The sequence below is a fragment of the Variovorax sp. GW821-FHT09B05 genome (assembly GCF_059418265.1).
In genome coordinates this window covers 1-54,679 of the sequence record NZ_JBWKPN010000028.1, presented here as the reverse complement: position 1 = coordinate 54,679, position 54,679 = coordinate 1, and the positions used below count along the sequence as shown (strand labels likewise).

Here is a 54,679-nt window from a genome sequence, read left to right as displayed (position 1 = left end):
CGCCGCCCTGGATCAGCGCCTGCTGCGCGGGCTCGCTGCCTTCGATCGCGATCATGAAGCGGCATTCGCCGCGCGGCGAACCCGCCGGCGGCTCGATCTGGAAGCGGTAGGCCCGGCTGCCGCGCGCGGGCAGCTGCACGCTGCGCCGCTCGAGCGCCACCCAGGGCCGACAGCTGCCGGGCTGCAGGTCGTCGTGGTAGCTGATCTGGCCCTCGGCCGAGTAGTGCCAGTCGATGGTGCGCACCGTCACCTCGGTCGCGACCGGCGCGAGGTTGTGGATCTCCAGCGACTGGCCCAGGCGCGTGCCGCCGCGGCCCGACAGCTCGAAGCGCGAGGGCGAGACCGCGATCTCGAACGGCGCGGCCACCGCGCCGCCGGCGCCGGCCAGCAGCAGGACGAAGGTGGCGGCGCCTCGCCGCAGCGCGTGGGTGGGACAAGGCGGGGTCATGGCAGGGTCTCGATCTCGAAGATCGATTCGAAGCGCAGCGCAGCCCCCGGCGGCAGCCGCAGTTCGCGCGGATCGAGGCGCAGCGTGAGTTCGAAGCTCTCGGTCATCCAGGCGGTGGCGACGGTGCCGATCCAGACCGGCACGCGGTCGCCCGGCCGGCCGCTGGCGCTCGCGAAGGCGCCGTGGCTGCGCCATTGCAGCTGCATTCCCGCGGGGGAGCGCAGGCCGGGGATGGCGGCCGGGATCACGTAGAAGATGCGCGCGCGCCGGCCGATGTAGGGCGCGGTCGCGAGCCGGTAGTCGATGCGTCCGAACGGCAGGTCGAAGCGGATGCCGTCGACCGGTTGCGCGCGGCGGAAGTCGGTGCCGACCTGGGCGCGCGGCGAGCTCGAGTCGTCCAGCCGCGCAACGCCCGCGCCGGCCGGCAGCGCCAGCGACAGCAGCAGCGCGGCGAACGGGACGATCGCTGCCCGCATGCGCTTCACTCCATCGACGCCGTGAAGCGCACGGTGCCCCGGTAGTTGCCGGCCGGATAGACGACGTCGTTGTCGTAGCTGAACTGCATCCGCGTCGCGCCGATCGCGTTCGACCGGTAGGCGTAGCCCAGGCACAGCAGCAGCACCGGGGCCGAGCAGAAGGTCGCGTTGGCATTGAAGCTCGCGATCTGCTGGTTGGCGCTGCCGTCGAAGCGGCCGCTCTGGATGTCGCCCGTGGTGGCGGCGCCGTTGTTGCTGGCGGTCCAGCCGATCTGGCTGAACGGGATGAGGGTGGCGCCGCAGCCGCCCGACTGGCAGGCCAGGCCGGGCGTCGAGTCGACCCGCAGCGTCACCGGCCGCGCCGTGGACGACGAATTCGCGGGCCGGAACGGCGTGACCCACACCTCGATGACCGGCGAGCCCGCCACCGGCGCCGGCGCCAGGCCGACGTTGTCGCCGGCGACGCTGAAGGCCACCGTGTCGACGCCGCTGACCGCGCCCACGCGCACCGAGATGGCATAGACCAGGCCGACGTCCGTCACCGTCATGACGACGGCCTCCGCGGGCAGGGCGAGGCCCGCGGCCAGCAGCGCGGCGGCGAGCGGAGCCGGGGCCGGGCGGGGCCGCATCAGATGCCTTGCGCGGTGTAGGTGATGGTGTTGGTGTACGTGTTGGCGCGCCAGCCGGCCGGCGTGCCGCCGAGCGCATAGGTCCAGGTGCCCGTGGCCACCGTGTTGGACGGGAACGCGGTCGAGGCGCAGGCGCCCAGGTTCGCGCCCGGGTGCGGCAGCGTGCCCTCGGCGGTCACGGTGAAGTCGGCGTCGGCCGGGCCGCCCGTGGCGTTCCAGGTGCCGAGCGCGCAGTGGATGGTGCCGGTGCCGGCATTGGTCCAGGCGTAGACCGTGAGCGTGTCGGCGCCGGCCGCGGCGGCAACGGTCGCGGCCGGTGCCGCGCCGTTCCAGTCCACGCCGGTGTTGGCGGCGGCGGCCAGGGCCGGCGTGGGAACGGCGGGGATCTCCAGCGCCGAGCTCCATCGCAGCGTGTCGACGGCGGCGTTGGCCGCGCCCACGCGCAGCAGGATGAGCTTGGGCACCGTCACGCTGAGGTTGACCTTGGCCTGGGCCGTGATGGTGCCGGTGCCCGCGCCGTACTGGCTCTCGGCAATGGCCTCGCCACCGGCGGCGAGGCAGAGGGCCGCCACGGAAAGGGCGAGCATGCGGTGGGGGAGGGCGCTGGGGTTCATGAGAGGGCCTCGATGGATGAAGAAAGAAGAGCAGCAGCGGGCAGGAGAAGACCGCAGGGGCGCGCTGCTCATTCGCCCACCTTGGTCAGGGGAATCTCGGCAACGGCCCGGCCGCGCAGCGGAACGCCGAGCGCCACGCCGCCGTCGCCGGCCGCGCCCCAGGGCAGCGGCACGCTGTCGAGCGTCAGGCTCAGCCGGTGGCGGCCGGTCGTCACGAGCGGAAATTCGAAGCGGCCGTCGCGGTCGGTGGTGGTGCGGTAGCGGCCGTCGAGCTGGACCTCCACGTGGGCGGCCCCGTCTTCGTCGGGCTGCCGCGCGCCGTCGCGGTTGGCGTCGAAGAACACCTGCCCGGCCACGCTGCCTGCACCGGCGCCCGCATCGCCGTCGCGCACGCCGGCGGTCTGGAAGGCCGTGCCCGCGCTGCCCTCCCAGCGCAGGTAGACGTAGGCGCTGCGGTCGTTGCTGCGGTAGAGCTGCGGGCCCAGGCTCGTGGTGGGCGCCACGGCGGCGCGCGCCTGGTTGAAGTAAGCCGCGAAGCCGATGCGCCAGCCCCGGGCGAGCGCCTTCTCGGCCGTGAGCGAGCCCGACAGCCCGCGGCTGGTGTGCAGGCCGCCGCTTTGCGAGGTGTAGCGCAGGTTGCCGCCGAGATGGAAGCCGCTGTCGAGCCAGCACAGGAACTGCACGCCGGCCGTGGGGTAGTTGCGTGGCACGCCGCCGCTGCGGTCGCGCGCATAGCCGAGCGTGGTGGTGAGTTCGGGGCGCAGCGTCTCGCGGCCCGCGCCGATCCAGTCCTGCTCCCACTGCCATTCGTGGCCGGTGGCGGCCTGGTCGCCGAGCACGATCAGCTCGTTGCGCCGCACGGTCAGGCTGAAGCGGCTGCGCAGGCCGCCGAAGAAGCGTGCCTGGTGGAAGACGCTGGCGTAGAGGCTGCGCGAGTCGCTGCCGGCGGCGGTGTCCGCGCTGCTGTCGTAGCGCGTGCGCTGCAGGCTCAGGCTGCCGCCGACCGAGGCATGGCGGTCGAACTGGTACAGGACGCTGCCGTTCGCGCTGCTGCGGCGGGAACCCGCGAACCCGAAGGCGGCGTCGCCCTGCGTGCGTTCGTGCTCGAGTCCGCCGCCCCAGTGCAGGCGGCTGCCGCCGCGGTCTACGCGCCAGTAGGCGCCGCGCGTGCCGTCGGCCACGAGATGGTCGCCGAAGAAGAGATTCGGCCGGGCCGTGTAGGCGCCGAACTCGTGGCGGTAGGGCCCCAGGCGCGCGCTCGCCTCGACGAACAGCCCGCGCGAATCGCCGACGGCGACGCCCGGCGTCGGCGAGCGCGTGCGGCTGCCGATCAGCGTGGCGCGGACCTTGAAGTCGCCGTCGCGCTCCACCTCGCGGCCCCAGCCCAGCGCGCCGGCCCAGCTCTCGACATGGCGCGATCCGACGCCCTGGCCCGTGAACGGGTCGAGGGTCCAGGCCGGAAGGTCGCGCGCCCGGTTCAGCTGCGCGGCGACGAAGCCGTTCCCACCCAGGCGCTGCGTCAGGCCGAGCCAGCCGAGCGTGCCCTGGCTCTGCTCGAATCCCGGATACGGACCGCCCCGCAGGCTGCCGCGCATGCCGAAGCCCGCGCGCCAGTCGCTGCCGGCGCCGAACACGCGCAACGAGGCGCCGCGCACCGTGGTGCTGCCGAGCGAGAGCCGGTAATTGCGCGCCAGGCCCTCGGTGAGTTCGCTGTGGATGTCGCCCAGCGCGCTGTCGGCGAAGGTCCGGGGCGTCAGCGGAAAGGCGAGGTTGCGCAGCGTGAGGCGGCCGCTGCCCGCGTCCTCGGCGTAGCCCAGCACGCCGATGCCGCCCCGGGCCTGGCGGTCGCCGTTCCAGCGGCGGCCGTCGGCCTGCAGCAGGAACTCGCCGTGGTTGAGCGTCTCGCGGCGGTACTCGATGCGCTGGCCGAACTCCATCGCGCGCCGCCGCCCGGCGCCGGAACTCGTCGCAGCGCCGAAGCCGATGCGGCTCTCGGTCATCCAGGCGCGAAAGCCTTCGGCTTGCGCGGACGGCGTGGCGCTGTCGTCGGCGGGCGCGGCGCCGGCCTCGTCGGCGCTCATGAACCGGTCCTGGTAGGGCACCGGCGCGGCGTCGACGAGGGCCTTCAGCCGCGCCTGCTGCGCCTGGGCCCGGTCCATCGGCTGGATGCGGGCCTCGGCGGCCGCGACGGGTGGCGCGGTCTGCGCCTCCGCGGCGAGGCAGGCCAGCGCCGCCAGGCAGCCGACGCCCGGGCGGCCCCGCGGCGCCACGGCATTCCGGCCGAGCCAGCGGCAGGCCACGGCAACTCCCTCGTCATCCAACAACATCGCCGTCCCTTTGGGCCCCGAGGGCCCCGGTTGAGTTGAATCACTGCGTGCGCAGCGGAGGCGATGATTGTGGTTTTTGGTAACTTTTGCTGACCAAAAACGAGGGCTTCAGGGGCGTTGCCGAATTTTTCGTAGTAAACCGTGATGGAGTGCTTGAAATCTCGGCTGCGAGCGTTGATTTTTAAAACCGTTTGCCCCAGGTAGAAAAGCTGCGTCCGGGCCAAGCCCGGACCGCCGCGCCGCCTTAGAATTTTTTCGATCCGACCTTTCCTTTTCCAATGGCTGATTCCTCCAACACCAAACTCCCGTTCCAGGCCGAAGTCGCGCAACTGCTGCACCTCGTCACGCATGCGCTGTACTCGAACAAGGAAATCTTCCTGCGCGAGCTGATCTCGAATGCATCGGACGCCTGCGACAAGCTGCGCTTCGAGGCCATCGACCGTCCCGAGCTCTACGAAGGCCAGTCCGAACTCGACGTGCGCATCAGCTTCGACAAGGCCGCGCGCACGATCACCATCACCGACAAGGGCATCGGCCTGTCGCGCCAGGAGGCGATCGACAACCTCGGCACCATCGCCAAGAGCGGCACCAAGGACTTCGTGAGCAAGCTCAGCGGCGACCAGAAGGCCGACGCGCAGCTCATCGGCCAGTTCGGCGTGGGCTTCTACTCGGGCTTCATCGTGGCCGACCGCATCACCGTCGAATCGCGCCGCGCGGGCCTGCCCGCCGAGCAGGGCGTGCGCTGGGCCAGCGGCGGCGCCGGCGACTTCGAGGTGGCCGACATCACGCGTGCCGAGCGCGGCACCAGCATCACGCTGCACCTGCGCGAGGATGCCGACGAATACCTCAACGCCTGGAAGATCAAGCAGATCGTCGGCAAGTACTCCGACCACATCTCGCTGCCGATCCTCATGGAGAAGGAGGAGTGGAAGGAAGGCGAGAACGACCAGCCCGGCGACATGGTGAAGACCGGCGAATGGGAAACGGTCAACAAGGCCAACGCGCTGTGGAGCCGTCCCAAGAAGGACATCAGCGCCGAGCAGTACGAGGAGTTCTACAAGAGCATCAGCCATGACTTCGAGGCGCCGCTGGCCTGGAGCCACAACCGCGTCGAAGGCAGCACCGAGTACACGCAGCTGCTCTACATCCCCGCCAAGGCGCCGTTCGACCTCTGGAACCGCGAGAAGAGCGCGGGCGTCAAGCTCTACGTGAAGCGCGTCTTCATCATGGACGACGCCGAGGCGCTGATGCCCAGCTACCTGCGCTTCGTCAAGGGCGTGATCGACTCGGCCGACCTGCCGCTCAACGTGAGCCGCGAGCTGCTGCAGGAAAGCCGCGACGTGAAGGCGATCCGCGAAGGCAGCACCAAGCGCGTGCTCGGCATGCTCGAGGACCTGGCCAGGAAGCAGAAGACCGGCCCCGAGAGCGGCGAAGGCCGCATCGACGTGGGCTCGGGCGAATCGGTGCCCACGCCCGAGCCGACCGAGGCCGTGACGGACGTGGTCGACAAGAACGCCCCCACCGCGGCCGAGACCGCCGCCGCCGCGGCCGACGACGCGGGCAAGTACGCCAAGTTCTACGCCGAGTTCGGCGCCGTGCTCAAGGAAGGCCTGGGCGAGGACTTCGGCAACCGCGACCGCATCGCCAAGCTGCTGCGCTACGCCTCGACCACCACCGATGCCGTGAGCGTGAGCTTCGCCGACTACAAGGCGCGCATGAAGGACGGCCAGGACGCGATCTACTACATCACGGCCGACACGCTGGCCGCCGCCAAGAACAGCCCGCAGCTCGAGGTCTTCAAGAAGAAGGGCATCGAGGTGCTGCTGATGACCGACCGCGTCGACGAGTGGGCGCTCAACTACCTCAACGAGTTCGACGGCACGCCGCTGCAGAGCGTGGCCAAGGGCGCGGTCGACCTCGGCAAGCTGCAGGACGAGGACGAGAAGAAGGCCGCCGAGGAGGCCGCCGAATCGTTCAAGCCGCTGCTCGAGAAGCTCAAGGAAGCGCTCAAGGACAAGGCCGAGGACGTGCGCGTCACCACGCGCCTGGTCGACTCGCCGGCCTGCCTCGTGGTGCAGGACGGCGGCATGAGCACGCAGCTCGCACGCATGCTCAAGCAGGCCGGCCAGCCCGCGCCCGAACTCAAGCCGGTGCTCGAGGTCAATGCCGAGCACGCGCTGGTCAAGAAGCTCGAGGGCTCGGCCCACTTCGACGACCTCGCGAACATCCTGTTCGACCAGGCGCTGCTCGCCGAGGGCGGCCTGCCGGCCGATCCCGCGGCCTACGTGCGGCGCGTGAACGCGCTCCTGGTGTGAACACGCGGCCGCGCACCCGCATCGCGGCCGCCGGCCTTCCGGCCGGCGTGCTGCTCGCGCTGCTGGTGAGCGGCTGCTCCCACTACCAGATCGGCATCCCGATCGTGCCGGGCCTTTCGCTGGGGCTCGGCGCCACCAAGGACGGCAACTTCTCGGTCGGCCTCAACACCGGCTTCGGCCCGCTCGGCGCGGGCGTCGCGGTCAGCAACAGCGGCGCGGTCGCGGGCTCGGTCGGCATGGGCCTGGGCGTCGGCCCGGTCGGTGCCGGCGTGGGCCAGAGCGTGGTGCTGCACGACCCCAACGCGGGCAAGCCCAATGCGATGCAGCCGGGTCCGGTGACCAGCGTCGGCGCCGGTGTCGGCGGCAGCGCGGGGGGCTTCGGCGTTGCGGCCGATTTACCGCCCACGGGCGGCGCGCCACCCGCGCCGGCACCTGCCGCATTGCCCGTCGCGGCGCCCGCCGCCACGCCGGTGTCGGCCGCGCCGCGCGTCAACAAGGCCCGCGCGCCGGGCGTGCTGGTGCGCAGGCGCGATTCCGCGCGCGAGGCCGTGCCGGTCGCCGCCCCGACGCCCGTGCAGGTCACCTACCGCGCTCCCGAGGCCGCGGCGCCCGCGCGCGTCGGCACCAACGCGCTCGGCTCGCCGGGCAATCCGATCGCGCCCTGAAACGATGGCGACGGCACGCGTGGCAACGGTGGCATCGGCGCAGGCGGATCCATCGGCCGCGCCGGCCACCGCATCGCCCGATCGCCGCGCCTGGCTCGCGAGTGCCGCCGGCCTGGCCGGCGCGCTGCTGCTCGGCGCGCCGCCCGCGCGGGCCCAGCGCGAATTTCCCAACCGGCCGATCCGCTGGATCGTTCCCTACCCCGCGGGCGGCGGCTCCGACTTCCTCACGCGCATCGTCGGCAACCAGCTCGCGATCGACACCGGCCAGCCGGTGGTGGTCGAGAACCGCACCGGCGGCAACACCTCGCTCGGCGCCGCCGAGGTGCTGCGCGCGCCGGCCGACGGCTACAGCGTGCTGTCGGCCGACAACGGCACGCTGGTGTTCAACCCCGTGCTCTACCGCAACCTCGGCTACAACCCGCAGCGCGACTTCGCGCCGGTCACGCTGATGGGCCGCTTCCCGCTGGTGCTGCTGGTCGGCCCGGCCAGCGGCGTGCGCGACGCGCGCGCCTTCCTCGAGGACGCGCGCGCCTATCCCGGCAAGATCAGCTACGCCTCGGCCGGCACCGGCAGCCCGCACCACCTCGCGATGGAGCTGCTGCAGCGCCAGGCCCGGCTGCGCATGCTGCACGTGCCCTACCGCGGCGCCGCCAACGCGGTGGCCGACGTGGCCGGCGGCCAGCTGCAGGCCATGATGTGCGACCTCGCCGCGTGCCTGGGCTTCATCCGCAGCGGCCGCGTGCGCGCACTCGCGATCGCCGACCGCGTGCGGCTGCCGCAATTGCCCGAGGTGCCGACCTTCGCCGAGCTCGGCATCGACGGCGTCGAGGCGGCCGCGCTGGTGGGCGTGGTGGCGCCGGCACGCACGCCGCCCGAGATCGTGGCGCGGCTGCAGCAGGCGATCGCGAGCGCCATCCACAACCCCGCGGTGCACCGCAAGCTCGCGGCCTATGGCGTCGAACCGGTGGGTGGCACGCCCGCGCAGTTCGCCACGCTGTTGCATCAGGAGTCCGAGCGCTGGGACGGCCTGATCCGCGGGCTCAACCTGACGCTGGACTGAGCGCCGCCTTGCGGCGCCGCAACTTTGCCTGCCGTTCACACGCGGCACGCGCTTCACGTTTGCTTTGCATGAACTTTGCGCGCGCTTGGCGCGGGGCTCACCGAACGCTAAGAGTGCACTTCTAGATTGGCGGCTCCCCCTCAGCCACCGGCCGGCGAGGCGGCCCGCAGGGCCTCCGGCACCGACCGCCCATCGCCATGCCAGCACGCCGGTTCCACCAGGTCCTCTTCGTCGACGACTTCTTCCGTTCGCCCGACAACGGGCTGCACTACTTCCCCGCCAACCGGCGCTTCCTGCAGGGCTTCTTCGGCTCGGCGCTGGGCCGGCTCGGCCTGCCGATGCGCGAGATCGCGCCGCGCTCGCATGGCGGCACGATCGACGTGGCGCGCGCGATGGCGCTGCTGGGCCTGCCGGCCACGCCGGCCGGCTGGGCCCGCGCCTGCGTCGCCGACCTCGCGCCGCTGCGCGGGCTCGAGGGCCTGCCGGCCTTCGGCCCCGGCTGCCTGGTGATCGGCTGGGGCCTGACGCCGGCGCTGCAGCACTGCATCGACCGCAGCGGAGCGAGCTACCTCGACATCGAGATCGACCCGCGCCGCTTCACCGAGCACCTGCACTTCTGCGCGCGCACCAACGACGCGCGCATCCGCGCCGCGCTCGAGGCGCGCGCCATCGACGAGGAGCTGTTCTGGAACCACGCGGCCGCGATCCGCGGCTGCTTCGCGCGCCGTGGCGCGGGCGCGCTGTTCGATCCGCGGCTGCGCGTGGGCCTGTTCTTCGGCCAGAGCCTGGTCGACCTCTCGCTGGTGAGCGGCGGGCGCAGCCAGCATCCGTCCGCCGTGATCGGCGCGCTGCGCACGCTGGCGCAGGAGGTCGACCTGCTGGTCGTGAAGCCGCATCCCTACGAACCCGCGCTGCACGACCTCGCGCCGATCGCGCGCGCCATTCCCAACGTCGCCTGGACGCGCGAGAACACCTATGCGCTGCTGTCGGCCGAGAACCTGCGCTTCGTCGCGGGGCTGTCGTCGAGCGTGCTGACCGAGGCGCGCTACTTCCTGCAGCCCGTGCGCGCGCTGATCCGCGCCGACCGCAATGCGCCCGAGTGCCTGCCCGCGGCCTGCTCGCCCTGGCTGCCGGTGGGGCCCGAGCTCGGCGCGCTGGACTTCATGCTCGACGCCTGCCGCGCGCCCGGCGAGGCGGCCGCGGCCCCGCCGGCCGGTGCCGGCGCATGGCCCGCGGATGCGATCGAGCGTGCCTTCTCCACGCGCTGGGGCTTCGACGACCGCGACCCGGGCCTGCAGGCGCTGCCCGAGCTCGTGCTCGGCCGCGACTACGCCTTTCGCACCGGCAATCCGGCCACGGCCTGGCTGGCCCATGGCTGGTCGGCGCCCGACGACGTCGACACCTGGAGCGAGGGCTCGCTGGCCTGCCTGGTGATCCCGCTGCCGCCCGCGGCCGTGTTCGCGCATCCGCTGCAGGCCCCGGGCCAGGCGCCGGCGCAGCGGCTGCGCGTGCGCATCGACTACCGCTGCGAGGCCCAGAGCACGCGCGTGGTCGCGCTGCTCGACGGCGCCATGCTGCCGGGCCAGCGCACCTCGGGCGCGTGGCGGCGCAGCCTGGTGTTCGAGCTCGTGCCCTCGCCGCAGCGCAAGTGCCTCGTGCTGCAGTTCTTCGTGGGCGAGGCGGCCGATGCGGAAATGGCCGAGGGCGTGGACGAGCCGGTCGTGCGCTCGGGCTTCACCCTGCGCAAGCTGCGCGTGTCGATGAGCCCGGCGGGCATGGGCGATGTCGCGGCGCTGCCGCAGCCCGACACCACGACGGCAGCGCCCGAGCGCGCGCTCGACCGGATGCTGCGCGTGGTGCTTCAGTCCAGGCGCGCGGCCGGATAGGCCGCGTCGGCACCGGCCGCGGCCGGTTGCGCCGCGAGGCGCAGCAGCAACTGGCTCCAGGGCTGCAGCCGTTCGAGCGCCGCCTCGCGGCCCTGCGCGGCCGTGGCCTCGGTGCTCGCGCCCAGCGCGCGCGCCGCGGCCGCCACGTCGCGCGCGAACGCGGCCGCGTCGCCGCGCCACACCACCACGCGATGGTGCAGCCCGAGCTGCGCGGCGCGCTCGGCATTGCTTGCCTGCTCGGGCTGGTCGGTCTGCAGCAGCAGGATCGGCTTGCGGTAGACCTGCGCCACCGACAGCGCCGCCATGCCCGGGGCCGAGACGATGAAGGCGCTGCGCGCGGCCGTGTCGATCCAGTGCGCGTCCTGTGGCTGCCAGCCGGCGCGCCCGGCATAGCCTTCGCCCACGCAATGCGCGCCCAGGCCCGCGGCGGCCAGGCCGTGCTCGAGGCCGTCGGCCAGCGCCGTGTCCTTGAAGTGGGGGTTGAGGTAGACCGCGGCCCGTGGGGCAACGGATGCAACGTCGTCGCTCGAGGCCACGGCCACCGGCGTCGCGAGCCGGTGCGTGCCGCGGCCGTCGTGCGCCGGTGCCTGCTGCGCGAAATCGTGCGCGATGCGCGCGCGGCTGCGCCCGATCTGCCAGGCCACGATGCGGCCGAAGGCGCGTGCCGTCCAGCCCGGCAGCCGGCCGCTGAAATTGCCTTCGAGCGCGCGCCGCAGGCTCGCGCCGTACACGTGCACCACCTTGTGCCGCCACGGCGGCAGCGCGCCCATGAACAGCAGCGCGGGATGGAAGGAGTCGTTGACCACCAGGTCGGCCTCGCGCAGCCGGCCGTGCAGCCGCACGATGTCGCGCAGCATGCGGCCGGGCCGGAACACGTAGTGCGCCACGTTGCGGTCGGTCTCGCGCCGCAGCATGTTCTGCCGCGCGTCGAACTGCACCGCGTAGTGGCGCGAGAGCACGGGCGCGTCGATGCCGAAGCCGGCGAGGAAGAGCGCGCCCTCGTCGGAGGTGGTCAGCACCTGCACCTGCGCGCCGGCCGCGCGCAGCGCGTGCGTGAGCAGCTGCGAGCGCATCAGGTGGCCGCGCGCGTCGGCGGTCGCGAGGTAGAGGATGCGCGGCATGCTCAGCCCGCCCGCGGCACCAGCCGCAGTGCCGCGCCCGCGCACCACATGCCGAGCGCGCCCGTGATGCCGAAGCCGCGCTCGATGGCGCGCACCTCGTCCATCAACCGCGCGAGCCGCGCGCGCTCGTGCGGCGCCACGCAGCGCTGCAGCGTGTGGCTGCACAGCCGCACATGGCGCTGCTCGTCGGCCCACACGCGCGCGAGCAGCGGATGCAGCGCATGCGCGGGCCCGATCAGCGCGCAGTGGCGCTCGAGGATGCGCGAGGCCATCTGCTCGGCCGCGAGGCCGATCGCATAGGCCGGCACCAGGCCGCCGTGCGCGAAGTGCGGCGCATGGCGGCGGATCAGCGCCTGCCAGCGCGCGAGCTTGCGCCGGCTGAACCAGTCGGGCCGCGGCTGCTCGCCATCGATGGCGCCGGCCCGTGCGTGCCCGCCGCGTTCGGCGATGGCCTCGGCGAACAGCCGCGCATGCAATTGCTCGTCGGCCAGGTGCTGGTCGAGCTGGCGCTCGAGCCAGTCGGGCGCGGCGGCGCGCAGTTCGCGCTGCAGCGCCTGTTCCGACGATTCCTCGCCCACGAGGTAGAGGCGCAGCAGCAATGCCTCGCCCGCGCGGCTGGCATGCAGCTGGCGCAGCGCGGCGCGCTTCACGCGGTGCACCAGCGCGGCCTGCAGCGCGGGCCAGCCCTGCAGCAACGGCGGCGCCAGGCTCTCGAAGCCCGGGGCTTCGGCGTCGGCCTCGGCCCGCGCGTACAGCTCAGCGGCCATTCGGCCCGGCCTTCGCATCGAGCGCCACGGGCTGCAACTGCTGTTGCTGCCAGCCGAGCACCAGCCCCAGGAAGCTGCCCTGCAGGAAGCCGCGCGCCGTGGCGTCTGCGCCCGCGAACTCGCGCTGCTGCCCGTCGTAGCGCACGAAGCCCTTGCCGCCGGTGGCACCGATGGTCAGCTTCTCGTTCTTGCGGAAGCCGCGCTGCAGCAGCGGTTGCAGCAGGGCCTGCGATTCGAGCCCGTAGAGGAACAGGTCGCGCTGCACCACCTGGCGCGGGATCCGGCCGCTCAGGGCCTGCAGCTCGAGCGACCAGTTGCCCTCGCGCATCGCCTCGGCCAGCGGCCGGTTGCGCGTCGTGACGAAGCGCGTGCGCGCCACCCACTTGACGGCCTTCGACACGCCGAGCCCGACCGTGATGTCGGCGTCGCGCGCGGCGCTCTCGCGGTTGTCGCGCACCTGCACCAGCTCGTCGGCCAGGCGCGCCGTCAGCGACGGCTTGGCGAGCGCCTCCACGACCTGCGCGCTGCTGAACAGCACGCGCTCGCCGCCGGCCTCGCCGACCACGAGCTGCCAGGGATCGATGCGGATCTCGGAGAACTCGCCGCGCACCGGCGCATGCGCATGGCTGCTGAAAGACCAGTCGTTGCCCGAGCGGCTCAGCAGCGCATGGAAGCTCAGCGGCACGCGCTGGCCGTCGGCCGTGCGGCCCGAGCCCTGCAGCACCACGTCGCCCACGATGCGCTTGCCGTCGTAGCTGCGGCCATTGGCGAAGCGCAGCGTGTGCGTGGCCTCGTCGAGCGTGGCGCGGGTGTCTTCGTCGTCGAGCGCGAGCCGGTTGCAGTTCTCGCCGGTGCCGGCGGCGATGGGGCAGCCGCTGCCCGAGGCGAAGGCAAACACGCCGCGGCCCGAGAACTCGGCCGAGGCCGCGAGTCCGGGGGCGAGCAGCGCGAGGGCGGCGAGAACGAGCAGGCGTGCCATGGTCGCGGGCCTCAGGGACGGTGGTAGGAGAGCGCCTGCGCATCGGCATGCGCGCGGCCGGTGGTGTGCAGGCCGATGCCGCGCGCGAAGGCGCCGAGCATGTCGACGGCCGAGAAGCCCAGGATCAGCAGCACGCCGAGCACCCAGCGCGCGCCGCGCAGCGGCGGCAGGTCCTGCCGGTTGAGCGCGCGCAGGCTGAAGCCCAGCCGCGTGACGAGCACGCACAGCGGGCCGATCGGACCGCTCTTCGCGAGCCAGTGCCAGCGCGGCGACACGTAGCTGCGCAGCAGGTGCGGCGTGAGCGAATACGTGTCCTGCCCGCGCATCCAGCGCAGCTTGAGCGCCTCGCGCCGCGTGTCGGGCAGGCGGTGCTCGGTGTGGGCGCGCGCCGCGTAGTGCAGCGGGATGCCGGCCGCGCGCAGCCGCATGCCGAGCACCTGGCAGTGGGCGCGGTACACGCCGTCGAGCGCCTGGTAGCCGTGGGTGTCGAAGACCTCGCGCCGGAACGCCACGTTGTTCGCGTAGAAGTTGCTCGTCGCGCCCGCGTGCTCGTTCGGGAAGTACATGAAGTCGATGGTGGTGAGCGCTGTGCCCACCACGTTGGCCGCGTAGCTGGTGCGGCCCGCCACCACGGCCGGCGCGTCGGCGCGCGCGAAGGGCGCGAGCAGCTCGCGCAGCCAGTCCTCGTCGGGCAGGCAGTCGGCATCGGCGAACACCACCCAGTCGCAGCGCGCGGCATCGGTGGCCGCGAAGCCGGTGTTCTTGGCGTCGTAGTAGCCGGTGCTGGCGTCGATGCGCACGAAGTCGACGGGCCGCCCGGCCAGGCGTTGCACTTCCTCGCAGGTGGCGGCATCGAGGCCGTCGTGCGTGATGACCACCTGGGCCAGCGTGGACAGCGGCTGCTTCTGGCGTGCCAGCAGCGCGATGAGCCGCCGCAGGCTGGCGGCGGTCCTGGCCTGCGCATCGGCACCGCCGCGCAGGTTGTTGGTCTCGAGGACCAGCGCGGTGCGCGCCGCCACTTGATCGGGCATCATCGATTTTTCCTGTCCGGACGTCGTTGGGAAGGCATGCATGCCGCTTTTATCGCACAACCCTCGCGGTTGCCAGTGCCATCGCTCATGGGCGCGGCCCGCCGCGGGGCCGCTGTCTTGAAGCTCGCGGTCTTCGGCGCGGGCTACGTGGGCCTGAGCTTCGCGGCTTGCATGGCCGAGGCCGGGCACGCGGTGCTGTGCGCCGACACCGACGCGCCGCGCATCGCGGGCCTGCGCGCGGGCCGCATGCCGCTGCACGAACCGGGGCTCGGCGCGCTGGTGGCGCGGGAGACGGCGGCCGGCCGGCTGCGCTTCACGGACGATGCCGGCGAGGCCACGCGGCATGGCGACATCCTCTTCATCGTGGTCAATGCGCCGGCCGATGCCGAGGGCGCGGTCGACCTCGAGGCGGTGTTCGAGGTGGCGCGCGCCGTGGGGCACCACCGCGACCGCGACGGCCTGCTGGTCTGCAAGTCGACCTTGCCGGCGGGCACGGCCGACCGGGTCGAGGCGGTGGTGCGGGACGCGCTGGCGCGGCGCGGTGCCACGCACCGGATCGCGGTGGCGGTGAACCCCGAGTTCCTGCGCGAAGGCTCGGCGGTGCGCGACAGCCGCGCGCCCGACCGCATCGTGGTCGGGGCTACAGATGCCGACGCGATCGCGCTGCTGGCCGAGCTCTATCGGCCTTTCGTGCGCGACCCCGCGCGCCAGTGGCTGGTGATGGACCGCCGCTCGGCCGAGCTCGCGAAGTACGCCGCCAACGCGATGCTCGCCACCCGCATCAGCTTCATGAACGAGATGGCGCGCGTGGCCGAGCAGGCGGGCGCCGACATCGAGAGCGTGCGCCGCGCGATCGGCGCCGATGCGCGCATCGGTCCGGCCTTCCTGCAGGCCGGCGCGGGCTACGGCGGCTCCTGCCTCGCGAAGGACCTGCGCGCGCTGCAGCATGGGGGCGAGGGCGCCGCGCTGCGGCTGCTGCCCGCGGTGGCGGCGGTGAACGAGGCGCAGAAGTCGCGGATCTTCGAGCTCGTGGCCGGCCATTTCGGCGCCACGCTCGCGGAGCGCACACTGGCCGTGTGGGGCCTGGCCTTCAAGCCCGACACCGACGACATGCGCGATGCGCCGAGCCTGGTGCTGATCGAGCGGCTGCTGGCCGCCGGCGCGCGCCTGCGGCTGCACGATCCGGCAGCGATGCCGAATGCGCGTGCGCTGCTCGGCGAGCGCGAAGGCATCGCCTGGTGCGATGCGCCCGAGGCCGCGCTCGAAGGCGCCGATGCGCTCGTGCTCGTCACCGAATGGGCGGCCTACCGCCGGCCCGACTTCGAGCGCATGGCCGCGCTGCTGTCGGCGCGTGCCGTGTTCGATGGCCGCAATCTCTACGACCCGGCCGAGGTCGAGGCGGCCGGCATCGCCTGCTATGGCATCGGCCGCGGGCGTTCAGTGCGCCGCGCTTGAGGCCGCCTCGTCGTCCGCGCGCGGCAGGAAGGCATCGCCCGGCGTCAGCGGCGCATGCCGGTAGCTCGCGGGCGTGCGGCCCAGCTTCACGGGCGCGCCGATGCCGCGATAGCCACCCTCCAGTTCGACCACCATGCCGCGATGCGCGGTGTGCGGATGCTCGAGCGCGGCGGCCACGGGCAGCACCGGCGCGGCCGGCACGCCCGCGGCCATGAGCTGCTCGACCAGCACGCGGCCGTCGAAGGCGGCCATGGCGGTCTCGAGCCGCTGCTTGAGCGCGTCGCGGTTCACCGAGCGCGCACCCGCGGTGGCGAAGCGCGGATCGGTGGCCAGCGCGGGCAGGCCGATGCAGCCGCACAGGCTTGCGAACTGGCGGTCGTTGCCGACGGCGACGAACACGGGGTCGGTGCCGGTGGCGAGGGCGTCGTAGGGATAGATGTTGGGATGGGCGTTGCCGGTGCGGCGCGGCGCGCTGCCGTCCATGAACCAGTTGGCGGCGTGCGGATGCAGCAGCGAGATGCCGCTGTCGTAGAGCGCGGCCTCGACGAACTGGCCGCGTCCGCTGCGCTGGCGTTCCTGCAGCGCGAGCAGCACGCCGATGACGGCATTGAGGCCGGTCACCATGTCGACCACGGGCAGGCCCACGCGCAGCGGCCCGCCCTCGGCCTCGCCGTTGACGCTCATGATGCCGGTCATGGCCTGCACGGCGGCGTCGTAGCCGGGCAGCGCACCGAGCGGACCGTCGGCGCCGAAGCCCGAGACGCGGCACCAGACCAGGCGCGGAAAGCGCTGCGACAGGGTCTCGTAGCCGATGCCCCAGCGTTCCATGGTGCCGGTCTTGAAGTTCTCGATCAGCACGTCGGCCTCGGCCACCAGCGCGAGCAGGGCGGCGCGGCCTTCCTCGGTCGAGAAGTCGAGGTGCTGCACGCGCTTGTTGCGGTTGAGGCCGTGGTAGTAGGAAGCCACGCCATCCTTGAACGGCGGGCCCCAGGTGCGCGTGTCGTCGCCCTGCGGCGGCTCGATCTTGAGCACGTCGGCGCCATGGTCGCCGAGGATCTGACCGCAGTAGGGGCCGCCGAGGATGCGGGAGATGTCGAGCACGCGGATGCCCGCGAGTGCGCCTTGAGAGGATGTCATTGCAGTGCTGTTCCGATGCTTGTGTTCTGTTCGTTCGGGGCGCGTGCGAAGGACATCGGGTACTCCCCTCCGCGAATGTCCCCCGGCCTTCGGCCTCCTCCTTGATTTCGCTGCGGGGAGCACCCGATGCCCTCCGCACGAGAGGCGCTCTGGTCGTGCCGGCGGTTCAGGCGCGGCGCAAGGTACCCCGTCGGCGTGATCGCGCCCCGGATGCCTCAATCGAGCTGCGCCCCCGACTTCTTGACCACGTCCTTCCACTTTGCCGACTCGCTCGCGATGAACTGGCCGAGCTTCGGCGGCGAGGTGTCGGCGCTGGCCTCGAGGCCCTGGGCCGCGAACATCTGCTTGACCTTGGGCGAGTTCAACACCTCGGCGAAGGCATGGTTGAGCTTCGCCACGCGCTCGGCCGGCGTGCCCGCGGGTGCGACGATGCCGAAGAACACGCTCACGTCGTAGCCCTTGTAGCCCTGCTCCGAGATCGTGGGCACCTCGGGCAGCGCCTGCGAGCGCGCGAGGGTGGCCACGCCCAGCGCGCGCAGCTTGCCGGCCTTGACGTAGGGCAGCGCGGTGAGGATGTCGGTGAAGGTCATGCTGACCTGGCCGCCCAGCAGGTCGTTGAGCGCGGGGCCGGTGCCCTTGTAGGGGATGTGCTGGAAGTCGGTGCCGGCGATCGAGTTGAACAGCACGCCCGCGAGGTGCGAGGAGGCGCCGTTGCCCGAGGAGGCATAGCTGAGCTTGCCGGGGTTGGCCTTGGCATAGGCGACGAGCTCGGGCACGGTCTTCACCGGCAGCGCGGGATTCACCACCAGGATGTTCGGCAGGTAGCCGACCTGGATCACGGGCGCGAAGCTCTTCACCGGGTCGTAGTTGATCTTGCGGTAGAGGCTGGCGTTGATCGCGAGCGGGCCCGAGGTGCCGAACAGCAGCACATGGCCGTCGGCCTCGGCGCGCGCCACGTACTCGGCGCCGATGTTGCCGCCCGCGCCGGCACGGTTCTCCACGATCATCGGCTGGCCCATGCGGTCCTTCATCTCGGCCGCGAGCGTGCGCGCCATCGCGTCGGTGGGGCCGCCGGGCGGGAAGGGCACGACCAGCGTCATCGGCTTGGAGGGAAATGCGGTGTCGGCCTGCGCGGCGGGGGCCGCGGCCAGCAGGCCGGCGCAGGCGGTGGCCAGCGCGAGGAGGGAAGCGAGGTGTTTCAAGAGGAGGTCTCCGTTCTTTTGTTCGGGTGTTCGGGGGAAGGGCTCAGGCCGTGGTCCAGCCGGCGGGCAGCGCATCGGGCGCGAGCGGATCGCGCGGCAGCACGCGATGCAGCAGCGCGAGCTGCGACCAGCGCAGCCGCGCGGCCGAGCCGGTGCGCGCGGCCTCCCAGGCCATCGCGCTCGCGCTGGTGCAGTGGTAGAGCGCCGAGGCGGCCTGGCGCGCGAGCACGTCGCCGCCTTCGCGCGCGGCCGTCTCGGCCAGCGCGGCGGCACGCGCCAGTGCATCGCGCAGCGCCTGGGCGAAGGCCGGGGCCGGTTCGGCTTCGGCGATCAGCCGTTCGCAATGGGCGCGCAGCACCGGCAGCGAGCCCTCGCGCTTGACGGCGCGGATCACGTCGAGCGCGACGATGTTGCTGGTGCCCTCCCAGATCGAGCCCAGGTGGGCATCGCGCACCAGCCGCGGATCGCTCCATTCCTCGATGTAGCCGCAGCCGCCGCGCACCTCCATCGCATCGCCCGTGACCTTGCGCGCATCGCGGCAGGCGCGGAACTTGATGAGCGGCGTGAGGATGCGCAGCAGCGCGTAGGCATCGGCTTCGCCGGCGTCGGAGCGCGCCAGCGCCAGCGCGGTCTGGCAGACCATGGTGCGCGCCTGCTCGGCGGGCACGCGCAGCTTGTCGAGCTGGCGCTGCATCAGCGGCATCCGGTCGAGCGTGCGGCCGAAGGCCTGGCGCTCGGCGGCGATGTACTCGGCCTCGGCCACCGCGCGGCGCATCAGGCCGGCGGCGCGCACGCCGTTCGACAGCCGCGAGTTGTTGACCATGTCGGCCATCTGCACGAAGCCGCGGCCTTCCTCGCCGACCAGGTAGGCCAGCGCGCCCTCGAGCCGGATCTCGCCGCTGGCCATCGAGCGCGTGCCGAGCTTGTCCTTGAGCCGGATGATCCGGTAGCGGTTGAGACTGCCGTCGTCGAGCCGGCGCGGCAGCAGGAACAGCGACACGCCCTTCATGCCGGCCACGCCGTCCTCGGCGCGTGCGAGCACCATCGCGAAATCGGCGTCGGGGTTCGAGCAGAACCACTTGTCGCCCGTGAGGCGCCAGCTGCCGTCGGCCTCGCGCCGCGCCAGCGTGGCGGTGGCGGCGATGTCGGAGCCCGCGGCCTGCTCGGTCATGAACATCGCGCCCTGCGCGAGTTCGTCGAAGTCGAGCGAGGTCAGGCGCGGCAGGTACTTCTGCACCAGCGCGGGCGCGCCGAACTTCTTGAGCGTGCGCGTGAGCGAATCGGTCATCGAGACCGGGCAGCACAGGCCGAACTCGGCCTGCACGAACAGGTAGGTCAGCGCGTATTTCACGAGCGGCGGCATGCGGCCCTTCCAGCCCAGCGTCTCGTCGCGGTGCGAGATCGCGGCCAGCCCGAATTCGCTGAGCGCGAGGCGCTCCATCTCGACGTAGGCCGGATGCTTGATCACCTGCTGCTCGTCGAGCCCGGTGCGCGTGCGCTGCTTCAAGGTGGGCGGGTTGCGGTCTGCGGTGCCGGCCAGCTCATCGAGCCTGCCGCCCGCGAGGCCGCCGAGGCGCTCGAGCTGTGGCTGCAGGTGGCGCAGCAGGTCCTCGGGCAGGTAGAGCGCGAGCAGCGACTGCAGCTCGGTGTCGACGCTGTAGAGGTTCTGGCCGTGGCGGTCGGGAATGGGGTGAACGGCGGGCGCGGCAGGCGCGGCGGGCGCGGCGGGCGTCTCGGGCATGGCTTGTCTCCTGGATTCGCGCCATTGTTCAAGCCGTGACGATCCGTGTCTAATATCGTTTGGGTCTTGCTCGATTCGATTTGCCTATTCATGGAACTGCGTCACCTGCGCTATTTCTCCGTGCTCGCCGAAGAACTGCACTTCGGGCGCGCGGCACGCCGGCTCTCGATCTCGCAGCCGCCGCTGTCGGTGGCGATCCGCCAGCTCGAGGACACGGTGGGCGCGCGCCTGTTCGAGCGCAACAGCAAGGAGGTGCGGCTCACGCCCGCGGGCGATGCGCTGCGCGTGTCGGCGCGCCGGCTGCTGCAGCAGGCCGAGGAGGCCGCGCTCGAGGCGCGCGACATCGCGCAGGGCTCGGCCGGGCGGCTGCGCATCGGTTTCGTCGGCGCGATGCTCTACCGCGGCCTGCCGCAGGCGCTGCGCGCGTTCCAGGCCAAGCATCCGGCGGTGCGCATCACGCTGGCCGAACTCAACTCGGGGGTGCAGATCACCGAGCTGATGCACGACCGGCTCGACCTCGGCTTCGTCCACACCGCGCGCATGCCGCCCGAGCTGCAGCACCGGCTGCTGCTGACCGAGCCCTTCGTCTGCTGCCTGCCTGCGGGCCATGCGCTGGCGCGGCGGCGCGCGCTCGCGCCGGCCGAGCTGCGCGGCGAGCCCTTCGTGCTGTTCTCGCGCGAGGCCTCGCCCGACTACCACGAGCGCATCCTCTCGATCTGCGCCGACGCGGGCTTCCATCCCGAGGTGCGGCACGAGGTGCGGCACTGGCTCGCGGTGGTCTCGCTGGTGTCGCAGGGCATGGGCGTGGCGCTGGTGCCGCAGGCGATGCGGCACTCGGCGCTCAGCGGCGCGGTGTTCCGCCCGCTCGACCGCGAGGTCACGCCGTCGGAGGCCTATGGCGTGTGGCGCGCGGGGCCGCCGAACATGCTGGTGCAGCGGCTGCTCGACGGGCTCGCGAAGAGCCTGCGCGAGAGCGCGAAGCGCTGAACGCGCACGCCGTTCTGCATCGTCTTCGTGGCAGGGCCGTGACCATGCGGGGCATCGACCCCGCACCGCGCCGGGCTACCGGAACCGGTGATGCCCAAGGCCTTGCGAAGGCTTTAGTATTCCCGGCAACCTCGCCGTGGCCCGGGCCTTCAAGAGCATGCAAAAGGGGTGTCGCCAGGGGGTTCAGATCAACGACACGGCCGTGTCGACGCCAGCATGCCCAAAGGTATCCCCAATTCCGCCGCCATGTACGGCATCTTCACCCGGCCCTGGGGCTACGAGGTCTCCGTCATGCGCAACGGAACCCGCCACTACCGGCAGTTCGGCCGGGCGAGCTACGGCGGCGCCGAACAGGCGCTGCTGCATGCGCAGGACTGGCGCGACGCCATCGTGCGGCAGCACCCGCCGATCGCGCGCCGCGCGCGCGCCGAGCAGCCGCGCGCCAACAACAGCACCGGCGCGCCCGGCGTCTACAGCCGCGTCGCGCCCGACGGCCGCGTGCGCGCCTGGCTCGCCAAGACCTACATCGCCGAGGACCAGATCCTGCAGACCTATTTCTCGGTCGACGGCGCCGACCGCGCGGCCCATGCGGCGGCGCTGGCCGAGCGCGCGCGCCAGCTCGCGCAGATGACCGGCCTGGCGCACGTGCACCCGGCCGAGGAGGCGATCCGCCGCGAGACCGATGCCGCGCCGCGCGCGCGCACGCCGCGGCTCTCGCGCGCGGAGATCGTGCGCCGCAACAACTCGAGCGGCACCAGCGGCGTGCAGTTCAAGTCGCCGCGGCCCGACCATCCGGGCTACTGGATGGCGATCACCTTCATCGCCGGGCGCGGCACCGTCAGCAAGGCCTTCTCGGTGAAGACCCATGGCGAGCAGGCGGCCAAGCGCCTCGCGATCGCCGAGCGCGAGACGCAGCTCGCGCTCAAGCGGCAGCTCGACGGCGCGGAGCTGGCGTCCTGATGGCGGCGCGTGCGTGCAAGGCCGGGCCCGCGGGCACGGCCGGGGCGGTGCTGCCATGAGCCTCAAATCGTTGAACCGGCTGCTGCGCGTGGCCTCGCACCTGCTCGACCAGGCCGCGGCCGACGTGCGGGCCTGCGGCCTCGAGCCGGCCACCGAGCAGGTGCACCGCATCGGCCGCGCGATGGTCGAGCTGATCGAGGTGCAGCGCCGGATCTATGCCGAGCAGCCCGAGCTGCAGCCGCGCACGCTCGTGGCCTCGCGCCGCGAGGCCGATGCCAACCGGCTGTTCACCCAGCTGATGCTCGAGGCGCTGGACCTCGAGGACGCCGGCAACGTGGCGGCCGCGCTCGAGAAGTACACGCAGTTCATCGGCCTCTCGCCCTCGCACCACCACCGCGAGATCGTGCGCGAGGAGATCCGCCGGCTGTCGGCGCCGGCCGTTCAGGCGTAGATCGGGTCCTCGGCCATCGCCTCGCACTGGTCCTGCAGCATCTGGACCTGGCCCTTCCAGTAGTCGCTGCTGCCGAACCAGGGGAAGTTGATCGGGAAGATCGGGTCTTCCCAGCGCCGTGCGAGCCAGGCGCTGTAGTGGATCAGGCGCAGCGTGCGCAGCGGCTCGATCAGCGCGAGCTCGCGGCGGTCGAATTCGCGGAACTGCTCGTAGCCGTCGAGCAGCCCCGAGAGCTGCGCGGTGCGCTGGGCGCGTTCGCCCGACAGCAGCATCCACAGGTCCTGCACCGCGAAGCCGGTGCGCGCGTCGTCGAGGTCGACGAAGTGCGGGCCGCCGTGGGGGCGGTCGGTCGGGGTCCAGAGGATGTTGCCGGGGTGCACGTCGCCATGCAGCCGCAGCTTGCGCGGGCCGTCGCCGGTGGCTGCCGCGCTCGAAAGCGGGGTCGCGGCGATCATCGCCAGCGCCTCGTTGCAGGCCTTCTCCCAGTCGCGCTGCACGTCGAGCGGCAGCTTGTCGTTCGCCAGCAGCCAGTCGCGCGAGGCGGTGCCGAAGTTCTGCAGGTCGAGCGCGGGCCGCGCCTCGAACGGGCGCGCGGCGCCCACGGTGTGGATGCGCGCGAGAAAGCGCCCGACCCATTCGAGCACCTCGAAGTCGTCGAGCTCGGGCGCGCGGCCGCCGCGATAGGGGCTCACGCTGAAGGCGAAGCCGGCATGGCGGTGCAAGGTGGCGCCGCCGAAGGCCAGCGGCGGCACGGCGGGGACCTCGGCCGCGGCGAGTTCGAGCGAGAAGGCATGCTCCTCGAGGATCTCGGCCTCGCTCCAGCGGCCGGGCCGGTAGAACTTGACCACCACGGCCGGGTGCGGCTGCGGGTCCTCGAGGTGCACCTGGTAGACCCGGTTCTCGTAGGAGTTGAGCCCGGTGAGCCGGCCGTCGCCGTGCAGGCCGAGGCCTGCGAGCGCGTCGAGCACCACGTCGGGCGTGAGGCTCTCGTAGGGATGGGCAGGGTGGCCGGCGGGCGCCGCGGGGGAATCGGGAATCATGCGGCGATTGTCGTCGCCCGCACCCCGCGCGCTTTTCAGAGGCCGCCGGGGTGCGCGTGCAGCGACAGGATGTGGCCGGTGCGCGGATCGCCCTTGCCGGCCAGCACCTGGGCATAGGCGGCCTGCGCGGCCGCGCCGCCGCGGTGGTGCTCGGCGCGCAGCCAGGGGCTGGCGGCATCGGTCGCGCGTGCGGTGAAGGCCTGCCAGGCCGCCACCATGCGGCGGCTGAATTCCTCGGCGCTCCATTCGGCGGTGCGCTTCTTGATCTGCGCGGGCGCGAAGAACAGCGTGGCGCGCGGGCCCGCGAGCTCGCGGGTGGCGCCCTTGGAGGCCAGTTCGTCGACATGCGTGCCGCCGATCGCGCAGCTGTAGCGCAGGCCAGTGAAGCGCGCATGGATCGCCTCGCGCAGCGCGCCGTTGCCCGCGAAGTCGATGTAGACGCAGGGCGTGTCGGCCGGCAGTTCGTCGAGCGCGTCGTAGCGCAGCACGCGGTGGTAGCAGCCCAGGCTCTCGCAGTAGCCGACGTTGCCCGCCGAGGTCAGGCCGACCACCTCGATGCCTTCGCGCTGGTGCAGCTGGAACGCGGTGCCGTAGGCCGTCTTGCTCGAGGCGCTCGACAGCAGCATGGTGCGCGCGCCGAAGAAGTCGTTGTCGGCCATGAAGTCGTCGATCAGCCAGGAGGTGATGAACAGCGGGCGCAGCAGCGCCTGCGTGTCCTCGCTGTCGGCGGTGTAGAGCGGGTCGGCATTGCAGCGGAAGTACTGGTTGTAGACCGCCGGCAGCTCGGCGCGGTGCGCGGCACCGTCGGCGAAGCGCTCGGGCGACAGCCGCGTCGGGCTCAGCACCGCGCCGGTGGCCATGGGCCAGTAGCCGTAGAGGCGTTCGCCCACGGCCACGCCCGGATGCAGCGACTGCACCACGCTCGCGAAGCCCCACACGGGGATGTTGCCCCAGGCCTCGTCGCCGGTGGGGAAGAAGCGCCAGTAGCTCATGGCGTCGCCGAAGGCGGCGTAGGTGATGTTGTTCGAGGTCAGCGCGAAGCTGTCGATGCGCACGCGCACCTGGCCGTCGGCCAGTGGGGTGTCGGTGCTGTCGTCGAGGCGGGTGTCGCCCAGTTGGCTCTTGCGGATCTGCAGGCTGAGGGTGGTGCTCATGGCGTGTCGAAGCTCCGTGGCTGCGCGGCGTTCCGGCCGCTGGGGTGGCAAGGGGTGCGTCACGACGCACCGGTGAGTGCACGCCACGTTAGCCAAGCTTCGTGAAAGGCGCCATCGCGCAGGTAGCCGGCGCGTCGCACGCGGGACAAGCGAGCGCACGCAAAAAAGCCCCGCGGCGCGGGGCTTCGTCGTGGAGCGCGGGGGCTCAGGCGATCGTCAGTTCGACGTCGATGTTGCCGCGCGTGGCGTTCGAGTACGGGCAGACCTGGTGGGCCGTGTCGACCAGCTTCTGCTTCTGTTCGGCGTCGAGGCCGGGCAGCGTGATAGCGAGCTTGACCGCGATGCCGTAGGCGGCGCCGCCATTCGTCGGGCCGAGGGAGACGCTGGAGTCGATCGCCACGTCGTCCGGCACCTTGACACCGATCTTCGGGCCCACGGCCTTCATCGCGCCGATGAAGCAGGCGGCGTAGCCGACCGCGAACAGCTGTTCGGGGTTGGTGCCGGGCTTGCCCGAACCGGGCGAGCTCAGCTGGACGTCGATCGCGCCGTCGCTGGATTTGCCGGCGCCGTCGCGGCCGCCCGTGGTGTGGGCCTGGGCGGTATAGAGCACTTTGTCGAGCTTGGTGGTCATGGTGATGTTTCCTTGGTCGAAGTGGAACGGTGGTTGAAGAAAGCCGTCGTGGTCCGGAATGGCACGCGGCGGGAGAAACCTGTTGTGGTGATTGAAATGGCTTGCTTGCTCAGGCGGCCTTGCGGATGCGGTCGCGCAGCGCTTGAATCTGGTGGGTGAGGTCCACGAGCTCGGGCACCGAGCATTCGGAGGCCGCGAGCAGGCATTCGGGCACGTGGCCCGCGCGCGCCTTGAGGCGGCGGCCCGCGGCCGTGAGCGTGATGTGCACGCGGCGCTCGTCGGCCACGTCGCGCACGCGGGCCACGAAGCCGTTGGCCTCGAGGCGCTTGAGCAGCGGGGTGAGCGTGCCCGAGTCGAGCGAGACGCGCTCGCCGAGTTCGGAGACCATGGGGCCGTCTTTCTCCCACAGGGCGAGCATCACCAGGTACTGCGGGTAGGTGAGACCGAGCTTGTCGAGCAGGGGCTTGTACAGGCGGGTCATGGCCAGCGAGGCGGAGTACATGGCGAAGCAGAGCTGGTTGTCCAGCTTCAGGAGTTCGTCTTGCGTGAGGGAGGGCATGGGCCGAATTATGGCACTCAATTAAATTGTGTGCAAAGTATTTTGTGCGACAGGGTTTTCGGAGGCCCTCTCCCGGCGGGAGAGGGCAGGAAAACTCAGGGTCGCTTCATCAGCGCATCGGCCACCGCGGCGAAGCCCGGCAGCGTCAGCGGATCGTTGCCCGCGTTCGCCGCCACCGGATGCGCCGCGTAGCGCACGATCACCATCTGCGCCGCCGGGTCCACGTAGATGCTCTGGCCATGGATGCCGCGCGCCATGTAGGCGCCGTGCGCGTTGTTCGACACCCACCACATGTTGCGGTACGACCAGCCCGGCAGCAGGCCGTAGCCGGCCTTCGCGAACTTGGCGGGGTCGCCGCCGCGGCGGATGTCGTCCACCACCGCCTTCGAGAACACCTGCTGCCCGTTGGGAGCGCGGCCGCCGTTGCGCAGGGTTTCGCCGAAGCGCGCGAGGTCGCGCAGCGTGGTGTTGAGGCCGCCGCCGCCCGACTCGGTGCCGATGCTGTCGACCATGAAGTAGGCGTCCTGCTCGGCGCCGATGCGGCGCCAGATCTTCTCGCTCAGCAGCTCGGCCAGCGACTGGTTGCTGGCGCGGCGCAGGATCCAGGCCAGCACCTCGGCATTGATGGTCTTGTAGCCGAAGGCCTCGTCGTGCGCGCCTTCCTTCTTCTGCAGCGCGAGGAACTCGTAGAAGGTCTTCGGGCCGCTGTAGCCGGGCGCGCGCGGGATGAAGCCGCCGGCGCGCGAGTAGTCCCAGATCTCGGCCTTGGGATCGGCGTAGTTCTCGGAGTAGCGCACGCCGATGGTCATGTCCATCACCTGGCGCACGGTGGCGTCGCCGTAGGCGCTGTCCTTGAGCTCGGGCACGTATTTGGTGACGGGCGCCGCGGGGTCGAGCCTGCCCTCGTCGGCGAGGATGGCCGCGAGCGTGCCTACGAAGGACTTGGTGACCGACATCGCGAGGTGCGGCCGCTCGGGCGTCAGCGCGCCGAAGTACTTCTCGTACACCACCTGGCCACGGTGCAGCACCAGGATGCCGTCGGTGTAGGTGTTGGCGATCATCTGGGCGACCGTGCTGTCCTCGCCCGACAGCGACTTGAAGCGGATGCCCTCGATCTGCTCGGGCGTCACGCCCGTGGCGGCCGGCAGCGGGCTCGCGGCGCCGCTGCCGCGCCACACGTTGGCGGTGGGCACGACCTCGCGCACGTGCGAGAAGGTCCAGCGGTTGCGCGGGAAGGCGTTGCCGGCGGGGTTCTCGAAGGTGATCAGCTTGTCGGGCGGCGGCGGGAAGCCGCGCATCCAGCCGAGCGCGTCGACGGAGGTGGCCGCGGGATCGGGCAGGGCCGCGGGCGCGGCCGGTGCCTGGGCGTGGAGGGAGGTGTTCACGGCGAAGAGGGTCAATGCGGCCAGGGCCGCGCGCAGTCGCAGGGTCATGGTGAGGGATGGAGGAGGGGGTGGGAAGGGCGTTCGTCAGCGCCCGCTGAAGCGCGCGGGCCGGCGCTCGATGAAGGAGCGCACGCCCTCGGCCGCGTCCTCGCTGTTCGACAGCCGCTTCTGCGTCTCGATGAACTCGCCGACCGCGGCCAGCGGCCCGTGCTCGATCGCCTTGAGCACGTTGAGGCGCGTGGCCACCACCGCCAGCGGCGCCTGCGCGGCGATGCGCTGCGCGATCGCGAGCGCCTCGTCGAGCTCCTGGCCCGCGGGCACCACCTTCTGCACGAAGTTCAGCCGATAGCCCTCGGCGCTGCCGAACTCGTCGGCCGTCAGCAGGTGCAGCATCGCGTTGCCGAGGCCGGCGCGCTCGGCCATGCGCAAGGTGGCGCCGCCCGTGGCCATGATGCCGCGCTGCACCTCCATCTGCGAGAAGCGGCAGTTGTCGGCCGCCACCACGATGTCGGCGCCGAGCATCAGCTCGATGCCCACCGTGAAGCAGATGCCCTTGACCGCCACCACCATCGGCTTGGTGCGCCGGCGGTAGCCCTCGAGGCCGAAGTCGTGCGGCTCCACCAGGCCCTGCGGGATCGCCTTCTCGCCGCGCTTCATGTACTCGGCCACCGCGGGCAGGTCGAGGCCGGCCGTGAAGTGGTCGCCGAAGGCATGCAGCACGCCCACGCGCAGGTTCGGGTCGTCGTCCAGGCGCGTGTAGGCCTCGGCGAGCTGGCGGAACATCGGCGGCGTCCAGCCGTTGCGCTTGGCAGGCCGGTTGATGCCGATCAGCAGCACGTGGTCGAGCACCTGGGTGTCGATGCAGCCTTCGGTGGGCGGGGTGGTGGGCGTGGCGGTCATGGCGTGGCCTGTCTCCTCGTTCTTCGGCGCGTTAGTAGGTGTAGACGCCGCGGCCGGTCTTGCGGCCCAGTTGGCCGGCGGCGACCATTTCCTTCAGCAGCGGGCAGGGGCGGTACTTGGAGTCGCCGAACTGGTCGAGGTAGACCTCCATCACCGCGAGGCAGACGTCCAGGCCGATCATGTCGGCCAGCGCCAGCGGGCCTATCGGCTGGTTGCAGCCCAGCTTCATGCCGGCGTCGATGTCCTCGGCGGTCGCGATGCCCTCGGACAGCACGAAGAAGGCCTCGTTGATCATCGGCACCAGGATGCGGTTGACCACGAAGCCCGGCGCGTTCTTCACCGTGATCGGCGACTTGCCCAGGCGCTCGGCCAGTTCCTTCACCGTGTCGTGGGTGGCGTCGCTCGTGAGGTAGCCGCGGATCAGCTCGACCAGCGCCATCATCGGCACCGGGTTGAAGAAGTGCATACCGATGAAGCGGTCGGCGCGCGAGGTGGCGGCGGCCAGCTGCGTGATCGAGATCGAGGAGGTGTTCGAGGCGATGATGACCTCGGGGCCCACGAGTTCGTCGACCTGCTTCAAGATCTTGAGCTTGAGCGCGTGGTTCTCGGTCGCGGCCTCGATCACGAGCTGCGCGCCCTTGAGGTCGTCGTAGTTGGTCGAGCCCTGGATCAGCGCCAGCGCGGCGGCCTTCTGCTCGGCGGTGAGCTTTTCCTTCTTGATCAGCCGGTCGAGGCTGCCCGAGACGGTGGCCAGGCCCTTGTCGACCGCCGCCTGCGCGACGTCGATCATCACCACCTTGACGCCCGCCACCGCACAGGCCTGCGCAATGCCGTTGCCCATCGTGCCGGCGCCGATGATGCCGACGGTCTGAATCGCCATGAGAAATGCTCCTTGAGAAAACGAAAGGGGAAGAGAAAAGAAGGCGGGCCAGCCGCCGTGCCGTCCATTGTGGATCAGCCCCGCCGGCGCGTCGTTGCCGCGGGCGACACGGGTGGCTTACAGTGCGCGCTCGCGCTTTCCCCCTCTTTTTCTTCCCTCCCGAACCGACAGAAGCCGCCATGACCACCCTCGGCACCCCCCTCTCCCCCTCGGCAACCCGCGTGATGCTCCTCGGCTCCGGCGAACTCGGCAAGGAGGTGCTGATCGCCCTGCAGCGCCTGGGCGTCGAGACCATCGCCGTCGACCGCTACGAGAACGCGCCCGGCCAGCAGGTGGCCCACCATGCGCGCACCATCGTCATGAGCGACCCCGCGCAGCTGCAGGCCCTGATCGAGGCCGAGAAGCCGCAGCTCGTGGTGCCCGAGATCGAGGCCATCGCCACGCCGATGCTGCAGCAGCTCGAGGACGCGGGCACGGTGCGCGTGATCCCCACGGCCCGCGCCGCCCGCCTCACGATGGACCGCGAAGGCATCCGCCGCCTGGCCGCCGAGACCCTGGGCGTGCCCACCAGCCCTTACGAGTTCTGCGACTCGCTCGCCGAGCTGCAGGCCGCGATCGACGCGGGCATCGGCTACCCCTGCATCGTGAAGCCCGTGATGAGCAGCTCCGGCAAGGGCCAGAGCAAGATCGACGGCCCGGCCGATGTGCAGAAAGCGTGGGACTACGCCATGGCCGGCGGCCGCGTGAGCCATGGCCGCGTGATCGTCGAGGGCTTCATCGACTTCGACTACGAGATCACGCTCTTGACCGTACGCGCCAAGGATGCCGGCGGCGCCGTGCGCACCCGGTTCTGCGAACCCATCGGCCATGTGCAGGTCAGCGGCGACTACGTCGAGAGCTGGCAGCCGCACCCGATGGCGCCGGCCGCGCTGCAGAAGGCGCAGCAGATCGCCGAGGCGGTCACGGCCGACCTCGGCGGCCAGGGCCTGTTCGGCGTCGAGCTGTTCGTCAAGGGCGACCAGGTCTGGTTCAGCGAGGTCAGCCCGCGGCCGCACGACACCGGCATGGTCACCATGGCCACGCAGTGGCAGAACGAGTTCGAGTTGCATGCGCGCGCGATCCTCGGCCTGCCGGTGGACACCACGCTCAAGAGCCCGGGCGCCAGCGCGGTGATCTACGGCGGCGTCGATGCCCAGGGCATCGTCTTCGACGGCGTGGCCGAGGCGCTGCAGGTGCCGGGCGTGGACCTGCGCCTGTTCGGCAAGCCCGAGAGCTTCGTCAAGCGCCGCATGGGCGTGGCGCTGGCGCATGCCGCCGACGTGGAGACTGCGCGCACCAACGCCAAGGAAGCCGCCTCGCGCGTGAAGCCGCGCCAGGCCTGATCGCTTCGGTCGACGGCAGGCTGCGCGCGCGACAGCCGTAGCCAGTTTTCGCAAGCCGCGCCGCGCAGGCGCAGGCATGGTGCCGGGGCTGACGAAAGACGCCGGCCCGGGAGGGATGCGGGTGCATGCGGATTCCGTCCGCGCGCGCCGCGCTCCACACTGGGTCGATCGATCGATCCACCGGAGACACCATGCTGCATCCCCAGGCCCGCGCGCTGCTCGACTTCATCGAGGCGCGCGGCATCCCGCCGACCCACACGCTGTCGCCCGCCGACGCGCGCGCCTTCTACCGCGAGCGCCGCGCCGCCACCCAGCCGCTGCCGGCCGAAGTGGCCGAGGTGCGCGACCTCGCGGCCGACGGCCCGCACGGCCCTATTCCCGTGCGCGTCTACCGGCCGCTGGCCTCGGGCGCCGGCCCGCTGCCAGTGCTGGTGTACTACCACGGTGGCGGCTGGGTCATCGGCGACCTCGACACGCACGACGTGCTGTGCCGCGAGCTGGCCAACGGCGCCGGCTGCGCGGTGGTGGCGGTCGACTACCGCATGGGCCCGGAGCACCGTTTCCCGGCCGCGGTCGACGACGTGCTGGCCGCCACGCGCTGGGTGCGGCGCGAAGCCGCGGCGCTGGGCGTGGACGCGAGCCGCATGGCGGTGGGCGGCGACAGCGCCGGCGGCAACCTCGCGGCCGTGGTGGCGATCGCCGCGCGCGACAGCGCCGACCTGCCGCTGGTGTTCCAGCTGCTGATCTATCCGGCCACCGACATGCGCCGCGGCCATCCGTCGCACCAGGCCAATGGCCAGGGCTATCTGCTGACGCGCGACACGATGACCTACTTCCACGACCACTACATCACCGATGCGAAGCACGACCTCGACTGGCGCGCTTCGCCGCTGCTGCATGGCGACCTCTCGCGCCTGCCGCCGGCGCTGGTGCTCACGGCCGGCTACGACCCGCTGCGCGACGAAGGACTGGCCTATGCCGAGGCCTTGACCGCGGCCGGCAACAGCGCGAACTACGTCTGCTTCGAGCGCCAGATCCATGGCTTCGTGACCATGGGCAAGGTGCTCGACGAGGCCAACACCGCGGTCGCGCTTTGCGCCACCGAGTTGCGTCGCGCGTTCGCGGCGCCACGGCCGCAGGCCTAGGGAAAGTCCCCGCGCAAATCGGTGCCGCGCCGCGCGCGTGCCCCGCTACGATCAGCCCCACAACGACGCCGACCCAGGGCCCGTGCCCTGGCCCAGGCCCCCGAATGCAGGAGACAGACACCATGCAGGGAACGAGGATGGCGCCGTCGACGCAAGGCGGTGCCCGCGAGGGTCGCGGCCAGGGCGAACGCCTGATGTGGCTCACCACGCAGCGCGTGTTCTACGCCGGCCTGCTGGGCCGTGCCGCCGTGCGCACCATGGGCGGCCATGGCGTCTATGTCTCTCCCGCGGGCGCACCGCCCAACCGCCTGCGCGTGGGCGGCGGTGCCTGGCAGAGCGGCGAGCTGCTGGTGGTGCCGCCGCAGGTGCCGATCGAGATCGAGAGCGCGCATCCGCTGATCCTCAACCTGCTGATCGAATCGGAGTCGGTCGATCCCGCGCGCATGCCCGATTGGCTGCAGCACTGCGGCCCGGTACAGGCACCGGCCTTCGTCCAGCGCGTGCGCGAGAGCCATGCGCAGCTGCTCGCCGCCTCGGCGCGCGGCCAGCGCTTCGACGGCCTCGACTTCGACCGCCAGTTCTTCGGCGCGCCGCTCGCGCCGCGCGCGCTCGATGCGCGCATCCGCAAGGTCATCGACGCGATCAACGCCGACCCCGCGGCCGCCACCTCGGCCGAGGAATGCGCGGCCTCGGTGCACCTCTCGTTCTCGCGCTTCCTGCACCTGTTCAAGCAGGAGACCGGCATGGCCTTCCGCGCCTTCCGCGCCTGGAAGCGCGCGCGCAGCCTGCTGCGCTACGTGCGCCAGACCGCCACCCTGACCGACATCGCGCTCGAGGCCGGCTATCCCGACTCCACCCATTTCAGCCATTCGATCCGCCAGGTCTACGGCCTGAAGCCCAGCGACATCCTGGCCGGCTCGCGGCGCCTCGCGCTGCACGACGCGGCCGGCGCGGCCTATCGCCCCTTCACGTCTCCCTTCCGTCACCTGCGCCAGTAAGGCCAAGGAGGTTCCCGTCGTGCAGATCCTCCAGCTCCTGCTGTCGGGCATCGCGCAAGGCTGCATCTACGGCCTGATCGCGCTCGGCTTCGTGCTGATCTACAAGGCCACCGAGACGGTGAGCTTCGCGCAGGGCGACCTGATGATGCTCGGCGCCTTCGCCGCGTTCGCGGGCATGTCGCTGTTCGGCATGCCGTTCTGGCTCGCGGCCGTGCTCGCCATCGTCGCGATGGCGGCCTTCGGCGTGCTGCTCGAGCTGGTGGTGATCCGCCCGATCCTCGGTCAGCCGCAGTTCTCGATCGTGATGCTCACCATCGGCATCGCCTACGTGGCGCGCGGCCTGGTCACCATGGTGCCGGGCATCGGCACCGAGACCCATGCGCTGGCCGTGCCCTACAAGGACCGGATCTGGAAGCTCGGCGAGCTGGTGGTGAACCTCGAGCAGCTCGTGATCATCGTCGCCACCGCGATCCTCTGCGGCCTGCTGTTCGCGATGTTCCGCTACAGCAAGCTCGGCATCGCGATGCAGGCCTCGTCGCAGAACCAGCTCGCGGCCTACTACATGGGCATTCCGGTCAAGCGGCTCAACGGGCTGGTGTGGGGGTTGGCGGCCGCGGTCGCGGCCATCGCGGGCATGCTGCTCGCGCCGATCACCTTCGTGCACGCCAACATGGGCTTCATCGGGCTCAAGGCCTTTCCGGCGGCGGTGGTCGGCGGCTTCGGCAGCCTGCCGGGCGCGATCGTCGGCGGGCTGGTGATCGGCATCGTCGAGTCCTTCGCGGGCTTCTACCTGCCCGACGGCTTCAAGGACACGGCGCCGTACATCGTGGTGCTGCTGATGCTGATGATCAAGCCCAACGGCCTGTTCGGCGAGAAGCTGCGCAAGAAGGTCTGAACATGCGCTACATCTTCAAGACTTCCTACGACCAGGACATCCGGCTCGCCAAGCATGGCGGCCAGGTCTTCTGGTACGGCCTCTTGTGCGTCTTCCTGCTGGCCGCGCCCTGGGTCATCGACGAGTACTGGCTCGCGCAGCTGACCTTCGTGCTGATCTACGGCATCGTCGGCCTGGGCCTGATGCTGCTCGCGGGCTTCACGGGCCAGTTCTCGATCGGCCATGCGGCCTTCCTCGGCACCGGTGCCTACACGCAGGGCGTGCTGACCAACCTCGGCGTGCCGTTCCCGCTCGCGCTGGTCGCGGCCGCGGCGCTGTCGGCCGGCGTGGGCGTGGTGGTGGCGCTGCCGGCGCTGCGTGTGAAGGGCATCTACCTGGGCATCGCGACGCTCTCGTTCGGCTTCATCGTCGAGGAGGTGTTCGCGCGCTGGGAGAGCGTGACCGGCGGCAACGCGGGGCTGCACGTGAAGTCGCCGCAACTCTTCGGCTGGTCGCTCGGCTCGGGCGACGGCTTCTACTTCCTGTGCCTGGTGGTGGCGGTGCTCAGCACGCTGGGCATCCTGAACCTGCTGCGCTCGCCGACCGGCCGCGCCTTCGTGGCGATCCGCGATTCGGAGATCTCGGCGCAGAGCATGGGCATCCATCTCGCGCGCTACAAGACGATGTCGTTCGCGATCTCGGCCGCGCTCGCGGGGCTCGGCGGTGCGCTCTATGCGCACAAGCTGAGCTTCATCTCGCCCGACCAGTTCAACATCCTGCAGTCGATCGATCTGCTGCTGATGGTGGTGATCGGCGGGCTGGGCTCGGTGCACGGCGCCTTCCTCGGCGCGATCTTCCTGATCGCGATGCCGCAGCTGATCTCGATGGGCAAGGACTGGCTGCCCGCGGTGATCGGCCAGGCGCCTGGCCTGCAGGGCTTCGTCTACGGGGTGGTGCTGATCGTGTTCGTGCTGTTCGAGCCGCTGGGCCTGTACGGGCGCTGGCTCAAGGTGCGCACCTACCTGCAGCTGTTTCCGTTCTACCGCAAGGGCCTGTTCAAGCGGCAGAAGTCCTTCACCAAGTCGGATCGCCTGAGATGAGCGGCGGCGACATCCTTCTCTCGGCCCGGGACCTGAGCGTGCGCTTCGGCGGCGTGCTCGCGGTCAACAAGGTCAGCTTCGACGTGCGGCGCGGCGAGGTGTTCACGCTGATCGGGCCCAACGGCGCGGGCAAGACCACGGTGTTCAACCTGATCAGCCGCATCTACACGCCGACCTCGGGCCAGATCACCTGGCATGGCGAGGTCGGCGGCGCGGTGGCGCTGACCAGCCAGGCGCCGCACGCGATCGCGGCGCTCGGCATCGCGCGCACCTTCCAGAACATCGAGCTGTTCGAGCATGCGACGGTGCTGCACAACCTGCTGATCGGCCGCCACACGCACCGGCGCAGCGGCTTCTGGCGCGAGCTGTTCTTCACGCCGGCCACGCGGCGCGCCGAGATCGAGGCGCGCGAGAAGGTCGAGCAGGTGATCGAGCTGCTCGACCTGCAGCACCACCGCGACGCGATGGTGGCGGGCCTGCCCTACGGCGTGCGCAAGGTGGTGGAGCTGGCGCGCGCGCTGTGCACCGAACCCAAGCTGCTGCTGCTCGACGAACCCTCGTCGGGCCTCAACGTCGAGGAGACGGCCGACATGGCGTTCTGGATCCAGGACATCCAGCACGAGCTCGGCGTGTCGGTGCTGATGGTCGAGCACGACATGTCGCTGGTGTCGAAGGTGTCGGACCGCGTGCTCGCGATGAACCAGGGTGAGGTGCTGGCTACGGGTTCGCCGCGCGAGGTGCAGGCCGATGCGCGCGTGGTGGAGGCCTACCTCGGCACGGTCGACGACGTGAGCAGCTTGCGGAGGAGCAAAGCATGAGCGACGTGGTTCTGCAACTGCTCAACGTCGAGAGCGCCTACGGCCCGATCAAGGCCATCCGCGGCGTGAGCCTCCAGGTGCGCCAGGGCGAGATCGCGACCGTGCTGGGCTCCAACGGCGCCGGCAAGACCACCATCCTCAAGACCATCTCGGGGATCATCGATCCGCGCAAGGGCAGCATCGAGTTCCAGGGCCGCGACATCACGGCCAAGGACCCGGCCCACATCGTGCAGCAGGGCCTGAGCCACGTGCCCGAGGGCCGCGAGGTGTTCCCGCTGCTGTCGGTGCGCGACAACCTGCTGATGGGCGCCTACACGCGCCAGGACCGCGACGGCGTGGCGCGCGACATCGAGACCGTGTTCGGCTACTTCCCGATCCTGCGCGAGCGCGCCACGCAGGACGCCGGCCTGCTCTCGGGCGGCCAGCAGCAGATGCTCGCGATCTCGCGCGCCATCATGGCCGCGCCGCAGCTGATCCTGCTCGACGAGCCCAGCCTCGGCCTGAGCCCCAAGCTCACCAAGGAGATCTTCGAGATCGTGGTGCGCATCAACCGCGAGCGCGGCACCACCATCCTGCTGGTGGAGCAGAACGCCAACATGGCGCTCAACGCGGCCGACCACGGCTACGTGCTCGAGAACGGACGCATCGTGATGGAGGACAGCTGCGAGCGGCTGCGCGAGAAGGAGGACATCAAGGAGTTCTACCTCGGCGTGAAGGACGAGGGCGTGCGCGGCGAGCGGCGCTGGAAGAAGAAGAAGACCTGGAGGTAGCACCGATGAGCAGCACCCTCGCACTGCGCGCGCCGGCCGGCCTCTGGGACCTGGCGCACCTGCAGCCCCGCACCGAGGTGGTGGTGCCGGGCGACACCATCCCGGCCGTGTTCTGGAAAGCGGTCGAGTTGCGCCGCGACAAGGTCTGGATGCGGCAGAAGGAATTCGGCATCTGGCGCAGCTGGACCTGGGGCCAGACCGCCGAGGCGGTGCGCGAGATCGCGGGCGGCCTGATGGCGCTGGGCTTCGCGGCCGGCGAGTGCGCCTCGGTGCTGTCGAACACCGTCATCGAATGGGTGCTGGCCGACGTGGCGGTGCTCAGCTGCGGCGGCGTCTCCAACGGCATCTACCCGACCGACGCCGCCTCGCAGGTGCGCTACCTGTGCGAGGACTCGCGCACCACGGTGCTGTTCGTCGAGGACGACGAGCAGCTCGACAAGGCGCTCGAGGTGCGCGCCGCGCTGCCGCTGCTGCGCAAGGTGGTGGTGTTCGACATGGAGGGCCTGCGCGAGCTCGACGATCCCGACGTGCTGAGCCTGGAGGCACTGCGTGCCCTGGGCCGCGCGCACCTGGCCGCGCATCCGCGGGCGCTCGAGCAGCGCGTGGCCGCCTGCCGCGCCGAGGACCTCGCCATCCTGGTCTACACCTCGGGCACCACCGGCAAGCCCAAGGGCGCGATGCACAGCCACGGCGGGCTGGTCTACACCATGCGCGGCTACAACACGCTGCTGGCGCAGGACGAGAGCGACGAGCGCATGTGCTTCCTGCCGCTGTGCCACATCGCCGAGCGCATGGGCGGCGAGTACTTCGCGATGTACACCGGCTCGATCCTCAACTTCGTCGAGAACCCCGAGACCGTGCCCGAGAACGTGCGCGAGATCGCGCCCACCGTCTTCACGGCCGTGCCGCGCGTGTGGGAGAAGTTCTATTCGGGCGTGATGATCGCGCTCAAGGAGGCCAGCCGGCTGCAGCAGGCGGCCTACGGCTGGAGCATCGGGGTGGGCCAGCAGATCGCGCAGCGGGTGCTCGAGGGCCGGCCGGTGGGCGCGGGGCTGCGCCTGAAGTTCCGCCTGGCGCGCTGGCTCGCGCTCGACAACGTGCGCAAGCTGATCGGCATCCACCGCGCGCGCTTCCTCGTGACCGGTGCTGCGCCGATCTCGCCCGAGCTGGTGCGCTGGTACCTCGCGCTGGGCGTGCCGATGCTCGAGGTCTGGGGCATGACGGAGTCGTGCGGCGCCTCCACCGGCGTGCCGGTCACGCGCATCATGCCGGGTTCGATCGGCCCGGCGGCCGGCTACAACGAGGTGCGCCTCGATCCGCAGACCGGCGAGATCCTGGTGCGCGGCCCGAACGTCTTCATGGGCTACCTGAACCTGCCCGAGAAGACCGCCGAGACCCTCGACGCCGAGGGCTGGCTGCACACCGGCGACGTCGGCACGGTCGACGCGGAAGGGTATTTCCGCATCACCGACCGCATGAAGGACATCATCATCACGGCAGGTGGCAAGAACATCACGCCGAGCGAACTCGAGAACGAACTCAAGTTCAGCCCCTACGTCACGGACGCGGTGGTGATCGGCGACAAGAGGCCCTACCTGACGGTGATCGTGATGATCGACCAGGAGAACGTCGAGAAATTCGCGCAGGACAACGACGTGCCGTTCAGCAACTACGAAAGCCTCACGCGCACGCAGGAGGTGCTCGACCTGATCCAGGGCGAGATCGACCGCGTCAATGCGAAGTTCGCGCGCGTGGAGCAGATCAAGAAGTTCTTCCTGCTCGAGACGCAACTGAGCGCCGAGGACGAGGAGCTGACGCCGACGATGAAGCTCAAGCGCAAGCTGGTGCAGACCAAGTACGCGCCGCGCATCGAGGCCATGTACCGCTGAGCGCATCGAAAAAGGTCCCGATCGCCACCCGATTTTTTCGCCAACCCGAGGAGACAAGCGCATGAAGCTCAAGACACCGACGATGCTGGCCGTGCTGGGCCTGGCCGCGACGCTCGCGTCCGCGCAGCAGGGCGTGACCAAGGACGAGATCCGCATCGGCACGATCCAGGACCTCTCGGGGCCGCTCGCCGGCTTCGGCAAGCAGGCGCGCAACGGCATGCAGCTGCGCGTGGACGAGCTCAACGAACAGGGCGACATCAACGGCCGCAAGCTCAAGCTCTACGTCGAGGACTCGGGCTACGACCCGAAGAAGGCCGTGCTGGCGGCGCAGAAGCTGGTGAACCAGGAGAAGATCTTCATCATGGCCGGCCACATCGGCACGGCGCAGAACATGGCGGCGATGCCGGTGCAGTTCGACAAGAACGTCGTCAACTACATGCCGATCACCGCGGCGCGCGAGATGTACGAGCCGCTCAACCGCCTCAAGTACTCGTTCGCCGCCACCTACTACGACCAGATCCGCCTGGCGCTGCCGAAGATGGTGAAGGACAAGGGCGCGAAGAAGGTCTGCACCATCTACCAGGACGACGAGTTCGGCCTCGAAGTGCAGCGCGGCGCCGAGGCCGGCCTCAAGGCCGTGAACATGGAACTGGCCGAGAAGACCTCGTTCAAGCGCGGCGCCACCGACTTCAGCTCGCAGGTCGCGAAGATGAAGGCCGCCAACTGCGACCTGGTGGTGCTCGGCACCATCATCCGCGAGACCATCGGCACCGTGGGCGAGGCGCGCAAGACCGGCTTCAACCCGACCTTCCTGGGCTCGAGCGCGGCCTACACCGACCTGATCCACAAGCTCGGCGGCAAGGCCATGGACGGCATCTACGCGACCATGACGGTGCAGAACCCCTACACCGACGAGCAGTCGCAGCCGCTGCGCTTCTGGGCCAACAAGTACAAGACCAAGTTCAACGAGGACCCGACCGTGTTCTCGGTCTACGGCTACGTGATCGTCGACTCGTTCATCAAGGCGGCGCAGAAGGCCGGCCCGAACCTCACGACCGACAGCTTCATCAAGGCCATGGACAGCATCACCTTCGAGCCCGACATGTTCGGCAGCCCGAAGAGCACCTACACCGCCACCAAGCGCCTGGGCAACGACCAGTCGCGGCTGTCGCAGATCAAGGACGGCAAGTGGGTGGTGGTGTCGGACTACGTGGCCCCCTGAGGCCGGGCCCCGGCGGCGGGGCGGGCGGCTATATTGCGCGGCATCCCATCCTCGCGAGAACGCCATGCCCCAGTACTGGCTGATGAAATCCGAGCCCGACGAGGTCTCGATCGACGATGCGCTGGCCGCGCCCGACGCCACCGTGGCGTGGACCGGCGTGCGCAACTACCAGGCCCGCAACTTCATGCGCGACGGCATGAAGGTCGGCGACGGCGTGCTGTTCTATCACTCGAGCTGCCCCGAGCCCGGCATCGCCGGCCTCGCGCGCGTGGCCTCGGCGATCAAGCCCGATCCCACGCAGTTCGATCCGAAGTCGCCCTACTACGACGCGGCCTCGAAGAAGGACGATCCGCGCTGGCTGCTGGTGGACGTGCAGGCGCTGCGCAAGACGCGCCTGCTGGCGCTGCCCGAGCTGCGCGCGAAGCCCGAGCTGGCCGAGCTCACGATCCTGCGCAAGGGCAACCGGCTGTCGATCACGCCGGTGGAGCCGGCGCACTGGAAGATCATCGAGAAGATGCTGGGCTGAGCCGGCCCGCACCCGATGCGCTACTTGGCGAGGATCGGGAACAGCTTGCCGAGGCCGTCGGTCATCACCTCGACCGCCAGAGCCGCGAGGATCAGGCCCATGAGCCGGGTCATGATGTTGATGCCGGTCTTGCCGAGCACGCGCGCGATCGGCTGCGCGAGCGAGAAGGCGATGGCCGTGGCCAGCGCCACCACCACGCCGTAGCCCACGAGCACCGCGAGCTCCCACAGGTGCTTGGCCTTGTCGGCGTAGATCACCACGGTGGAGATGGTGGCCGGGCCGGTGAGCAGCGGGATGGTCAGCGGCACCACCGCGATCGAGGCGCCCATCGAGGCCTTGACCTCGGTGGCGCGCAGCTCCTCGACGTTGGTCTTGCTCTCGGCCGGCTGCGCGTTGAGCATCGACAGCGAGCTCATCAGCAGCAGCAGGCCGCCGCCGACCTGGAAGCTCGCGATCGAGATGCCGAAGAAGGACAAGAGCTGCAGCCCGATCAGCGCGCTGACCGCGATCACCACGAAGGCGCTGAAGGCCGACATGCGCACCGTGCGGCGGCGCTGCGCGTCGGAATAACCCTGTGTGTAGTGGATGAAGAAGGGCACGATGGCCAGCGGGTTGACGATCGCCACCAGCGTGACCAGCGGCTTGATCAGGTCCATCGAGGTGCTCATCAGCGTCCTCCCGAGACGTCGAGCAGGGCCATGGTGGTGTAGCTGGCCTCGTCGGACAGCAGCCACACGATCGCGTTCGCCACCTCCTCGGCGCTGCCGGTGCGCTTCATCGGCACCGAGGGCGCGAGCTGCGCGGCGCGCTCGGGCATGCCGCCCGAGGCGTGGATCTCGGTGTCGATCAGGCCCGGGCGCACCGCGTTGACGCGGATGCCCTCGTCGGCCACTTCCTTGGCCAGGCCGAGCGTGAAGGTGTCGATCGCGCCCTTGCTCGCGGCGTAGTCCACGTACTGCTCGGGCGAACCCAGCCGCGAGGCGGCGCTCGAGAGGTTGACGATCACGCCGCCCGTGCCGCCGTGGCGCGTGCTCATGCGGCGCACCGCCTCGCGCGCGCAGACGAAGCTGCCGACCACGTTGATGCGGAACATGCGTTCCAGCCGCGCCGCGCTCATCTCGTCGACGCGCGCGCGCACGTCGACCACGCCGGCGCTGTTGACCAGCGCCGTGAGCCGGCCGAGCTTGGCATCGACCTGCTCGAACATGGCCATCACCTGTGTTTCATCGCCGACATCGGCCTGCACCGCGATCGCCTTGCCGCCCGCGGCGCGGATCGCGCGCACGACTTCGTCGGCCGCGAGCGAGTTGCTCGCGTAGTTGACCGCCACGGCATAGCCGCGTCGCGCCGCCAGCAAGGCGGTGGCGGCGCCGATGCCGCGTCCGCCCCCCGTGACCAAGAGCACCTGCTGGTTCAATTCCGATCTCCTGCACAAAAGCTGCGCGTCAGTTAAAACCGTCGGTCCGGATTACATCACCGAGGGTGGCTCGCAAGTTGCGGGCCTTACCCGCAGTACCGGGATGTTCCGGCGGCGCTTCGTGCGCGGAGGTGAATTCATGAGCAAGACCATCGACTACTACTTCCCCCCCCAAAGCCCCTGGACCTACCTGGGCCATGCCCGCTTCGCCGCGATCGCGGCGGCGGCCGGCGCCACGGTGCGCGTGCGTCCGGTGGACATGGGCAGCATCTTTCCGGTCTCGGGCGGGCTGCCGCTGGGCAAGCGCGCGCCGCAGCGGCAGGCCTACCGGCTGGTCGAGCTGGCGCGCTTCTCGAAGCACCTGGGCATTCCGCTGCATCCGAAGCCGAAGTTCTTCCCGGTCTCCGGCGACGACGCGGCGCGGCTGATCATCGCGGTCGACCTCAACGACGGCACCGAGGCCGCGATGCGCATGTGCGCGGCGGTGTTCGCCGCGCTGTGGGCGCAGGAGCGCAACATCGGCGACCCCAAGGTGCTCGAGGCGCTGGTGGCCGAATGCGGCCTGCCGGCCAAGCGTGCCGACCAGGCGCAGAGCCAGGCGGTGCAGGAGCAGTACGAGGCCTACACGCAGGAAGCCATCGACATCCAGGTCTTCGGCGCGCCGAGCTACGTGATCGACGGCGAGATCTTCTGGGGCCAGGACCGGCTCGATTTCGTCGAACGCGCGCTGCGGCCCGGGGCGGCGGGCTGAACGCCGCCGACACGCACCGGACACGCATTCCCTCCATCCTTCCCATTGCCATCAAAGGAGCAACACATCATGGGTCAATTCATCGATCTCACCGCCAAGGACGGCTTCAGCTTTCCCGCCTACGTGGCCGAACCCGCCGGCACGCCGCGCGGCGCCGTCGTCGTGGTGCAGGAGATCTTCGGCGTCAACTCGCACATCCGCTCGGTGGCCGACGGCTACGCGGCCGCGGGCTACCTGGCCGTCGCGCCCGCGACCTTCCACCGCGTGAAGCCCGGTGTCGAGCTGGGCTACAGCGAGGACGACATGAAGACGGGCTTCGGCCTGAAGACGGCCGTCGAGGCGCTGCCCGCGCCCGGCGTGCTGCAGGACATCGAGGCCGCCGTGGCCTATGCGGCCAAGGCCGGCAAGGTCGGCATCGTCGGCTACTGCTGGGGCGGCCTGCTGACCTGGCGCGCCGCCGCGCTGGTGCCCGGCCTCTCGGCCGCCGCGCCCTACTACGGCGGCGGCATGACCTCGCCCGAGGAAACCGCGCGCCAGCCCAAGGTGCCGGTGCAGGCCCACTTCGGCAACCAGGACCACTGGATTCCGCTCGACACCATCGAGAGCTTCAAGAAGGCCCACCCCGAGGTCGAGGTGCACGTGTACCCGGTGGGCCACGGCTTCAACTGCGACCAGCGCGGCTCGTATGACGCCGAAGCATCAAAGCTGGCGCGCGAGCGCGTGCTGGCCTTCTTCGCGCAGCACATCGGCTGAGCACACTCGCTTCGCATGGGAGCCCGGCGCCGCCGGGCTTTTTCATTTCTTGAGGCCGGGCTTGTCGCCCACGCGGGTCTCGAGGAAGTCGAGCAGCGCGCGCAGCGCGGCGCTGTTGTGGCGCCGCTGCAGGTAGACGGCCGACAGCCACATGTCCTTGCGCGCATAGTCCTGCAGCACCGGCACCAGCTCGCCTTGGTCGATGTGCGACTGCACCAGGATCGAGGGCAGGTAGATCACGCCGAAGCCGCGCATCGCGATGCGGATCAGCGGCGCGCCCTCGGTGCAGTCCATGCGGCTCTTGACGTGCACGTCGAGCGGCTGGCCGCCGTCGTCGAAGCGCCAGACCGGCTGGGCGCCGAGCAGCGAATGGGTGAGCGCCTCGTGGTCCGCCAGGTCGCGCGGATGCTCGGGCTTGCCGTGCTTCTTCCAGTAGACCGGCGAGGCGCAGACCACCATGTTCATGAGCCGCAGCTTGCGCATGATCAGGTTGGCGTCCTCCACCGGGCCGCTGCGGATGTCGACGTCGATGCCTTCCTCGGCGAGATCGACCGTGCGGTTGGTCAGCTGCAGGCTGATGCGCACGTCGGGGTAGTAGCGCATGAAGTCGGCCAGCAGGTTCGGGAACTCGCCATTGCCCATGCCGTGCGGCGCCGAGATGCGCAGCCGGCCGCCGGGCTGGCTCGCGCGCTCCTGCAGCTCGGCCTGCGTGAGCTCGACCATCTCGAGCACCGGCGTGCTGCGCTCCAGCAGCAGCTGGCCGGCGTCGGTCAGGCTCACCGAGCGCGTGGAACGGTTGAGCAGGCGCACGCCGAAGCGGGTTTCGAGTTCGGCGACATACTTGCTGACCGTGGCCTTGGACATGTCGAGCCGCTTGGCGGCCTGCGAGAAGCTGCCATGCGACGCGACTTCGCGAAAGGTTCTGATCAGGTCGAGGCTGTCCATGGAGGTCGTGCCGGTAGCGCTGGGCGATGGCGCGATTCTCAGGGGTTTTTCTTAGCGAGGCCGCGCGGCACTTTCGTGACGCAGCGCGACTCGCAAGCAGGCAGAGGATGCATTCGATGACACGCACTTTTCGACTTCATGCGGCGCTCGCGCCGTGGACGCTGGCGCTGGCGGCCCTGTGGCTGCCGGCCGGCGCGGCGCTGGCCCAGGCCTTCGATCCCGTGCGGCCGATGGGGCCCGGCGCCGACCGCGCCGCGCTGGCCGTAGAAGCCGCCGCGGCCGCGCGCGCCGGCAATGTGTATGGCGACGTGGAGGCCGAGCCGCCGCTCGCCGCGCCGCGCACCGGCGGGCGCGACCGCGCGGCGGTGCGCGCCGAGGCGGTGGCGACCTCGCACGACCCGAGCCTGAACCTCGACCGCCGCGCCTTCGTCAACAGCGAGATCCCGCCGCAGATCAAAGCCGTGCCGGGCACGCCGCGCACCGCGCGCTGAGGCCCGGACGGCTGAATGCTTCGGTGTTCGCCGGGGCCGGAATGGCCCGCTGCGTACGCAGGTTAATGACTGAACGGTCGACCTGACATTGTTTCAATACCGGAAACACCGTGTCTCTGAACCGGGTGTTTTCCCGAGGGGTTTCGCCTTGAAACTCGCCGCACAGGCGAGCCGATCCGTGCACGCCTGGTGGCTAAACCCTCCGACGTACCGTATCAAGGACAACCGAAATGAAGACCTCGCACATCATCGCCGCCGCCGCACTGACCCTGTTTGCCGCCGTTGGCGCCCAAGCCGAAACCTATGAAGGCGTGACCCAGGCCGTCTCTAGCAAGAGCCGCGACGAAGTCAACACCGAAGCCGTGCGCGCCGCCGCCGCTCCGAACCAGAACGTGACCCGCGGCTCGCGCGGCCCGGAAACGGTCGCCGTGTCGAAGGACCGCGCCCTGGTCGAAGCCGAAGCGATCCGCACCGCTTCCGCTCCCGACCAGAACGTGACCTCGGGTTCGCGCGTGAACAGCAAGGTCATCTCGACCATGCAACACCCGCTCGACGCACGCGTCCAGGCCCAGCAAGGCTCCGGCGCCACCGCCAAGTAAGCTGTCGCACGGCACCGGGCGGCCTTCGGGCCGTTCGCACCCGGACGAGAAAAAGCCACGCGGAGATCGCTCCGCGTGGCTTTTTTCATGCGCGCTCGTTCAGCGCGTGCGCGCGAGATAGCGCTTGCGCCAGAAGATCAGCACCAGCAGCACCGCGATCGCGAGCATCGAGCCCATGGCGATCCAGAAGCCGTCGGCCTTGTGCACCAGCGGGATGAACTCGAAGTTCATGCCGAAGATGCCGGCGATCAGGTTCAGCGGCAGGAACACGGCGGTGAGCACGGTCAGCACCCGCATGATGTCGTTGGCCCGGTGGCCCTGCACGCTGAAATGCATCTGCACCGCGGTCTCGGCGTTCTGTTCGAGCCGGCGCACGTGGTGCACCACGCGCTCGATGTGCTCGAGCACGTCGCGGCTGCGGATCATCACCAGCTCGCGCTCGCGCCCCTCGGCCGCGTCCTTGGGCGGCGGCAGGGTCTCGAGGTTGTCGAGCCAGTCCTGCATGGCGGCGCGCTGGTCCTCGCAGATCTCGTCGAGGTGGTGCAGCGACTGGCGCGACTCCATCAGCGCGCCCCAGTTGGTGAAGCGGCTGCGCGGGTCGATGAGCTCGGCCTGCCAGTGGTCGAGCTGCTTGGTGAGCTCGCGCCGCAGGTCGAGGTAGCCGTCGACGATCTGGTTGATGACGCGCAGCATCAGGTCGGCCGGACTGGTGGGCACGCGGTTCGTGACCGCGCGCACGTCGAGCGCCGGCGTGCCGCGGTCGCCGGGCGCGGCGGCGGCCAGCAGGCGCGCGGCGAAGACGTCGCGCACCGCGCCGTCCTCGGGATGCACCGACAGCAGCACGCGGTCGAACACGGCGAAGCCGACCGGGCGGGTGTCGATGCGGCGCAGCACGGGCGGGCCGCCGCGCGGGCGCGGGGCGGGGGCCGCGGGCGTGGCCGCCGGTGGCGTGGCAGGCGCCGGCTGGCCATTGCCGCCGCTCGCGAGCCGGCGGAACACCAGCACGTCGTACTGCGAGGTGTAGTCGCTGTGCGAGGGCAACTGGTCGTTCAGCAGGTCGGCCACGTGCAGGTCGACCAGCTGGGTCTGGCACAGCGTCTGCAGGATCTGCTGCACCTCGGGCAGCGAGGCGCGGAATTCGTCGCGCGTGAGCGAGATCCAGAGGTAGCTGGCGGCGCTGCAGGAGCCGGGCAGGGCCAGCGGCGCCAGCGCGGCATGCTCGCTGACCTGCGAGGTGTTGATTTCGAAGATTCGCATCGCGCGCCCCCGTGCTTGCTCAAGATGGCCCGGACCGAAGGCCGGGCGGACCCATTGTGCTACTTAGTTTGTAGCAGACGGGCGGCGTCGAGCGCGAAGTAGGTGAGGATGCCGTCGGCGCCCGCGCGCTTGAAGGCCAGCAGGCTCTCGAGCACCACCGCGTCGTGGTCGAGCCAGCCGTTCCGGGCCGCGGCCTTGAGCATCGCGTACTCGCCGCTGACCTGGTAGGCGAAGGTCGGCACGCGAAATTCGTCCTTCACGCGGCGCACGATGTCCAGGTAGGGCATGCCGGGCTTCACCATCACCATGTCGGCGCCCTCGGCGATGTCGATCGCCACCTCGCGCAGCGCCTCGTCGCTGTTGCCCGGGTCCATCTGGTAGACCTTCTTGTTGCTCTTGCCGAGGTTGGCGGCCGAGCCGACCGCGTCGCGGAACGGGCCGTAGAAGGCGCTCGCGTACTTGGCGCTGTAGGCCATGATTCGCGTGTGCACGTCGCCGCGCGCTTCGAGCGCCTGGCGGATCGCGCCGATGCGCCCGTCCATCATGTCGCTGGGCGCCACGATGTCGACGCCGGCCTGCGACTGTGTGAGCGCCTGCTTCACCAGCACCTCGACGGTCGGGTCGTTGAGGATGTAGCCGCTGTCGTCGAGCAGGCCGTCCTGGCCGTGGCTGGTGTAGGGGTCGAGCGCGACGTCGGTCATCACGCCCAGTTCGGGAAAGCGCGCCTTGAGCGCCGCCACCACGCGCGGGATCAGGCCGTCGGGGTTGAAGGCTTCGTCGCCGGCCGGGGTCTTGAGGCTCGCATCGATCACCGGGAACAGCGCCATCACCGGGATGCCGGCCGCCACGCACTGCTCGGCCACGGGCAGCAGCAGGTCGAGGCTCAGGCGTTCCACACCGGGCATCGAGGCCACCGCATCGCGCCGGCCGCTGCCTTCCTGCACGAACACCGGGTAGATGAGGTCGTGCGGGGTCAGGGCGTTTTCCCGCACCAGGTTGCGCGTGAAGGCGTCGCGGCGAAGGCGGCGCGGGCGCCCGGCGGGGAAGGCGGCGAAGGAAGAAAGGGTGGAGCTCATGCGGAAAATTGTGCCCGAACTAAAGTTCCCGAACTTTTGCCATGGATGGGGGCGGTTGTCCGACAACTACGGAAATTAGTAGTACCAAAGTAATAAATTTTTACCCTAGATTGTTAATTAAAGCGCACCGGTCGCTTGAAACCTTGTTTCGTCTTTGTTAAATTCTGCCCCGGACGGCTTGCCGTCCCCCGCTTTTCCTCCCTGAGCGGGTGCCTTGATGTGTGACAGCAAAAGGGCTTCCCAGCCCGACGTGAAGACGTCGGGCTTTTTTTTGTCCGTCGCTTTCGTGGGGACCGATGAAACCGGGTGCGGCCAGCGGGGGCCGGCCACTAAACTGACCGCCATGCTCTGGGTCAAGTCCTTCCACATCGTCTTCATCGCCAGCTGGTTCGCCGGCCTGTTCTACCTCCCCCGGATCTTCGTCAACCTCGCGATGGTGCCGCCCGAGTCGCTCGCCGAGCGCGAGCGCCTGCTGCTGATGGCGCGCAAGCTGCTGCGCTTCACCACCTTCCTGGCCGTGCCGGCGCTGGGCTTCGGCCTCTGGCTGTGGCTGGGCTACGGCATCGGGCGCGGCCCGGGCAACGGCTGGATGCACGCCAAGCTGGCGCTGGTGCTGGTGGCGATCGGCTACCACCACGGCTGCGCGGTGCTGCTGCGCCGCTTCGCCGCCGGCGAGAACCGGCGCAACCACGGCTGGTACCGCTGGTTCAACGAGTTGCCGGTGCTGCTGCTGCTGGCGATCGTGATCCTGGTCGTGGTCAAGCCCTTCTGACGGCGGTGGCGACGCAGCACAAGTCCGCCGCGCTGCCCCTTGCGCTGGCCTATGCGGCGCTGATCGTCTATGCCAGTCTCTATCCCTTTTCCGACTGGCGCGACCAGGGCATCGCGCCCTGGGCCTACCTGTCGGCGCCCTGGCCCAAGTACTGGACCGGCTTCGACTTCGCGATCAACGTCGCGGGCTACGTGCCCTTCGGGTTCCTCTGCGCGCTGTCGGTGCTGCGCACCCGCAGCACCTCGAGCATCGGCCGCGCCGTGCTGCGCGCCACGCTGGCGGGCGTGGCCGTGTCCTTCGCGATGGAGACGCTGCAGAGCTACCTGCCGGCGCGCATTCCCTCGAACGTCGACCTGGGCCTGAACAGCGCCGGCGCGCTGCTGGGCGCGGTGCTGGCGGTGGCGCTCGAGCGCTTCGGCGCGGTCGCCCACTGGGGGCGGGTCCGGGCGCAATGGTTCGTCGACGAGGCCCGCGGCGCGCTGGTGCTGCTGGCGCTGTGGCCGTTCGCGCTGCTGTTCCCCGCGGCCGTGACCTTCGGGCTGGGCCAGGTGTTCGAGCGGCTCGAGGCGGCGATCTCCGAATGGCTGCTCGACACCCCGTTCATCGACTGGCTGCCGGTGCGCCAGTTCGAGCTCGAGCCGCTGGTGCCGGCGGTCGAGCTGCTGTGCGTGATGCTGGGCGCGCTGGTGCCCTGCCTGCTGGGCTATCTCGTGGCACGCACCGTGGTGCAGCGCGCGGTGCTGCTGCCGTTGATCCTGCTGACGGGCGTGGCGGCCTCGGCGTTGTCGGCGGCGCTGAGCTACGGCCCCGACCATGCCTGGGCCTGGCTCGAGCTGCCGGCGCAGGTCGGCATGGCGGCGGCGCTGTTCGCCGGCGTGCTGCTGCTGTTCGCGCCCCGCCGGCTGTGCGGCGCGCTGCTGCTGGTGGCGCTGGTGCTGCAGCTGAGCCTGTTGAACCAGGCGCCCGAGAGCGCCTATTTCGCGCAGACGCTGGCGACCTGGGAGCAGGGGCGTTTCATCCGCTTCCACGGGCTGGCCCAGTGGCTGGGCTGGCTCTGGCCGTTCGGGGTGCTGGCCTACGTGATCTTCCTGCTGTCGCGGCGCAGCCGGCCGCCGGCGGCCTGAAGCGCCGGCCACGCGGACGGCGGTCCTAGAATCCGCCGATGCCCACCCCCGCCAGCTCCGCCGTGCCTTCGGGCTATTACGGCCGCCACATCTTCTTCTGCCTCAACGAACGCAAGAACGGCGAGGATTCCTGTGCCATGCACAACGCCCAGCAGGGCTTCGACCGCTGCAAGGCCAGGGTCAAGGAAGAGGGGCTCTCGGGGCCCGGCAAGGTGCGCGTCAACAAGGCCGGCTGCCTCGACCGCTGCGCCGGCGGACCGGTCGCCGTGGTCTATCCCGAGGCGGTCTGGTACACCTTCGTCGATGCCGACGACATCGACGAGATCGTCGACTCGCACCTGAAGAAGGGCGAGATCGTCGAGCGCCTGCTGCTGCCGCCCGACGTCGGGCGCTGAACTTTCAGCCGGGGCCTGCGCTCGTACCGTGCTCGCCGCAGGCAACCCCTCCACCGTCGGCCTGCCGGCCCGTTCCATTCCGAGCCTCATGAATTCCCAGACCGAAAAGATCAGCCTCCAGGGCGCCGCCGGCGTCATCGAGGTGCAGCGCGACCAGCCGGCCGAGGCCGCGCGCGGCATCGCCGTCATCGCGCATCCCCATCCGCTGTTCGGCGGCACCATGGACAACAAGGTGGTGCAGACCCTGGCGCGTGCCTTCATCGCCTGCGGCTGGACCGCGGTGCGCTTCAACTTCCGCGGCGTCGGCGCGAGCCAGGGCGTGCACGACGAGGGCCGTGGCGAGCTCGAGGACATGCTCCATGTGGTCGGCCAGCTCGCGCCCGAGGGCCCGCTGGCGATCGCCGGCTTCTCCTTCGGTGCCTTCGTCGCGAGCGGCGCGGTCGAGAAGCTCTGGGCCGCGCGCGACGTTCGCCAGATCGTGCTGGTCGGCACGGCAGCCGCGCGCAACACGGTGGCCGTGCTGCCGCCCGAGGCCCACGAGCGCACGCTGGTGGTCCACGGCGAGGCCGACGACACGGTGGCGCTGTTGGCGGTCATGGACTGGGCGCGGCCGCAGTCACTTCCTGTCACAGTCGTCCCCGGGGGCGGCCATTTCTTTCACGGACAATTGCCGCTGCTCAAGAGCCTGGTCGTGCGCCATCTGCGCGCAGACAACCCGGCCGCCTGAAAGCCTGGCTTGCAGGCACGTCTTCGTTTCTTTCCCATTGCTCCCATGAATCGTTTCTTCCACGGTGCCCGCGCGCTGTTGCTCGCCGCCGCCGCTTCCGTCTGCCTGATCGCCGCCGCCCAGGTGCCGGCGCCGCCCGAGATCGCCGCGCGCAGCTACCTGCTGCTCGACGTGACGGCCAACCAGATCCTGGCGCAGAAGGACATCGACAGCCCGGTCGAGCCGGCGTCGCTGACCAAGCTGATGTCGGCCTACATCGTGTTCGACGCGCTGCGCGCCAAGAAGATCACCCTGACGCAGACGCTGCCCGTCAGCCCGCGCGCCTGGAAGATGCCGGGCTCGCGCATGTTCATCGACCCGAAGATGCAGGTGCCGGTCGAAGACCTGATCAAGGGCCTGATCGTCCAGTCGGGCAACGACGCCACCGTGGCGCTGGCCGAGGGCGTGGGCGGCACGGTCGAGCATTTCGTCGAACTGATGAATGCCCAGGCCAAGGTGCTGGGCATGAAGAACACCACCTACAAGAACCCCGAGGGCCTGACCGCGCCCGGCCATACCACGACCGCGCGCGACCTCAGCATCCTGGCGACCCGGCTGGTGCGCGACTTCCCCGAGGAAGCCAAGTACTACGCGATCAAGAAGTACCGCTACCCGGGCACGCCCTCGACCAACGACACCAACCGCAACCTGCTGCTGTTCCGCGACCCGACCGTCGACGGCCTGAAGACCGGCCATACCGAAGCCGCCGGCTACTGCATGATCGCCACCGCCAAGCGCGACTTCCCGAACCTGACCGGCGGCCGCCGCCTGCTGTCGATCGTGCTTGGCACCTCGGGCGAAACCGTGCGCGCCAACGAATCGCAGAAGCTGCTGAACTGGGGCTACACCGCCTACGACGCCGTGCGCCTGTTCGACGGCGGCCAGCCTGCGGCCACGCCGGCGGTCTGGAAGGGCAAGCAGAACGTGCTCAAGCTCGGCCGTCCCGAGCCGATCGTGGTCGCCGTGCCCGCGGGCATGGCCAGCAAGCTCAAGACCCAGATCGCGCGCCCCGACCCGCTGGTGGCGCCGTTCACCAAGTACCAGCCCGTGGGCACGCTCAAGGTCACGCTCGACGACCAGCCGGTGGCCGAGGTGCCGCTGGTGGCGCTGGAGCCGGTCGAACAGGCCGGCATGCTGGGCCGCGCCTGGGATGCGGTGCGGCTCTGGATCAAGTAATCGGCAGGGTAGGGGGCGGCTTCAGGCCGGCGGCAGGGGGCTGAAGGCCTCCAAACCCGCCTGACTTTGCCGTTTCACAAGCCCGCTGCTATACTCGTGGGCTTTTCGGAAAATTCCGAAGGGATTCACGTTTGCGTCATCTCCCGGTTCCTGGGTCACGACCAGGGCGCCGCAAGGCACCACCGGGGTATTTCTCGTTTTGGGACTAATTCATTCATGCCAACCATCAATCAACTGGTGCGTCAGGGCCGGACGGTCGAAAAGATCAAGTCCAAGAGCCCTGCCATGCAGAACTCGCCGCAACGTCGCGGTGTCTGCACCCGGGTCTACACCACGACCCCCAAGAAGCCGAACTCGGCACTTCGCAAGGTTGCCAAGGTCCGCCTGACCAACGGCTTCGAAGTCATTTCCTACATCGGCGGCGAAGGCCACAACCTGCAGGAACACAGCGTGGTGCTGGTTCGCGGCGGTCGTGTCAAGGACTTGCCCGGTGTGCGTTACCACATCGTGCGCGGTTCGCTCGACCTGCAAGGCGTGAAAGACCGCAAGCAGTCGCGTTCCAAGTACGGCGCGAAGCGCCCCAAGAAGGCCTGATCGGGTTCTTCTTTCAGTAGTTGTTTCATCGGTGTTCGAGTGCCTTGGCGGGCATGTCGAGCGTAGTGACCCGAAGTTGGGTCGAGTAAGTGAGGGTCCGAGTCGACTCTCGCGGTGCCGGAAACGGTGCCAACTGAAGCAAAGAGGTTAAGAAAATGCCACGTCGTCGCGAAGTCCCCAAACGTGAAATCCTGCCGGATCCCAAGTACGGCAATGTCGAGCTGTCGAAGTTCATGAACGTGATCATGGAAGGCGGCAAGAAGGCTGTTGCCGAGCGCATCATTTATGGCGCGCTCGACTTCATCGAGAAGAAGAACCCGGACAAGGACCCCCTCGAAGCGTTCACCGTTGCCATCAACAACGTGAAGCCGATGGTCGAAGTGAAGTCGCGCCGCGTCGGCGGTGCGAACTATCAAGTGCCGGTCGAAGTCCGCCCCGTCCGCCGCCTCGCTCTGTCGATGCGCTGGATCAAGGAAGCCGCCCGCAAGCGCGGCGAGAAGTCGATGGCCCTGCGTCTGGCCAACGAACTGATGGAAGCCACGGAAGGCCGTGGCGGCGCGATGAAGAAGCGCGACGAAGTGCACCGCATGGCAGAAGCCAACCGGGCGTTCAGCCACTTCCGCTTCTAAGAATCAAACTTCGCTTGGGCGTTGGGTGTCGAGTGTCGGGCGTTGTGCCCGTGCTCGGGGCCCAGCGCTCAACGCATTTCAACCCGAAAGTAAATCATGTCCCGCAAGACCCCCATCGAGCGCTACCGCAACATCGGCATCTCCGCGCACATCGACGCTGGCAAGACCACGACGACGGAACGTATCCTGTTCTACACCGGTGTGAACCACAAGATCGGTGAAGTGCACGACGGTGCCGCCACGATGGACTGGATGGAGCAAGAGCAAGAGCGCGGCATCACGATCACCTCGGCTGCCACCACCTGCTTCTGGAAGGGCATGGCTGGCAAGTTCGAAGAACACCGCATCAACATCATCGACACCCCCGGCCACGTGGACTTCACCATTGAAGTCGAGCGCTCGATGCGCGTGCTGGACGGCGCCGTGATGGTGTACGACGCCGTCGGCGGCGTGCAGCCCCAGTCGGAAACCGTCTGGCGCCAGGCCAACAAGTACAAGGTTCCGCGTCTCGCGTTCGTCAACAAGATGGACCGCACCGGCGCCGACTTCCTGCGCGTGCGCCAGATGATGGTCGACCGCCTGAAGGCCAACCCCGTCGTGATCCAGATCCCGATCGGTGCCGAAGAGCACTTCCAGGGCATCGTCGACCTCGTGAAGATGAAGGCGATCATCTGGGACGAAGACAAGGGCGTCACCTTCCAGTACGGCGACATCCCGGCCAACCTGGTCGATGTCTGCAACGAATACCGCGAAAAGCTCGTCGAAGCGGCTGCCGAAGCCAGCGAAGAGCTGATGAACAAGTACCTCGAAGGCGGCGAGCTGTCGGAAGAGGAAATCAAGAAGGCCATCCGTCAGCGCACCATCGCCGGCGAAATCCAGCCGATGCTGTGCGGCTCGGCCTTCAAGAACAAGGGCGTGCAGGCCATGCTCGACGCCGTCGTCGAATACATGCCGGCTCCGACCGACATTCCGCCGGTCAACGGCCTCGACGAAGACGAAGCGCCCGTGGTTCGCAAGGCGGACGACAACGAGAAGTTCTCGGCCCTGGCATTCAAGCTGATGACCGACCCGTTCGTGGGCCAGCTGACCTTCGTGCGCGTCTATTCGGGCGTGCTCAGCAAGGGCGACAGCGTCTACAACCCGGTGCGCGGCAAGAAGGAACGCATCGGCCGTATCGTGCAGATGCACGCGAACAACCGCGAGGAAGTCAGCGAAATCCGCGCCGGCGACATCGCCGCCTGCGTGGGCCTGAAGGAAGTGACCACCGGCGAAACGCTGTGCGATCCCGAAGCGGTCGTGACGCTCGAGCGCATGGTGTTCCCGGAATCGGTGATCTCGCAGGCCGTCGAGCCCAAGACCAAGGCCGACCAGGAAAAGATGGGCATCGCGCTGCAGCGCCTGGCTCAGGAAGACCCCTCGTTCCGCGTTCGCACGGACGAAGAGTCGGGCCAGACCATCATCGCCGGCATGGGCGAGCTCCACCTCGAAATCATCGTGGACCGCATGAAGCGCGAATTCGGCGTGGAAGCCAACGTGGGCAAGCCGCAGGTGGCCTACCGCGAAACGATCCGCAAGACCGTCGAGGAAGCCGAAGGCAAGTTCGTTCGCCAGTCGGGCGGCAAGGGCCAGTACGGCCACGTCGTGCTGAAGATCGAACCCCAGGAAGCCGGCAAGGGCTTCGAGTTCGTCGACGCCATCAAGGGCGGTGTGGTTCCTCGCGAATACATCCCCGCGGTGGAAAAGGGCGTCGTGGAAGCGCTGACGCAAGGCGTGCTGGCGGGCTACCCCGTCGTCGACGTCAAGGTCACGCTGCACTTCGGTTCGTACCACGACGTGGACTCGAACGAAATGGCGTTCAAGATGGCCGCGATCTTCGGTTTCAAGGAAGGTGCCCGCAAGGCCAACCCCGTGATTCTCGAGCCGATGATGGCCGTGGAAGTCGAAACGCCCGAAGACTACGCCGGCAACGTGATGGGCGACCTGTCGTCCCGCCGTGGCATGGTGCAGGGCATGGACGACATGGTCGGTGGCGGCAAGGCCATCAAGGCCGAAGTGCCGCTGTCGGAAATGTTCGGCTACTCGACCACGCTGCGCTCGATGTCGCAAGGCCGTGCCACGTACACGATGGAGTTCAAGCACTACGCCGAAGCTCCGCGTAACGTCGCCGAAGCCATCGTGGCTGCCCGCGCGAAGTAAGCGTTTCAGGAATGCAGGGCCGCGCAGTGCGCGGCCCTTCTTGTCTGCGATCCGGTGCCGTCTTGTTCCCGTGCGAGGCGATCCAGCAATCGGATGCAGACATAAAACCAATACACGGGACTGCTCTTTCAAGGATTGAAAAATGGCAAAAGGTAAATTCACCCGCACGAAGCCGCACGTGAACGTGGGCACGATCGGTCACGTTGACCATGGC

At 70.0% G+C, this 54,679-nt stretch carries 54 protein-coding genes and 1 pseudogene (1 of these 55 cut by a window edge); 31 read left to right on the top strand and 24 right to left on the bottom strand.

Going from position 1 to position 54,679, the window contains the following annotated elements; genetic code table 11:
• The 5 genes from AC07RM_RS39645 to AC07RM_RS39625 form a co-directional block, all read right to left on the bottom strand.
• Positions 1-448, bottom strand: partial view of a COG1470 family protein gene (locus tag AC07RM_RS39645; RefSeq protein WP_495337978.1) — the 5' portion only. It extends 383 nt beyond the left edge of the window; 448 of the gene's 831 nt are visible here — the first part of the coding sequence; the start codon lies at positions 446-448; its stop codon lies off the left edge, out of view.
• Positions 445-924 (bottom strand): hypothetical protein, encoded by a 480-nt coding sequence (locus tag AC07RM_RS39640; protein ID WP_495337977.1) that lies wholly within the window; start codon positions 922-924, stop codon positions 445-447. The genes AC07RM_RS39645 and AC07RM_RS39640 overlap by 4 nt, the downstream gene beginning before the upstream one ends.
• A 5-nt stretch (positions 925-929) precedes the next feature.
• Complete coding sequence (locus AC07RM_RS39635) at positions 930-1,553, bottom strand: hypothetical protein (protein WP_495337976.1); 624 nt, start codon at positions 1,551-1,553, stop codon at positions 930-932.
• Positions 1,553-2,140 (bottom strand): hypothetical protein, encoded by a 588-nt coding sequence (locus tag AC07RM_RS39630; RefSeq protein ID WP_495337975.1) that lies wholly within the window; start codon positions 2,138-2,140, stop codon positions 1,553-1,555. Before AC07RM_RS39630 ends, AC07RM_RS39635 begins: the two co-directional genes overlap by 1 nt.
• A gap of 95 nt (positions 2,141-2,235) precedes the next feature.
• Positions 2,236-4,494 (bottom strand): SdrD B-like domain-containing protein, encoded by a 2,259-nt coding sequence (locus AC07RM_RS39625; RefSeq protein ID WP_495337974.1) that lies wholly within the window; start codon positions 4,492-4,494, stop codon positions 2,236-2,238.
• A gap of 278 nt (positions 4,495-4,772) precedes the next feature.
• Between AC07RM_RS39625 and htpG the strand changes: the two genes are divergently transcribed.
• The 4 genes from htpG to AC07RM_RS39605 all read left to right on the top strand — a co-directional run bounded on the left by htpG (position 4,773) and on the right by AC07RM_RS39605 (position 10,420).
• On the top strand, positions 4,773-6,809 hold the full coding sequence (gene htpG / locus AC07RM_RS39620; RefSeq protein WP_495337973.1) for a molecular chaperone HtpG: 2,037 nt from the start codon (positions 4,773-4,775) through the stop codon (positions 6,807-6,809).
• Entirely contained in the window at positions 6,806-7,474 is a 669-nt protein-coding gene (locus tag AC07RM_RS39615) for a hypothetical protein (protein ID WP_495337972.1), read from the top strand. Before htpG ends, AC07RM_RS39615 begins: the two co-directional genes overlap by 4 nt.
• A 4-nt stretch (positions 7,475-7,478) precedes the next feature.
• Positions 7,479-8,534, top strand: a complete 1,056-nt coding sequence (locus AC07RM_RS39610) for a Bug family tripartite tricarboxylate transporter substrate binding protein (protein ID WP_495337971.1) — start codon at positions 7,479-7,481, stop codon at positions 8,532-8,534.
• Positions 8,535-8,731: 197 nt separating this feature from the next.
• Entirely contained in the window at positions 8,732-10,420 is a 1,689-nt protein-coding gene (locus AC07RM_RS39605; RefSeq protein ID WP_495337970.1) for a hypothetical protein, read from the top strand.
• Here the strand turns inward: AC07RM_RS39605 and AC07RM_RS39600 are convergent.
• Genes AC07RM_RS39600 through AC07RM_RS39585 form a run of 4 tightly spaced genes read right to left on the bottom strand, consistent with a single transcriptional unit; the run spans position 10,396 to position 14,321 of the window.
• Positions 10,396-11,541 (bottom strand): glycosyltransferase family protein, encoded by a 1,146-nt coding sequence (locus AC07RM_RS39600; protein WP_495337969.1) that lies wholly within the window; start codon positions 11,539-11,541, stop codon positions 10,396-10,398. The two genes, AC07RM_RS39605 and AC07RM_RS39600, sit on opposite strands and share 25 nt — an antisense overlap.
• A gap of 2 nt (positions 11,542-11,543) precedes the next feature.
• A complete protein-coding gene (locus AC07RM_RS39595) occupies positions 11,544-12,308 on the bottom strand; it encodes a hypothetical protein (protein WP_495337968.1) in 765 nt (254 codons plus the stop codon).
• Complete coding sequence (locus AC07RM_RS39590) at positions 12,298-13,287, bottom strand: hypothetical protein (protein ID WP_495337967.1); 990 nt, start codon at positions 13,285-13,287, stop codon at positions 12,298-12,300. The genes AC07RM_RS39595 and AC07RM_RS39590 overlap by 11 nt, the downstream gene beginning before the upstream one ends.
• Before the next feature lie 11 nt (positions 13,288-13,298).
• Positions 13,299-14,321: a glycosyltransferase family 2 protein gene (locus tag AC07RM_RS39585; protein ID WP_495337966.1), complete on the bottom strand. Its 1,023-nt coding sequence runs from the start codon at positions 14,319-14,321 to the stop codon at positions 13,299-13,301.
• Positions 14,322-14,435: 114 nt separating this feature from the next.
• On the opposite strand from AC07RM_RS39585, the gene AC07RM_RS39580 reads away from it, so the two are divergent.
• Positions 14,436-15,773 (top strand): UDP-glucose dehydrogenase family protein, encoded by a 1,338-nt coding sequence (locus AC07RM_RS39580; RefSeq protein WP_495337965.1) that lies wholly within the window; start codon positions 14,436-14,438, stop codon positions 15,771-15,773.
• Here the strand turns inward: AC07RM_RS39580 and AC07RM_RS39575 are convergent.
• The 3 genes from AC07RM_RS39575 to AC07RM_RS39565 all read right to left on the bottom strand — a co-directional run bounded on the left by AC07RM_RS39575 (position 15,756) and on the right by AC07RM_RS39565 (position 19,853).
• A complete protein-coding gene (locus AC07RM_RS39575; RefSeq protein ID WP_495337964.1) occupies positions 15,756-16,910 on the bottom strand; it encodes a CaiB/BaiF CoA transferase family protein in 1,155 nt (384 codons plus the stop codon). The genes AC07RM_RS39580 and AC07RM_RS39575 overlap by 18 nt on opposite strands.
• Before the next feature lie 215 nt (positions 16,911-17,125).
• Positions 17,126-18,112, bottom strand: a complete 987-nt coding sequence (locus AC07RM_RS39570) for a Bug family tripartite tricarboxylate transporter substrate binding protein (protein WP_093355257.1) — start codon at positions 18,110-18,112, stop codon at positions 17,126-17,128.
• Between the two features lie 43 nt (positions 18,113-18,155).
• Positions 18,156-19,853, bottom strand: a complete 1,698-nt coding sequence (locus AC07RM_RS39565; protein WP_495337963.1) for an acyl-CoA dehydrogenase family protein — start codon at positions 19,851-19,853, stop codon at positions 18,156-18,158.
• Between the two features lie 90 nt (positions 19,854-19,943).
• Between AC07RM_RS39565 and AC07RM_RS39560 the strand changes: the two genes are divergently transcribed.
• The 3 genes from AC07RM_RS39560 to AC07RM_RS39550 all read left to right on the top strand — a co-directional run bounded on the left by AC07RM_RS39560 (position 19,944) and on the right by AC07RM_RS39550 (position 22,251).
• Positions 19,944-20,840 (top strand): LysR family transcriptional regulator, encoded by an 897-nt coding sequence (locus AC07RM_RS39560; RefSeq protein WP_093355264.1) that lies wholly within the window; start codon positions 19,944-19,946, stop codon positions 20,838-20,840.
• A gap of 216 nt (positions 20,841-21,056) precedes the next feature.
• Complete coding sequence (locus tag AC07RM_RS39555) at positions 21,057-21,800, top strand: AP2 domain-containing protein (protein WP_256223065.1); 744 nt, start codon at positions 21,057-21,059, stop codon at positions 21,798-21,800.
• Positions 21,801-21,855: 55 nt separating this feature from the next.
• Entirely contained in the window at positions 21,856-22,251 is a 396-nt protein-coding gene (locus tag AC07RM_RS39550) for a hypothetical protein (protein WP_093355269.1), read from the top strand.
• On the opposite strand, the gene AC07RM_RS39545 is transcribed toward AC07RM_RS39550, so the two are convergent.
• From AC07RM_RS39545 to AC07RM_RS39515, 7 genes are all read right to left on the bottom strand, one after another.
• Positions 22,242-23,291, bottom strand: coding sequence for a serine/threonine protein kinase (locus AC07RM_RS39545; protein ID WP_431511139.1), 1,050 nt, complete (start codon positions 23,289-23,291; stop codon positions 22,242-22,244). The genes AC07RM_RS39550 and AC07RM_RS39545 overlap by 10 nt on opposite strands.
• Positions 23,292-23,326: 35 nt before the next feature.
• Positions 23,327-24,445: a DUF2855 family protein gene (locus tag AC07RM_RS39540; RefSeq protein ID WP_495337962.1), complete on the bottom strand. Its 1,119-nt coding sequence runs from the start codon at positions 24,443-24,445 to the stop codon at positions 23,327-23,329.
• 205 nt (positions 24,446-24,650) lie between these two features.
• A complete protein-coding gene (locus tag AC07RM_RS39535) occupies positions 24,651-25,076 on the bottom strand; it encodes an organic hydroperoxide resistance protein (protein ID WP_057595126.1) in 426 nt (141 codons plus the stop codon).
• A gap of 109 nt (positions 25,077-25,185) precedes the next feature.
• Positions 25,186-25,635, bottom strand: coding sequence for a MarR family winged helix-turn-helix transcriptional regulator (locus tag AC07RM_RS39530; protein WP_057595125.1), 450 nt, complete (start codon positions 25,633-25,635; stop codon positions 25,186-25,188).
• Positions 25,636-25,730: 95 nt separating this feature from the next.
• Entirely contained in the window at positions 25,731-27,068 is a 1,338-nt protein-coding gene (locus AC07RM_RS39525; RefSeq protein WP_495337961.1) for a serine hydrolase domain-containing protein, read from the bottom strand.
• A 36-nt stretch (positions 27,069-27,104) separates the two neighbouring features.
• Complete coding sequence (locus tag AC07RM_RS39520; protein WP_495337960.1) at positions 27,105-27,920, bottom strand: crotonase/enoyl-CoA hydratase family protein; 816 nt, start codon at positions 27,918-27,920, stop codon at positions 27,105-27,107.
• A 31-nt stretch (positions 27,921-27,951) separates the two neighbouring features.
• The gene (locus AC07RM_RS39515) at positions 27,952-28,800 is read right to left on the bottom strand and encodes a 3-hydroxybutyryl-CoA dehydrogenase (protein ID WP_093355279.1); all 849 of its coding nucleotides are present in this window, start codon (positions 28,798-28,800) and stop codon (positions 27,952-27,954) included.
• 179 nt (positions 28,801-28,979) lie between these two features.
• Here AC07RM_RS39515 and purT point away from each other — a divergent pair, with 179 nt between their 5' ends.
• The 10 genes from purT (at position 28,980) to AC07RM_RS39465 (ending at position 39,524) form a co-directional block, all read left to right on the top strand.
• A complete protein-coding gene (gene purT / locus AC07RM_RS39510; RefSeq protein ID WP_495337959.1) occupies positions 28,980-30,182 on the top strand; it encodes a formate-dependent phosphoribosylglycinamide formyltransferase in 1,203 nt (400 codons plus the stop codon).
• A gap of 191 nt (positions 30,183-30,373) precedes the next feature.
• Positions 30,374-31,327 carry a LipP1 family hormone-sensitive lipase gene (lipP1, locus tag AC07RM_RS39505; protein ID WP_495337958.1) on the top strand — a complete coding sequence of 318 codons (954 nt, stop codon included), beginning with the start codon at positions 30,374-30,376 and terminating at the stop codon, positions 31,325-31,327.
• Positions 31,328-31,449: 122 nt separating this feature from the next.
• Positions 31,450-32,325 (top strand): helix-turn-helix domain-containing protein, encoded by an 876-nt coding sequence (locus tag AC07RM_RS39500; protein ID WP_495337957.1) that lies wholly within the window; start codon positions 31,450-31,452, stop codon positions 32,323-32,325.
• Between the two features lie 19 nt (positions 32,326-32,344).
• Positions 32,345-33,220 (top strand): branched-chain amino acid ABC transporter permease, encoded by an 876-nt coding sequence (locus AC07RM_RS39495; RefSeq protein WP_203203897.1) that lies wholly within the window; start codon positions 32,345-32,347, stop codon positions 33,218-33,220.
• 2 nt (positions 33,221-33,222) lie between these two features.
• Positions 33,223-34,299, top strand: coding sequence for a branched-chain amino acid ABC transporter permease (locus AC07RM_RS39490; RefSeq protein WP_093355289.1), 1,077 nt, complete (start codon positions 33,223-33,225; stop codon positions 34,297-34,299).
• Entirely contained in the window at positions 34,296-35,117 is an 822-nt protein-coding gene (locus tag AC07RM_RS39485) for an ABC transporter ATP-binding protein (RefSeq protein ID WP_495337956.1), read from the top strand. Before AC07RM_RS39490 ends, AC07RM_RS39485 begins: the two co-directional genes overlap by 4 nt.
• Positions 35,114-35,887: an ABC transporter ATP-binding protein gene (locus AC07RM_RS39480; RefSeq protein ID WP_203203900.1), complete on the top strand. Its 774-nt coding sequence runs from the start codon at positions 35,114-35,116 to the stop codon at positions 35,885-35,887. The genes AC07RM_RS39485 and AC07RM_RS39480 overlap by 4 nt, the downstream gene beginning before the upstream one ends.
• A gap of 5 nt (positions 35,888-35,892) precedes the next feature.
• A complete protein-coding gene (locus AC07RM_RS39475) occupies positions 35,893-37,776 on the top strand; it encodes an AMP-dependent synthetase/ligase (RefSeq protein ID WP_495337955.1) in 1,884 nt (627 codons plus the stop codon).
• A 61-nt stretch (positions 37,777-37,837) separates the two neighbouring features.
• Positions 37,838-38,998, top strand: a complete 1,161-nt coding sequence (locus AC07RM_RS39470) for an ABC transporter substrate-binding protein (RefSeq protein WP_296781548.1) — start codon at positions 37,838-37,840, stop codon at positions 38,996-38,998.
• A gap of 64 nt (positions 38,999-39,062) precedes the next feature.
• The gene (locus AC07RM_RS39465; protein ID WP_093355302.1) at positions 39,063-39,524 is read left to right on the top strand and encodes an EVE domain-containing protein; all 462 of its coding nucleotides are present in this window, start codon (positions 39,063-39,065) and stop codon (positions 39,522-39,524) included.
• Between the two features lie 20 nt (positions 39,525-39,544).
• Here AC07RM_RS39465 and AC07RM_RS39460 read toward each other — a convergent pair whose 3' ends face one another.
• Positions 39,545-40,192 carry a MarC family protein gene (locus tag AC07RM_RS39460; RefSeq protein ID WP_093355304.1) on the bottom strand — a complete coding sequence of 216 codons (648 nt, stop codon included), beginning with the start codon at positions 40,190-40,192 and terminating at the stop codon, positions 39,545-39,547.
• On the bottom strand, positions 40,192-40,941 hold the full coding sequence (locus tag AC07RM_RS39455; RefSeq protein ID WP_296799767.1) for an SDR family oxidoreductase: 750 nt from the start codon (positions 40,939-40,941) through the stop codon (positions 40,192-40,194). Before AC07RM_RS39455 ends, AC07RM_RS39460 begins: the two co-directional genes overlap by 1 nt.
• Before the next feature lie 139 nt (positions 40,942-41,080).
• Here AC07RM_RS39455 and AC07RM_RS39450 point away from each other — a divergent pair, with 139 nt between their 5' ends.
• Entirely contained in the window at positions 41,081-41,692 is a 612-nt protein-coding gene (locus AC07RM_RS39450; protein ID WP_296781550.1) for a 2-hydroxychromene-2-carboxylate isomerase, read from the top strand.
• A gap of 69 nt (positions 41,693-41,761) precedes the next feature.
• Positions 41,762-42,445 (top strand): dienelactone hydrolase family protein, encoded by a 684-nt coding sequence (locus tag AC07RM_RS39445; protein ID WP_296781551.1) that lies wholly within the window; start codon positions 41,762-41,764, stop codon positions 42,443-42,445.
• A 42-nt stretch (positions 42,446-42,487) separates the two neighbouring features.
• Here AC07RM_RS39445 and AC07RM_RS39440 read toward each other — a convergent pair whose 3' ends face one another.
• Positions 42,488-43,390 (bottom strand): LysR family transcriptional regulator, encoded by a 903-nt coding sequence (locus AC07RM_RS39440; protein ID WP_495337954.1) that lies wholly within the window; start codon positions 43,388-43,390, stop codon positions 42,488-42,490.
• A 116-nt stretch (positions 43,391-43,506) separates the two neighbouring features.
• Here AC07RM_RS39440 and AC07RM_RS39435 point away from each other — a divergent pair, with 116 nt between their 5' ends.
• Both AC07RM_RS39435 and AC07RM_RS39430 read left to right on the top strand, forming a co-directional pair.
• Positions 43,507-43,881 (top strand): alpha/beta hydrolase, encoded by a 375-nt coding sequence (locus AC07RM_RS39435; protein WP_495337953.1) that lies wholly within the window; start codon positions 43,507-43,509, stop codon positions 43,879-43,881.
• 230 nt (positions 43,882-44,111) lie between these two features.
• Positions 44,112-44,480 (top strand): DUF4148 domain-containing protein, encoded by a 369-nt coding sequence (locus tag AC07RM_RS39430; RefSeq protein WP_093355317.1) that lies wholly within the window; start codon positions 44,112-44,114, stop codon positions 44,478-44,480.
• Positions 44,481-44,579: 99 nt separating this feature from the next.
• Here AC07RM_RS39430 and AC07RM_RS39425 read toward each other — a convergent pair whose 3' ends face one another.
• A complete protein-coding gene (locus AC07RM_RS39425) occupies positions 44,580-45,737 on the bottom strand; it encodes a magnesium transporter CorA family protein (RefSeq protein ID WP_093355320.1) in 1,158 nt (385 codons plus the stop codon).
• Between the two features lie 59 nt (positions 45,738-45,796).
• Entirely contained in the window at positions 45,797-46,813 is a 1,017-nt protein-coding gene (gene hemB, locus AC07RM_RS39420) for a porphobilinogen synthase (RefSeq protein ID WP_495337952.1), read from the bottom strand.
• 343 nt (positions 46,814-47,156) lie between these two features.
• Here hemB and AC07RM_RS39415 point away from each other — a divergent pair, with 343 nt between their 5' ends.
• The 9 genes and pseudogenes from AC07RM_RS39415 to AC07RM_RS39375 all read left to right on the top strand — a co-directional run.
• Positions 47,157-47,585, top strand: a complete 429-nt coding sequence (locus AC07RM_RS39415) for a CopD family protein (protein ID WP_093355324.1) — start codon at positions 47,157-47,159, stop codon at positions 47,583-47,585.
• A 5-nt stretch (positions 47,586-47,590) separates the two neighbouring features.
• Complete coding sequence (locus AC07RM_RS39410) at positions 47,591-48,709, top strand: VanZ family protein (RefSeq protein ID WP_093355326.1); 1,119 nt, start codon at positions 47,591-47,593, stop codon at positions 48,707-48,709.
• A 38-nt stretch (positions 48,710-48,747) separates the two neighbouring features.
• On the top strand, positions 48,748-49,104 hold the full coding sequence (locus AC07RM_RS39405) for a (2Fe-2S) ferredoxin domain-containing protein (protein WP_209546110.1): 357 nt from the start codon (positions 48,748-48,750) through the stop codon (positions 49,102-49,104).
• 88 nt (positions 49,105-49,192) lie between these two features.
• A complete protein-coding gene (locus AC07RM_RS39400) occupies positions 49,193-49,831 on the top strand; it encodes an alpha/beta hydrolase (RefSeq protein ID WP_495337951.1) in 639 nt (212 codons plus the stop codon).
• 45 nt (positions 49,832-49,876) lie between these two features.
• Positions 49,877-51,046, top strand: a complete 1,170-nt coding sequence (locus AC07RM_RS39395; protein ID WP_093355333.1) for a D-alanyl-D-alanine carboxypeptidase family protein — start codon at positions 49,877-49,879, stop codon at positions 51,044-51,046.
• Between the two features lie 216 nt (positions 51,047-51,262).
• Positions 51,263-51,640: a 30S ribosomal protein S12 gene (gene rpsL / locus AC07RM_RS39390; protein WP_057597516.1), complete on the top strand. Its 378-nt coding sequence runs from the start codon at positions 51,263-51,265 to the stop codon at positions 51,638-51,640.
• A gap of 155 nt (positions 51,641-51,795) precedes the next feature.
• The gene (rpsG, locus tag AC07RM_RS39385) at positions 51,796-52,269 is read left to right on the top strand and encodes a 30S ribosomal protein S7 (protein ID WP_007829591.1); all 474 of its coding nucleotides are present in this window, start codon (positions 51,796-51,798) and stop codon (positions 52,267-52,269) included.
• Between the two features lie 96 nt (positions 52,270-52,365).
• A complete protein-coding gene (gene fusA, locus AC07RM_RS39380) occupies positions 52,366-54,465 on the top strand; it encodes an elongation factor G (protein ID WP_093355336.1) in 2,100 nt (699 codons plus the stop codon).
• A gap of 142 nt (positions 54,466-54,607) precedes the next feature.
• A pseudogene (locus AC07RM_RS39375) lies at positions 54,608-54,679 on the top strand (GTP-binding protein); the annotation flags it as partial.

What these genes read in the sequence shown, in the direction of transcription:
- AC07RM_RS39480 (WP_203203900.1), top strand. Translation starts at nt 35,114, where the DNA reads ATGAGCGACGTGGTTCTGCAACTGCTCAACGTCGAGAGCGCCTACGGC.
- AC07RM_RS39445 (WP_296781551.1), top strand. Translation starts at nt 41,762, where the DNA reads ATGGGTCAATTCATCGATCTCACCGCCAAGGACGGCTTCAGCTTTCCC.
- AC07RM_RS39590 (WP_495337967.1), bottom strand. Translation starts at nt 13,287, where the DNA reads ATGGCACGCCTGCTCGTTCTCGCCGCCCTCGCGCTGCTCGCCCCCGGA.
- AC07RM_RS39405 (WP_209546110.1), top strand. Translation starts at nt 48,748, where the DNA reads ATGCCCACCCCCGCCAGCTCCGCCGTGCCTTCGGGCTATTACGGCCGC.
- AC07RM_RS39485 (WP_495337956.1), top strand. Translation starts at nt 34,296, where the DNA reads ATGAGCGGCGGCGACATCCTTCTCTCGGCCCGGGACCTGAGCGTGCGC.
- AC07RM_RS39435 (WP_495337953.1), top strand. Translation starts at nt 43,507, where the DNA reads ATGACACGCACTTTTCGACTTCATGCGGCGCTCGCGCCGTGGACGCTG.
- AC07RM_RS39555 (WP_256223065.1), top strand. Translation starts at nt 21,057, where the DNA reads ATGCCCAAAGGTATCCCCAATTCCGCCGCCATGTACGGCATCTTCACC.
- purT (WP_495337959.1), top strand. Translation starts at nt 28,980, where the DNA reads ATGACCACCCTCGGCACCCCCCTCTCCCCCTCGGCAACCCGCGTGATG.
- fusA (WP_093355336.1), top strand. Translation starts at nt 52,366, where the DNA reads ATGTCCCGCAAGACCCCCATCGAGCGCTACCGCAACATCGGCATCTCC.
- AC07RM_RS39415 (WP_093355324.1), top strand. Translation starts at nt 47,157, where the DNA reads ATGCTCTGGGTCAAGTCCTTCCACATCGTCTTCATCGCCAGCTGGTTC.
- AC07RM_RS39565 (WP_495337963.1), bottom strand. Translation starts at nt 19,853, where the DNA reads ATGCCCGAGACGCCCGCCGCGCCCGCCGCGCCTGCCGCGCCCGCCGTT.
- hemB (WP_495337952.1), bottom strand. Translation starts at nt 46,813, where the DNA reads ATGAGCTCCACCCTTTCTTCCTTCGCCGCCTTCCCCGCCGGGCGCCCG.
- AC07RM_RS39630 (WP_495337975.1), bottom strand. Translation starts at nt 2,140, where the DNA reads ATGCTCGCCCTTTCCGTGGCGGCCCTCTGCCTCGCCGCCGGTGGCGAG.
- AC07RM_RS39585 (WP_495337966.1), bottom strand. Translation starts at nt 14,321, where the DNA reads ATGATGCCCGATCAAGTGGCGGCGCGCACCGCGCTGGTCCTCGAGACC.
- AC07RM_RS39395 (WP_093355333.1), top strand. Translation starts at nt 49,877, where the DNA reads ATGAATCGTTTCTTCCACGGTGCCCGCGCGCTGTTGCTCGCCGCCGCC.
- AC07RM_RS39500 (WP_495337957.1), top strand. Translation starts at nt 31,450, where the DNA reads ATGCAGGGAACGAGGATGGCGCCGTCGACGCAAGGCGGTGCCCGCGAG.
- AC07RM_RS39600 (WP_495337969.1), bottom strand. Translation starts at nt 11,541, where the DNA reads ATGCCGCGCATCCTCTACCTCGCGACCGCCGACGCGCGCGGCCACCTG.
- AC07RM_RS39450 (WP_296781550.1), top strand. Translation starts at nt 41,081, where the DNA reads ATGAGCAAGACCATCGACTACTACTTCCCCCCCCAAAGCCCCTGGACC.
- AC07RM_RS39540 (WP_495337962.1), bottom strand. Translation starts at nt 24,445, where the DNA reads ATGAGCACCACCCTCAGCCTGCAGATCCGCAAGAGCCAACTGGGCGAC.
- AC07RM_RS39530 (WP_057595125.1), bottom strand. Translation starts at nt 25,635, where the DNA reads ATGCCCTCCCTCACGCAAGACGAACTCCTGAAGCTGGACAACCAGCTC.
- AC07RM_RS39425 (WP_093355320.1), bottom strand. Translation starts at nt 45,737, where the DNA reads ATGCGAATCTTCGAAATCAACACCTCGCAGGTCAGCGAGCATGCCGCG.
- AC07RM_RS39525 (WP_495337961.1), bottom strand. Translation starts at nt 27,068, where the DNA reads ATGACCCTGCGACTGCGCGCGGCCCTGGCCGCATTGACCCTCTTCGCC.
- AC07RM_RS39490 (WP_093355289.1), top strand. Translation starts at nt 33,223, where the DNA reads ATGCGCTACATCTTCAAGACTTCCTACGACCAGGACATCCGGCTCGCC.
- AC07RM_RS39595 (WP_495337968.1), bottom strand. Translation starts at nt 12,308, where the DNA reads ATGGCCGCTGAGCTGTACGCGCGGGCCGAGGCCGACGCCGAAGCCCCG.
- AC07RM_RS39575 (WP_495337964.1), bottom strand. Translation starts at nt 16,910, where the DNA reads ATGACATCCTCTCAAGGCGCACTCGCGGGCATCCGCGTGCTCGACATC.
- AC07RM_RS39640 (WP_495337977.1), bottom strand. Translation starts at nt 924, where the DNA reads ATGCGGGCAGCGATCGTCCCGTTCGCCGCGCTGCTGCTGTCGCTGGCG.
- htpG (WP_495337973.1), top strand. Translation starts at nt 4,773, where the DNA reads ATGGCTGATTCCTCCAACACCAAACTCCCGTTCCAGGCCGAAGTCGCG.
- lipP1 (WP_495337958.1), top strand. Translation starts at nt 30,374, where the DNA reads ATGCTGCATCCCCAGGCCCGCGCGCTGCTCGACTTCATCGAGGCGCGC.
- AC07RM_RS39610 (WP_495337971.1), top strand. Translation starts at nt 7,479, where the DNA reads ATGGCGACGGCACGCGTGGCAACGGTGGCATCGGCGCAGGCGGATCCA.
- AC07RM_RS39535 (WP_057595126.1), bottom strand. Translation starts at nt 25,076, where the DNA reads ATGACCACCAAGCTCGACAAAGTGCTCTATACCGCCCAGGCCCACACC.
- AC07RM_RS39550 (WP_093355269.1), top strand. Translation starts at nt 21,856, where the DNA reads ATGAGCCTCAAATCGTTGAACCGGCTGCTGCGCGTGGCCTCGCACCTG.
- AC07RM_RS39605 (WP_495337970.1), top strand. Translation starts at nt 8,732, where the DNA reads ATGCCAGCACGCCGGTTCCACCAGGTCCTCTTCGTCGACGACTTCTTC.
- AC07RM_RS39430 (WP_093355317.1), top strand. Translation starts at nt 44,112, where the DNA reads ATGAAGACCTCGCACATCATCGCCGCCGCCGCACTGACCCTGTTTGCC.
- AC07RM_RS39520 (WP_495337960.1), bottom strand. Translation starts at nt 27,920, where the DNA reads ATGACCGCCACGCCCACCACCCCGCCCACCGAAGGCTGCATCGACACC.
- AC07RM_RS39465 (WP_093355302.1), top strand. Translation starts at nt 39,063, where the DNA reads ATGCCCCAGTACTGGCTGATGAAATCCGAGCCCGACGAGGTCTCGATC.
- AC07RM_RS39625 (WP_495337974.1), bottom strand. Translation starts at nt 4,494, where the DNA reads ATGTTGTTGGATGACGAGGGAGTTGCCGTGGCCTGCCGCTGGCTCGGC.
- AC07RM_RS39460 (WP_093355304.1), bottom strand. Translation starts at nt 40,192, where the DNA reads ATGAGCACCTCGATGGACCTGATCAAGCCGCTGGTCACGCTGGTGGCG.
- AC07RM_RS39545 (WP_431511139.1), bottom strand. Translation starts at nt 23,291, where the DNA reads ATGATTCCCGATTCCCCCGCGGCGCCCGCCGGCCACCCTGCCCATCCC.
- AC07RM_RS39560 (WP_093355264.1), top strand. Translation starts at nt 19,944, where the DNA reads ATGGAACTGCGTCACCTGCGCTATTTCTCCGTGCTCGCCGAAGAACTG.
- rpsL (WP_057597516.1), top strand. Translation starts at nt 51,263, where the DNA reads ATGCCAACCATCAATCAACTGGTGCGTCAGGGCCGGACGGTCGAAAAG.
- AC07RM_RS39635 (WP_495337976.1), bottom strand. Translation starts at nt 1,553, where the DNA reads ATGCGGCCCCGCCCGGCCCCGGCTCCGCTCGCCGCCGCGCTGCTGGCC.
- AC07RM_RS39470 (WP_296781548.1), top strand. Translation starts at nt 37,838, where the DNA reads ATGAAGCTCAAGACACCGACGATGCTGGCCGTGCTGGGCCTGGCCGCG.
- rpsG (WP_007829591.1), top strand. Translation starts at nt 51,796, where the DNA reads ATGCCACGTCGTCGCGAAGTCCCCAAACGTGAAATCCTGCCGGATCCC.
- AC07RM_RS39440 (WP_495337954.1), bottom strand. Translation starts at nt 43,390, where the DNA reads ATGGACAGCCTCGACCTGATCAGAACCTTTCGCGAAGTCGCGTCGCAT.
- AC07RM_RS39515 (WP_093355279.1), bottom strand. Translation starts at nt 28,800, where the DNA reads ATGGCGATTCAGACCGTCGGCATCATCGGCGCCGGCACGATGGGCAAC.
- AC07RM_RS39400 (WP_495337951.1), top strand. Translation starts at nt 49,193, where the DNA reads ATGAATTCCCAGACCGAAAAGATCAGCCTCCAGGGCGCCGCCGGCGTC.
- AC07RM_RS39475 (WP_495337955.1), top strand. Translation starts at nt 35,893, where the DNA reads ATGAGCAGCACCCTCGCACTGCGCGCGCCGGCCGGCCTCTGGGACCTG.